The organism is Kribbella sp. NPDC051620 (assembly GCF_044453825.1).
Classification (GTDB): Bacteria; Actinomycetota; Actinomycetes; order Propionibacteriales; family Kribbellaceae; genus Kribbella.
This window is the reverse complement of record NZ_JBITDB010000001.1, coordinates 57,672-113,956: the sequence shown is the minus strand read 5'-3', so window position 1 is coordinate 113,956 and position 56,285 is coordinate 57,672. Positions and strand designations below refer to the sequence as shown.

Genomic DNA, 56,285 nt, shown 5'->3' with positions numbered 1-56,285 from the left:
GGGCTGGTCGCGCTGGTCAAGGCCGCGAAGTACGGGCTGGGCACGAACAACGCGCTGATCTGGGAGTCGGTCGGCAAGGCCAGTCCGGCGGAGAAGGCGGCGCTGCTGAAGGAGGTCGACGCCGCGGGCGATCCGCTGGACCTGAAGGGACTCACCGGCGACCTGAGCGACGCCGACCACGCCCGCCTCCGCGCCCTGCTGCTCGCCCCGGACCCCACCACCCGACAGCCCGGTACTACGGCCGTACCGGCGCCTGATGAGCCCGGCTTCTCGTCGTCCGGTCTGACCGACCCCGCGCTCATGAGCGATCCACTGGTCCTGCGCCTGCGCGGACTCGGCGGCGTCGACACGACGACCGTCTTCGACACCGTGAAGATGGCCAAACCCGCCGTCTGGAAGACCTTCCGCGACGCCTGGAACGACCCGAAGTCGCCCTTCCACCTCTACGTCTCCGCCAACACCGTCGTCGGCGAGAAGCGCGACCTGGCGATTGTCCTCGGCAACGATCTGCGGGCTCGGCTCGATTACTGCATCGGCATGGTCAGCGACGACGAGGACTATCTGTTCCTGCTGCTGGAGGAGTTCGCCACCGACTCCGACCGGCACGTGCTCGGAAAGGACCAGGGATTCCGCGACAAGGTCCTCGGCGCGCTCAGTTCGTCGGAGCAGAACCGTGCCGAGGCAGCGCTCCGGCCCCGCGACCAGAGCGCCCTGGAGCAGGCCGACTGGCTCAAGAAGGCCGTCGACCGGGAGAGCAGCGGTTTCTTCGACCTCTTCACCGACACCGGCGACGCGTTGCGGGACGAGAAGCGCGAGCTCGCCCAGAAGGCCGCCGGCCCGTCCGGTACCGAGCTGGACAAGCAGATCGCGAAGACCTCGAACGCGCTCACCAGCTACACCGCGGCACGCGACGAGTTCGCCAACACGGCCTCGATGGTGGTCAACATCGCGGTCGGCGTGATCGCCGCCGTACTGACCGGAGGTGCCGCCGGTCCGATCGTCGCCGCGCAGCTGGCCCGCGCCGCGGCCGCCATGGCCCTGACCCGGGTACTGACCGAGAAGGTGATTCGTGGGGACCGGTTCGACGTGCTCGGCTCGGACGGCGCGGTCGCGTTCGCGGCCGGTGCGACCGACGGGGTGATGAACGTCCTGGGCGGCGTCGCGGCGCGTGGCATCAGCACGGCCGCGCTCGACGCGATGGGGCCCACGGTCGGCGCCCTCGCCAAGACAGCTCACGGGACGACCGCGGTCGGCGTACTGCGAACGTCGCTCGAAGGCGGTCTGTCCGGTGGCGCGTCCGGGATGGTCGAGACGGTCGCGAAGGACGAGACGTGGCGGCAGGGCATCCAGAACGGTGTCGAGACGTCGATCAAGGCCGCCGGGGCGGGCGCGGGGCAGGGCGCACTCGTTGCCGTCGTCATCCATACCGTCGCGTCCGCGATCAGCGCGATGAGGTTGCCCGCCTCAGCTCCGGCTCGTCAGGCCCTGCATCAGGCGGTACTCGACGGCAATCCTGAGGCCGCCAAGGGATTCGTGGCTGGGATGGAACGCTGGGAGACCGGTATCCGCGATCTGGACGCTGGTACGGGGATCGGGGCCGGCCTCGAACCTGGGGTCCGCCAGCAGTTGATGCGACGGGTGCAGGAGCATCGGCGGCAGTTGGTCCAGCACTTGGGTGAGCACTTCGACGCGAAGCCGTTGGGTGGTGCGAGCACGGAGGCGATCAGCGATGTCGATCTGAGTGTGTCGGGCGAGAACGCCGGTATGAATCTGCTGGCGGCCGAGGCGTTTCTGGACGGGATGTACCCGGGTTGGCGTTCGAAGTACCGGATGGGGTTGATGGTCGACGCCACCCGGATCGGGACGTACACGCAAGCGCTGGAAGGGCTGCCGCCGCAGGCGCGGGCGGCGCTGGAGTCCCGGGTGACGATGGAGGTCGAGACGCTCAACGCCGCGCGGCGGCTGCGGAACGCGAGTGGGCCCGAGCGCGGGCTGTTGCTGAAGGATCTGCCGGCCGGGATCGCGCCGGAACGCGTGGAGATCCTGGCTGGGCTCGGCGACGAGGCTCGGCAGGCGGTTCGCGATCATGCGCTGGTCGAGGGCGACAAGCTGCTGGCCCAGCTCAAGGCAGCGACCGATCCGGCCGAGAAGGCGCGGTTGGCCGAGCAGGTCACGTACCAGCAGATGCTGGCCAATGCGATGAGCGACGACGCGTACCTGTCGCCGGGTGGCGTGAAGGGCTTTGCGCTGAACCAGCCGTTGAGTGGGCCGCATCAGCATTACCAGGCGGCGCTGGACCAGCTCGACATGGCTGGTCATGCGATCCGCGAAGCGGGCGGCGTACTGGAGGCGATGCGCAGTTACGAGCTGTTCAAGTACATCAATCGGTTCAGCGCGATCGTCGAGTCGGCCGGGTTGACGGATCCGGCGCTGAACTTCTTCAAGAACTGGTCTGATCTGGTCTATCGGGTGGATCGGGCGGCGACGGGGGCCGAGGCACGGCCGGGTGGTCTGGCCAATGAAGCGAAGGGCGCACACAAGTCGGGGGCTCGGTATGACAACCCGGGTGAGGCGCTGGATGCGCCGACGGCCGAGTTCCTGCTGGGGCGGTACGAGGAGTTCCAGGCCTTCGTCGCGCGGCATACCTCGGAGCTGAGAGCTCGTACGCAGCCTGAAGGGGCCGACACCGGGCAATCCGGGTTGAGCAGGCTGCCGGATCCCACCGCGCAGGACACGACGCCGAGCGGGGACACCGGCGACGGCCGGCTGACGCCTCCCCCGGTGCCTCTAGGCGGGTTGGAGGCGTTGCACCAGCCGATCGGGGGGTCGGTGGCCGACGAGGAGGCAGGGCAGGCGCTGATCCGGCGGCTGGCGAGCAACGACGCGAGCGCGCTGACCGACATCGGCGTCTCGCTGCCGCCGAAGTTCAATCCGGAGGGACGCGAGTGGGGTCTGGCTCGCCTGGCGGACGGGAGCTACGCGATCATCCAGGGCTCGCCGGGCGTCATCCACTGGCCGCGCGGCAGCACGCCACTCGGCCACACCCACCCGTGGCACGCCGGCCGGATGATCAGCGAGGGCGGTACGCCGATCACTGCGATGGCCGACTCGACTGTCAGCGGCGACATCCCGCTGTACTTCCAGAAGATCAAGGTCTTCCCGTCGACCGGCGACTTCGGCTCCGCGTCGACCAAGGGCTGGAAGACTCACGAAGTACACACTCCGTACGTCTACCTCGGCAACGGCCGGATCGCCAACCCCACCGCCGCCCCCGCCGCGCCCCGGGTCAGCTTCCGCATCCTCGACGCCACGATCGTCGGCCACGTCGACATCTACGACGTCACCCGCTGCCAACTCCAAGCAGTAGCCGGCGGCGAAGTCATCCTGGACCGCACCATCTGGGCGTCCCAAGGAGGCATCGGAATGATCGAGACCAAGCCCCCCGACAACCTGCAACCCGGCAGATATCGCGACCGCAACCGCCAATGAGCCGCTTCGACGACCGCGACTCCAGTCCCGGCGCGTGACAGGGTGGCGGGATGGGGCGGGAACCGGATGCGGCCGTGCGGGCAGAAGCAGGTATGCACCGACTCCGACTAGCGGCCCCCACCGGCCCTTTCCTGGCTGAGCCCGTCCCGCCTGACCCTGTCCTGCCTGCTCCTTCCGTGTCGTCCGACGGTGAGCTGGTTCAGGCGGGCGAGACAGCGGAGGACTTCGCCCGGCTGTTCGACCGGTACTCGGTCACCATCCACCGGTACGTCGCCCGCCGGCTGGGGACGACCGAGGCGGACGACCTGCTCGGCCAGACCTTCCTGATCGCCTTCGAGCGAAGACAGCAGTACGTCGACTCAGCGGCGGGCGCGCTGCCCTGGCTCTACGGCATCGCCACCAACCTGATCCACCGCAGACGTCGCGACGAGGTCCGCCAGTACCGCGCCTACGCCCGCTCGGAACCAGCCGGCTCCGACCAGCACGGCGACCCGCTCGGTACGGACGTCGCCGCTCGAGTCGACGCGGCAGCGGCGTCACGTGCGCTCACCGGCGTACTGGCCGGTCTGCGGAAGGTCGAGCGCGACGTCCTGCTGCTCTACGCGTGGGAAGACCTCAGCTACGCCGAGATCGCGCTCGCGCTCGACCTGCCGATCGGCACCGTCCGTTCCCGCCTTCACCGAGCCCGTCGAGCCCTCCGCTCCGCGCTCGGACCCGACTTCGAGGAGAACCCGTCATGACCGAGATCGACCTGCTCAAGCGCCTGCGCGACGACGTACCGGCCCCCGACCCACTCGCCCTGGCCCGAGCCCGGCAGCGCCTGTTCACCCCGCCACCTCCACACCGCCGCGTCACCCGGGCTCGCCTACTCGTCGCCGGCGGCCTCGCCCTCACCCTGGCCGGCGGCTTCCTGGCCGCCGATGTGGTGGGCAACCAGAGCAGTCCACTCCCCGGTACGGTCGCAGACGCCAGTACCGTCCTCGCCGACGCGGCCGCTCTTTCCGCGACGAATCCCGACGCCCCGATCCCGGCTGGTCAGTACCGCGAGGTCACGACTCTGGCCGACTACCTGTACGAGTTCGGTCCGGGGCACAAGTACCGGGCGACGACACGGGTCAAGTACGTCGACTGGACGACGGCCGATCCCACCCGCAGGTACGTTTCGACCTTCTATCCCTTGGTGAGCGTGAAGTTCGCGACTCCCGAGGCGAGGGCGGCCGCGCCCAGGTACGCGCCCTATCTGCTCACCCACCCGAGGCCGACCACGTACCGGGTCAACTGCAACGGTGTCGGTCTAGTGGGTGATACCTCCGGCCAGGTCTTCAAAGCCACCTGCAAGCCGGGCTGGGCCTACCCGACCGCCGCGTTCCTGGCCCGCCAGCCTCGCGACCCCGACGCGCTGCTCGCGGTACTGCGCAACGTCCCGCTCTTCGATCACACACCGAGGAACCAACTCGAGCGCGCCCGCGAGAAGCTGACGTCCAAGGACCAGCTCGCCTTCGGCCGCATCGCCACGGTCCTGAACTCCGGACTCGCCCCCGCCGACCTGCGCGCCGCCCTCTACCAGGCCACCCGCAAGATCCCCGGAATCCAGCTCCTCGGCGACGTGACCACCCTGGACGGCCGCCCCGGCCGAGCCATCGGCTACACCGGCGTCGGCCAGCGCCAGGACATCATCATCTCCCCGACGACCGGCCAGAGCATCGGCTCCCGCCTGGTCACCAACGAAGAAGGCGCCGCCCTGGCCAAAGCCAACCAAACCGGCAGAAACCAGCCCGGCGACATCGAACAGCAAACCGCCGTAACCACCCGCCTGACCCGCACCGCCCCCCACCCGAACTAACCCCGCTCCCCTACCCCATCCGCACCTCAGACACCCATTCCCGCCACTCCCCAAGATCCGGCTCATCCATGCTGACCCCTACCTCGAACCAGTGCGTCCCCACCTCGGGCAGATGCGCCGCGACGAGGTAGGTCACGTCATGAACCAGCAACAAGGGCATCCCCAACCCAGTCAGCCGCTCAAAAACCTCCCGAGCCTCGTCGCCACCACCAGACAACACATCAACCTGAACCGCATACGGATCAATCGCCTGAGCCTCCCCCGCCTCAGCATCAACCAACACATGCCAATTCCGATGCACCGAAACCCCCAACTCTCCCACCCCACCCAACGCCGCCCCGCGAAGCCCAACCTCCCCATCAGCCCCCGCCCCCTCCAAACTCAACCCCAGCCCAAGCACCTCCATCAGCCGCTCAGCCACTTCCCCCACACCCAACCCTGTATCAAGAAAGACGCTGTACTCGTCCGACATCAGACCTCTTCCAAGTGAGTGCTACTACTTGATTCGCGCCAGCAGGTCTTCGGGCTTCAGCCCAGCCGTCAACTCAGCCGTGCGCATCCTCGCCGGTCCGATCAGATGGATGCCTGTCCGCCCGGCCAGAAAGCGCTCGAAGTACCAAACGGCGAACTCCGCTGCCCCTTCCGCGTCAGCCGGCTCAAGCGTGACCGCCTGCCCAGTACCGCTCAAAGCCACCCCCAACTCTCGAGGACTCGGCACCAGAGGAATCAAGGCCTCTAAGCCATCGACGACCCCTCGACCGCTCCGAGCCTCACCCTCGCCCCCGGCCACCGATCCCGAAGCCCAGCAGCCAACTCCTCCGCGTCAACCACCCAATAAGGCTCTTCGAGTGGAGCTATGAGGTAACCCACGAGCCCCACACATCCACGTCCTCTGCGTCGGGTGTCAGCCTTGGTTCGAAGTACTTGGTGGGGCGGCCGGGGAGGTAGGCGGCGACGAGCCACTCGACGTTGTGAAGAAGTAGCGCCGGCACGTCAGGCATCGCAGCGGCGATCGCCTCGAAAGCAAGCCGCGCCTCCTCCGCCTGCAACGGCTTATGCGTCCGAAGCTGCACGTCAACCATCACCGGATAACCATCCATAGCCTGCAACACCCCGGCTTCGGGCGGGAAGATCGTAGGTCCGATGAACAGCCCGTACGGCGCATCGACCGTCCGCCCCTGCCCCACGAACCTCCAGTCGCCCTCCTCCTCGTCGAGCCGCCCTTCCCCCCGAACCCCCAGAACCCCGGCCACCCGCGCCGCGATCACGTCGATCCCACCCTCGACCGCCAGAAAGATCTCGTCGCTGTCCGACATCAAGCCCGAACCCAGCCCCGCCAGAGCTCCTGGTCCGGTGCGTCGACGGTGACGGAGCCGTCAAAGTACTTTGTGCCGACTCCCGGTAGGTGAGCGCCCACCAGGAGACCCAGATCATGCACAAGGAGCATCGCTACATCTGGCTGCGCTTCGATCAGCTTCTCGAACACAAGCCTCGCCTGCTGCTCCTGAATCTCTTCGGACCGGCTGCCATATCGAATGGAGATCTCCAACGGGTAGGCGTCGAAGGCCTGTACGTCCTCAGGCAGCGGATCGACCTCCGCATAGCTGTTCGGCCGAACCACCCAGCCCAGCCACCCATCGGCACCCATGGCCCGGCCCCGGACGTAGAAGTCCTCCCCCACCGGCGGCTCTTCCGGAACATTCTCCAGCCCGAACAGCGGCATCAGCCACTCTTCGAGCACCTCGCGAACCGGCAAATCCGTCCCGAGAAAGATGTTCTCGACAGTCGACATCAGTTCTCCTTCACATAGGTGACCAACCGCCCGTCACCGAGGATGACGTGTACTACGTCCGCCACAGTCTTGCCGGGTTGACCGCAGGCCCGCCGGAAGGCACGCAGAGCATCTTCCTGGGTGACTCTGACGTTCCGTCCGTCGATCACCACCTCACCACCGGCCGCTACCTGTTCACTTGCATCGTTGATGTTTCGCTTGAGCGCGTTCGCCGACCTGCTCACGGGGGTTTTGAACTCCACCACGATGCCTGGGTCGCCACGATGTTTGCGCACCATCGCATCCGGGTTCTTCCGGTATTTCTGGGTGTGGTCTTCCAAACGCCCATCGATTCGCCAGCCCTCGATGGCCAACCTCTCGGCTGTGTCCTGCTCGGTTGCCCGGAATTTGCGTTGTGGATCGTAGATGCCAGGTACGAAGTCGTCGCCCAGGGGGCGGTGGTGGAAGGCGGGGTCGAAAGCGGGAGCGTCGTCGAGGGTGGGGGCGAGCTCTGGTACTTCGATTTTGCGGGGTGGCTGGTTGTCGGATGCGGCGGTACCGGGCTCCGGCAGCTCTACGTCGATCATTACCGGGGCCGGTGTCGGCGGGCGTTCTTCGGGGTAGGTGAAGGTGGCTGTCACCTTGTCGGGTTCGATGAGGATGGTGGCGGTGGTCCAGGGTTGTTTGCCGTGTTCTTCCATGGACTTCAGGAGTTCGCGGGCCGCCGCGTCGAGTTCGACCTTGATTTCGTAGTCGCGGTCTTCGGGGGGTTCGAACTCCTCGAAGACCTCCAGCTCGCCGGTTTCGGCGACGAGGATCTCGAATTCGAGTTCCTCCGGTTGCTCGTACTCCTCGGCGTCCTTCTCCTGTTGTTTGCGGAGCTTCTCGAAGGCCTTGCGGGCGACTGTGATCAACGGGGGTTCGAAGTCCTCGGAATCTTCCAGCGGCTTGAAGGGCAGGGAGAAGCGGGTGACCCGGCCGAACAGGTCACGCGACGCGAGGTCGGACGAGCCGCCGGTCGCCCGGTTGCGGTCGGCGGAGCCTGCGTCGGGGCGGTCGCTGGAGCGGGGCGCGCCGACGAGGCGCTCGGCCCAGGCCTTCGTCTTGGGCGGCGCCATCGACAGGTAATGCGCTGCCTGTTCGCATGCGCGTGCCGCCGCGTCCAGCTGCTGCGCGGCGACAGTCGCCTGCCCCTGCGACGCAGCGATCGCCAGGGCCGCGTTCTCGCGACACCGCTCGGCCGTGCGCTGCAGGTGCGCCACCACAGCGGGTACTTCGTTCAGACACTCGACCAGTCCGCGCGCCACCCGCTGCAGGTCGGAGGGCATGTTAGATCTGGTCGGCGTAGCTCTTGCAGCCGGCCGAGGCGATCTCCAATGCCTCCGCGGCCTGTTCGACCGCCTTGCCCGCGGCGTCGAGGATCTCGGAGATGTCGCGGTCCACGCCGGTCGCAGTACCGGCGATCAGACTCTCCACCTGGGCGCTGTGCTGGATGAAGCGGAGCTTGAACCCGGCCAAGCCGCCAGCTGCTTGCTTGGCCTCGGCGGAGACCTGGTGCAACTGTTCCTTGAGCCGCTGTACGTCGGACACTTACTGCCTCTTCCTAGGGGTTGCGCTTCTTCGGCAGCACGATCGCCGTGCCGGCCACTGCGGCCGGTACCAGCACCGCCAGCCACCACGGCAGTCCTGCTGCCATCAGGACTACTACCAGGGCTGCCCCGCCCCAGCCCCACCAGCGGGCGCCGGGCAGTCGCGGGAGACCCAGTACCCGCGATGCGGCCAGCAGAGTCACCGCCGCGATCGCAGCGGCTTCCAGGCCGACCAGGAGGGATCCCCTCGCTACCCAGACCGCTACGAAGCCGACCAGTACCTCGACGGCGCTGATCGTACGGCGCTTGCGCCGCTCCTGATCCGCCCGGGCCGCCTTGCGTACCTCTTCCAGCTTGTCGACGGTCTCTGCGAGCTGTTTGGTGAGCTTCGCGGCGGCCGCTTCCATGTCAGTCATACCGCGCATCTCCGGCAACGGGATGGAGGCGCGCTTGCCGTCCGGCGGCAGCCCCGCCCGCTGCAGGCTCTCGGCCGCCTTCTCCGCGAGCGCGTTGAGCCGGATCTCCAGCTTGCGCCCCCGCTCGGCCATGGCGTCCGCCTCGGCCATAGCAGTCGCCTCTGCCTTCGACCGGTTCGCAGTGAGCCGGTCCTGCGCCTGCTGCGCGTCTGCCCGGGCCCCCGCGACCTGCCGGAGCGCCCGTGCGTACTCCGTCCACTGCTGCTGCTCAGTCTTCATCGCCGCACCAGCTCCACGTACCGCTCGACCTCATCCGCCCGCAGCGGCGCAAACGGTACGACAACCTGCGCCTCCGGGTGCAGCCCGTCCCACAGCAAGGCACGATGCGGCTCCGACGCCCACCGCACCAGCGGCCCGGCCACCGCCCGTACTCCGTCCTGCGGATGCCTCAGGAACACATGCGTCGCCACATTGGCCCGCCCGTACCCGAGTTGCTCGGTGCAGACGTGCAACCGGTTCCACCACCCGAAGGTGACCAACCCCTGCGCCGGCCCGTCCCGCACGATGTCCTGCAGCGCATTGGCAGGACTCTCGAAGAACCCTTCCGCATGCGTCTGCATCTTCGGCACGCCGTGAAACCCGAACCCCAGCAGATACGTAGTACCGCCCACGCGCCCGTCCCGCACGGTATCCCGCAACGAGAACAGCCGCGGCACCACATCCGCATGCTTGTCGACCGTCTCGACCTCGCAACCAAGCTGCCGCAACGTCTCGACCAGCGCATCCTTGCCCTCAGCAACAACCGGCGCCGAGTCCGTGCCATCCAGGAAGATGAACCGAGGCGGTACGACGGCCGCCGCGGCCGCCGACACCGCCAACCCGGTCAGCACCCCCAAAGCATCCGCAGGCCCGTCGCCGAGCACCAGCACCCCAGCGCCAGGCTCCGGCCGCACCTCAACCGACACCGGCTCCTCGGTCACCGCGATCGGCAGCCCGGTCCACGGCCGCCCGAGTTCCGGCTGGACCGCGGCGGCAGTGTCGGCCAGTCGCGCCGGCTCGGCCAGGTGGAAGATTCGCGGCGGGTGGGTAGTACCGGATCGCATCCACAACTCACGGCGGAGATCGTCCAGCACCGCCTTGTCCGCAAAGCTGACGAGCACGTGCTGGTTGTCGTCGGGCGATCCGAAGTTCGCGTTCAGCACGGCCTCCCCGCGGAACTGCAACTCCGCCGCGGCCGTGTTGCCCGTCCGCAGAATCGCCTGCGCATCGGCCGGCGTCGTCTTCAGCGCGATCCGGTAGGGCACCTGCCCGAAGATCGAGTCGCGCCGCGTCGACAACCGCTTCACGCCCTCGATCGTCTGCGTCGCGAGCACCACATGCACGCCGTACGCCCGCCCGAGCCGTACCAGCCGCTCGAGCAGTCGCGCAGCCTCGTCAGCAAGCTCGTCATCATCCTCCAACAGCACCTGGAACTCGTCCAGTACCGCGAGGATGCGCGGCGGCCGCTCCGGACCGGGCGGAAGCTCAGCGATGTCGGCCACATTGCCGTGCGACTTGAAGATCTCGCTCCGCCGAGCCAGCTCATCGGACAGATGCCGCAGCACCGCAAGCCCGAACGCCCGGTCGCTGTGCACCCCGAGCACCCGCACATGCGGCAACCAGTGCTCGCGCTCACCGGCCGGCCCGAGCGCCGAGAACTCCACGCCATGCTTGAAGTCGAGCAGGTACATCTCCAGATCCGCCGGGTCGTAGCGCGCGGCAAGACCATGGATCAGCACGAGCAGCAGGTTCGACTTGCCCTGCCCGACAGCGCCGCCCACCAGCACATGCGGCAGGGCGGGGTTGCCGCTGCGCAATCGCACCAGCGCCGGCGTGCGATCGTCGTACCCGATGACCGTGCTCAGCTCGTCGCTGACCGGTTGCCACCAGGTCGATCTGTCCGGAAGCGTGCGATTGAAGTCGATCGTCGGCAGTACCGCGATCTCCGCGAGCTCGGCGACGACGTCACAGATGCTGGCGGCAACGTTGGCGTCGAAGGCCGGATCCAGCTTCGCCGGTACGTTCGGCAGCTGCGAGATCTCGACCTTCTCGTTGGCGATGGCAACGGGAGTCAGCAGGTCGAGCAACTGGCGCGCGTCGACCTCGTGCTCGCCGGTGCTCGACGGGTCGTGATGGACCAGGAAGCAGATGCCGCGATCGGCGCCGGTTGCCGCCAGCCGTACCAGATCTCGCTGGGCCAGCTGGTCGATCCCGGCCGGGTAGTCGAACAGCACGATCAGCCGGTACGGATCGGTGACCCGCCCGGTCTCGCGGACCAGGTCCTCGAAGTGCTTGTGCCCCAGCTGCGCTTGCCTGCTGGCACGCAAGGACGAGACGTCGACCAGCCCGGACAGTACGGTGTGCAACTGATCGGCGGTATGCGTTGCCCTCGGCACCAATTGCGGGTACTTCGTGGTCAGGTGCCCGAGCAGCCCCATCATCCCGGTCAGCCGCGGGTCGAACGCGTCGATCCGCAACCGGAACGGCTCGGCCGACGCGATCAGCCGCAACGCGACACTCTGCAGCAGCCGCCTGGCCGACTCATTGCGATCGGCGGTCACCCGCCAGCCATTGGTGCGCAACAGGGGCGCGACCACCGGAGTACCGGCTTCGAGCTCTCCGACCCGCACGTACGACGGGGTGCCGGCGCCGATGTACTGGCGGTTTCGCCAGCGGGCGTCGTTGGGGGGAATGGATGCCAGTCCAGGTGCCAGCCGGTCGGCCAAGAGGCGCGCAGCGGGCTCAGCGGCGGCCAGTGCCTCCGTGGTGGCCGCCTCGACCAGACCTCGCGATTCGCGCCGCGCGGCGGCGGTCTCGGCCTGTAGCTGACGATGCAGCTGTACTGCGCGTTGGTGCTCGCCCCGAGTGAGCTGACGCGCGTTGTCGAGCAACTGCCCGAGTGCGAACTGGAGGCCGCGGATCCGTGCTTCCAGGATCTCCGGTGAGACTGGCGCGGGCGTACCTGCATCGTCAGGCTGCTCCGTCACGAGCACCGTCCTTCCACCTTCGCCCCGCGACCAACCGAATGCCTTCGCCAACCATGTCACACCAGCAGTCCCGTGCGTCACTCCAGGCACCAGAAGTCCCACCATCCGATCGGTTATCCGGGGGCGACGATCTCGAGCTCGTAGCCGTCCTGGTTATGCAGGAATGCGGCGTAATGCTGCGGACCACCGGCGTAGGGGTGCCGGTCGGCGAACATCAGCGTCCAGCCATGGGCTGCGGCATCGATGACGATCGCGTCGACCTCGGCCCGGGTGGCCGCGTTCAGGGCCAGGTGGTTCATCCCGGGACGGAGCCGGTCGTGGGTGTCGGCGGACAGCGCTGGGCTCTGCTCGACGACGATGTACGAGCTGTCGACGCCCGACTTCCAGCTGAACCCGCCGGGCCAGCCGTCCCCGTCCTTCCAGCCCAGCTGGTGGAGCACCCAGCCCCAGTCGTTCAGTGCCCGGGACAGGTCCGGGACCCAGATCTCGATGTGGTGCACAGCGGCGGCCATCGGAGCATTATCTGTGCTGGTCGCGGTATTCATCGTCGAACCGGCTCGAAACAGCCACCGAGACCAGTCCGGACAGCACCAGCCAGACCAGCGCGGCGACCAGCCACGGCCACCACTCCCGGCCCGCGGCGGCATCGGCGACAGCCTTGCCGAACAACCCACCGGACGGCGCGAAGACCAGCACCAGCAGGATGCGGGCGACGCTGCTCTCCTTGGTCATTCCTTCATTGTCCGAGCCGCAGCCGATCACCGCTCACCTGCGGGCGTTTCGTACTTTTCCACAGACTTGGCCAGGGGTTCAGCAAAGTGTCTGCGGGTTGGTCTAGCGTCTGTTGCGACAGTCAGGAAGGGGCTTTGATGAGCGCGACCCGGATCGAGACCACGCCGTACGGCGCTGCCGCGCTGGAAAAGCTTGGCGAGGTCGTCAGCGCGCTCAAGTCCGACGACCCGATGAAGCCCGTCACCCTCTTACTGCCGAACAACCTTGCGGGCGTCACAGCCCGCCGTTTCCTGGCCCGGACGACGATCGGCGCCCTGTACCTGGCCACGTTGCCACGTCTGGCCGAGCAACTCTCCGCCGGCGCCCTCGCGCCCCGCAGACCCGCCACCCGCCCGATCGTCGCCGCAACCTGGCGAACCGCCCTGTCCAAAGCCCCCGGCGTCTTCGAAGCCGTCGCCGAACACCCCTCGACGATCCAAGCGCTTGCTGCAGCCCACCGCGAGCTCCGCGACCTCACCCCCGCAGCTCTCGACAAGGTCGCGTCAGCCTCGACACTGGGACCAGACCTGGTCAGGCTCCACCGCCACGTGACCGACGAGCTGCTACCCGACTGGTACGACGAGACCGAGCTACTGCACGCCGCATCAGCCCGCTGCGAGCCCGGTGTGGTCGCCGAGCTCGGCGCATTGGTCCTGTACCTCCCCCAAGAGCTCACCCAAGCCGAGGCCGGTTTCGTCTCCGCGCTGGGTGACGCGGCCGCCGACCTGACCGTGATCGTCGGGCTGACCGACGTCCGCCGGGCCGACCGGGCAGTCCGCCGGTCGCTCGAGCGGATCGGCATCGACCTACCGACGTCGATCGCCAAGAACTACCCGGTCGCCACCGAGGTGCTCAACGCGTCCGACGCCGATGACGAGGTCCGCTGCGTCGTCCGGGACGTGGTCGCCTCCCTGAAACAAACGCCCGCTCATCGCATCGCAATTCTGTACTCCGCCTCGACGCCGTACGCGCGACTGCTGCACGAGCACCTGGCGGCCGCGAAGATCGAGGTCAACGGGCCCGGCACCCGGCCGGTTCACGAACGCGCGATTGCCCGGACGCTGCTCGAAGTACTGGCTCTGGTGGATCACGATCTGCCGCGCGCCGACCTGTTCCGCGCGCTGGCGAACGCGCCGACGCGTGACTTCACCGGCGAGCGGATTCCGGTGCCGCAGTGGGAGCGGCTGTCGCGGATCGCCGGGGTGGTGCGCGGCGACGACTGGGATGAGCGGCTGAGGCGTTACGTGGAGTCGGAGCGCCGGACGGCTGAGCAGGAGCAGGCGTCCGACGATCCGATCGCGGGGGTGATCCGGCGCGCGCAGTACAACGCGGGCAATGGGCAGAAGCTGCACGAGTTCACGGTCGAACTGCGGCGGCGGCTCTTCGCGGCCTCGCAGTTGGGGACCTGGTCAGAGCTCGCCAACTCGGTCCTCGGGCTGTTCCAAGCACTGCTCGGCGACGCCTCGGCACTGCCCGTCGAGGAGCAGTATGCGGCGGTCGCCGTCGAGGGTTCGCTGCGCGGCCTCTCAACGCTCGACGAGCTCGGCACCCCGGCCAGCTTGTCGGTACTACGAGATGTCCTCGACCTCGAACTGCAGCAGTCCCTGCCACGCGTCGGGACGTTCGGCACCGGCGTACTGGTTGCGCCGCTGTCGGCAAGCATCGGCCTGTCGGTGGATCTCGTCTTCGTGGTCGGCCTGTCGGAGGACCTGTATCCGGGCAAGGTGCACGAGGATGCGCTGCTCCCCCACCGCGTGCGCGAGGCGGCGGCACCCGAGCTTGCGTCCTTCCGCGATCGACTCGACGCAAAGCAACGGCATCTGCTCGTGGCGTTCTCATCCGGTGCCTCACGGGTCGTCGCGTCCTTCCCTCGTGGCGATCTGCGCCGGTCGAGCCGACGGCTGCCGACGCGGTGGCTGCTCGGCACGTTGCGATCGCTGACCGGCGACCACGCGCTGGCCGCGACGGAGTGGGACCAGGCGACGTACGGCGATCGGCTGCTGACCTCGGCGTCGTACGCGGGATCGTTGACCACGACAACCTTGCCGGCCACCGAGCAGGACTGGCGGGTGCGCGCGTTGACGGCGGGGCTGACGCTGGCCGACGACGTGGTCGATCGGGCTCGCGTGTTGCTGCGTGCGCGCGGCGGCGACGAGTTCACCCGCTTCGACGGGAACCTGTCCGGCGTACCGGGCCTGCCCGACTACGCAGTCGAGGATCGCATCGCCTCGCCGACGTCGCTGGAGTCGTATGCGACCTGTCCACACGCGTACTTCGTCGAGCGGCTGCTGCAGGTCGAGCCGTTGGAGGCACCTGAGGATCTGCTGGTGATTTCCCCTTTGCAGGTGGGAAATCTGATCCACCACAGCCTGGATGCCTTCGTCAACCGGCTGAGCGGTTCGCTGCCGGGCTTCGGTGAGCCGTGGACAGCTGAGCAGCGGTCGCTGCTGGTAGCGATCGGCGCCGACCTGGCCGACCGGTTCGAGGCCGAGGGCCTGACCGGGCATCCGCGACTGTGGCAACGCGAGCGCTTGCGGATCCTGGGCGATCTGCTGGTGCTGCTCACCGATGACGAGCGCTGGCGTGCTGAGCACAACGCTTCGGTGGTGGCGAGCGAGCTGCGATTCGGCTACGACGGCGAGCCGCCGGTGGAGATTCCGGTGCCGTCCGGTCGGGTGTTGCTGCGCGGGTCCGCTGACAAGGTCGACCTGGGCAAGGACGGGACGATCTACGTCACGGACGTCAAGACAGGCGGCTTCTCCCGGTACGAGTCGATCGAGTCGGACCCGGTCGCCGCGGGGACGAAGCTGCAGCTTCCTGTCTACGCGTATGCGGCCCGCGCCCGGCTAGGTGAGCCGACAACACCAGTCGAGGCCTCCTACTGGTTCGTCCGCCGGGGCGGCCGTCGCATCCCGGTCCCGTTGACACCGGAAGTTGCCGCCCGGTATGTCGATACGCTCGAGGTGATCGTGTCGTCGATCGCGGCCGGCTACTTCCCTGCCAAGGCCCCAGAGATCCCCGACTTCCTCTGGGTGCAATGCCCGTATTGCAATCCCGACGGCATCGGCCACAGCGAAGTACGAGCCCGCTGGGAACGCAAACGCCAAGACCCAACCCTCGACCGCCTGGTCCGCCTGATCGATCCCACCGCTCTGGCACCGATCGAGGAGGTGCTCGCCGATGTCTGAGCTGCTGGATGCGGACGCTCGCGAGCGGATCCGTACCGATACGTCTTCCACCCTCTTCGTCGAGGCCGGTGCGGGCTCGGGCAAGACTCATGCTCTGGTCGAGCGCGTCATCACACTGGTGTTGCGCGACGGCGTACTGCTGAGCACGATCGCGGCCGTCACGTTCACCGAGAAGGCCGGCGCCGAGCTGCGCGACCGGTTGCGCGTGGAGTTCGAGAAGGCGCGGAAGGGCCCGGCTCGGGCCGCGGCTGACGCCGCGCTCGACGATCTGGACTCGGCGTCGATCGGGACGCTGCACTCGTTCGCACAGCAGATCCTGCTCGCGCACCCGATCGAGGCCGGCCTGCCACCGCTGATCGACGTACTCGACGAGGTCGGCTCCTCGGTAGCGTTCGAAGAGCGCTGGTCCGAGCTGCAGCAGCAGTTGCTCGACGACGACTCGATCGCCGAACCGTTGCTGCTCGCCATGGCCGTCGGCGTCGAGCTGAAGCACCTTCGCTCGCTGGCGCGACTGTTCGGCAACGACTGGGACCTGATCAGCGACCGTGTGCTGGTCGATCCGTCCGAACTGGTCGCGATGCCGGACCTGAGCGGCCTGATCGCCGCGGCCGGCAAGATCGGCTCGACGATGGCGGACTGCCTCGACACCGACGACCGGATGCTGGCGAAGGTCCGCCAGATCCACAACCTCGGCCTGACCCTCGAGGCGGCCACGGATCAAGAAACCCAACTCGCGCACCTGCAGGCCCTGCGCAGCCTCAAGGTCGGCCGGATCGGCCGCAAGGAGAACTGGCCTGACATCGTCAAACTCCGCGCCGACTGCAGCGAGGTCGTCGACGTGGCCGGCTCGCTGGTCGAGCTGCTCCTGGATGCTTGCCTACGGCACCTTTCGCATTGGCTCGCGGTCCGCGTCCTGGAGTCCGCCGAACTCCGCCGGGCCGAAGGCCGCCTGGAGTTCCACGACCTCCTGGTACTCGCCCGCGACCTCCTCCGCCGCGAGCCGGCGGTGCGTTCGGCACTCCAAGAGCGCTACCGCCACCTACTGCTCGACGAGTTCCAGGACACCGACCCCATCCAGATCGAGCTAGCGGTCCGCATCGCCGGCGGCGCGGACGCCGACGCCCCCGACTGGCGCGACATCGAGATCCCCGATGGCAGCCTGTTCGTAGTAGGCGACCCGAAACAGTCGATCTACCGCTTCCGCCGAGCCAACATCGCCACCTACCTGACCGCCCAGGACCTCCTGGGCGACACCGTCACCCTGACCACCAACTTCCGCACCGTCCCCGACGTCCTCGCCTGGATCAACACCGTCTTCAGCACCCTCATCACCCCCGAACCAGCAGCCCAACCCACCTACCACCCACTAACCCCCCACCGCCCACCCGCCGATGTCGCCCCTTCCCTCACCGCCGTCGCCGACGAGCCGACACACACAGCGCCTTCACCAGACCTCAGCACCTCCCCCGACCACACAACTCCGGTAAGCGGCGACCAACTCTCCTTCCTCGACTTCACCGACGAGCCCGCCGACTCCACCGATGAGCCAGACGACTCCGCCGATCCGCCTGCCGAGACAACTCACCTCGCCAGCGTCACCCCGCTGCGCCGCCACCTCTCATCGGTCCCCACGCTGTCTGACGCGACAACCGACCCCGCCGACCCCGCCGCCGCACCTCGCAGTACCGCCGCCGCACCCCGCGGTACCGGCGACGCACCCCGCAGTACCGGCGACGCACCCGGCGGACCCGCGGTGACAATCCTCGGCGCAGAACCACACGACGACCTCCCCCGCGCGCAGGCCTCCGTCCTCCGCGAACGCGAAGCAGCCGACGTCGCCGCCGTCATCGACCAGGCGCTCAGCGACAACTGGCAGGTCTACGACGAGAAGACCGAGTCCTGGCGCCCAGCCGGCGCCGGCGACATCGCCGTACTCGTTCCAGCCCGCACCTCGCTCCCGTTCCTCGAGGAAGCCCTGGACCGCGCCGACATCCCGTACCGCGCCGAGGCCAGCTCGCTCGTCTACCAAACCGCAGAAGTCCGCGACCTTCTCGCCTGTGCCCGCGCCCTCGGCGACCCCAGCGACCAACTAGCCCTGGTGACCGCCCTCCGCTCACCCCTGTTCGGCTGCGGCGACGACGACCTCTTCACCTGGAAGCGATCCGGCGGCTCCTTCAATCTCACCGCCCCCGTCCCCGACGCCCTGCTCACCCACCCGGTCGGCGAGGCGATGGAGTGGCTCCGCCGCACGTACTACGCCTCCCGCTGGCTGACCCCGAGCGAAGTACTCGCCAAGATCGTCGCCGACCGCCGCATGCTCGAAGTCGCCGCCACCGGCCCGCGCGCCCGCGACGCCTGGCGCCGGGTCCGCTTCGTCGTCGACCAGGCCCGCGCCTGGTCCGAGGTCGAGCACGGCGGTCTGCGTTCGTACCTCGCCTGGGCCGCACACCAAGGCGAAGAAGCATCACGAGTCGCCGAAGCCATCCTCCCCGAGACCGACGCCGACGCGGTACGCGTGATGACGATCCACGCCGCGAAGGGTCTGGAGTTCCCGATCGTCATCCTCTCCGGCATGACCGCGGCCCCGAACCGCCAACGCGGCGTACAGGTCATCTGGCCAACCGACGGCGGGTACGCCGTGAAGCTCAAGTCCTCCGTGCAGACCGAAGACTTCGATCTCGTCCAACCCGTCGACGAGCAGATGGACGACTTCGAACGCCGCCGCCTCCTGTACGTCGCCACGACCCGCGCCCGCGACCACCTCGTCATCTCGCTCCACCGCTCGGGCACCCGCCGCCACTCCAGCAATGCCGAACTCTTCGCCTCGGCCGAGGCTGCCACTGCAGCAGACCCGACCCTCTTCACCGGCCCCCAGATCACGGCGCCAACCAGCACGGCCGCCCACGCCGAGCAGGTACGCCCGCCGATCAACCGCCAGGAGTGGGAAGCCCGGATCACCGACGCCCGCCAAGCGAGCCGCAAACGCTCCGCCCAAAGCGCCTCCGGCCTCGAAGGCACCGGCCCCGACGTCGCCCTCCACGCAGCGGATCCCGGCGCCGCCAAGGCCGCCCGCGACGTCGAACTCCCGCCCTGGTCCAAGGGCCGCTACGGCACGGCCATCGGCCGCGCAGTACACGGCGTACTCCAGGTCGTCGACCTAGCCACCGGCGCCGGCCTCGAAGCCGCCGTCGCCGCACAATGCCTAGCGGAGGGCGTAGTCGAGTACGCCGACGTCGTCACCGCCCTGGTCCGCTCTGCCCTCTCATCCGAGGTAGTCCAACGAGCAGCAGCCCGCGAACACTGGCGAGAGTCGTACGTCGGCACCCTCCAACCAGACGGCACCGTCCTGGAAGGTTTCGTCGACCTCATCTACCGCGAAGACGACGGCACCTTGATCATCGTCGACTACAAGACCGACGCCATCCCCGCCGAAGCCCTGGACGCCCGCATAGCCCACTACGCCCCTCAACTCCACACCTACACAGACCTACTCCCCAACACCGGCCGCCCAGTCCTTCTCTTCCTGGCCCCCACCACCGCCCACGCCCACCAGCTCTAAATCCAGTTGCCCGGCGCATCGCCGGTCGCCATCATCGGGCTATGTCCACGACGAAAGCCCTCCTGCTCTTGACCTACACCGACCTCCCGGTGCGGGCCTAGCAGCAGTCCGGCCGACCCCGGAGGCCAATCACCTCGCGGTCATGACGGCCGCCCTGGTCGCAGGCCTCCTGGCCGGCTATGGCATCGCCATGCCCGTCGGCGCCATCGCGACATACCTAGTGGCCCTCACCGCCCGTACGTCCCTGAAGCTAGGCGCATCCGCCGCCCTCGGCGTAGCAACAGCCGACGGCCTCTACGCCCTCATCGCCACCCTAGGCGGCTCAGCCCTGGCCCCACTCATAGAACCGATCACGGTCCCCCTCAAATGGGCCTCGGTCCTAGTCCTGCTAGTCCTGGCAACCCGCGGCGCAACCACAGCCATCACCCAACACCGCCGCCTGCGCTCAACCAAGGCTCCAACCACCACTCCCCCCAGCCCACCCCGCGCGTACTTCGCCCTACTCGGCATGACCATGCTCAACCCCACCACGATCATCTACTTCACCGCCCTGGTCCTAGCTAGCCAAGACGCCACAACCCCCACCCACCTAGAAGAATCAGCCTTCGCCCTAGCCGCCTTCGCAGCCTCCACCTCCTGGCAACTAGCCCTAGCCACCAGCGGCGCCCTCCTAGGCCGACTCCTTACAACCCCAATCGCCCGCCTACTAACCGCCCTACTCTCCAGCGCCCTGATCACCGCCCTAGCCCTACACCTACTACTAACCACCCTCTAACCCAGAATGACCACCGTGCCCCCAGCAACCCCGCACCGACAGATCCGCGCCGCGTACGACGACGAAACCATCACCGTCTACCAGGCCTACCCCGACGAGATTGCCGACCCAGCCCTACGCGCCGGCACCTTCGTCGCCCCCTTCAACATGTCCCGAATGACCTGGATCAAGCCATCCTTCCTCTGGATGGCCTACCGCTCCGGCTGGGCCACCAAGCCCAACCAAACCCGGGTACTCCGCATCACCATCACCCGCGAAGGCTTCGAATGGGCTCTGACCCACAGCTGCCTGAGCCACTACGACCGCAAACACCACCCCTCCGAAGCCGCCTGGCGCCAAGCTCTCCGCCATTCCCCCGTCCGAATCCAATGGGACCCCGAACAAACCCTCCACCTGAAAGCCCAACCCACCACCCGCTCAATCCAAATCGGCCTCTCCGCCGAGGCAGTCCTCCTCTACGTCAACAACTGGATCACCACCATCGAAGACGCCACCCCCCAAATGCACACGATCCACGCCCTGACCAAAACCTCCCCACCCGAAGCCGAGCACCTGCTCCCCACCGAACGTCCCTACCCCCTCCCCACCCCAATTGCCGAGCAAATAGCCGCCACCCCCTTCGACTGACAACCGCGTCATCACCACCCACACCACCCAGTACTGCGATCACCCACCTCAAGCCTCTGCGTCCGCAAGCCCCCTGGCGTGTCTCCGGAGCGCGACAAGACGTTCATCGTCGACTCGGGCAAGCGGTAGATCCGGGTCCAGCGGGCACTCGAAGGCGCCGACGTCTGTCATCCACGCCAGCCCCCTCCGGACATGCAGTCCGGGTCCAAGAGTGAGGGCGGATCACAGAACGGCAACCCGTCAGCCCCAACCCACGCCACCCGACAGCCACCTGCGATCACCTCTGCAAGCGTCCTACGCCCGGGCACCTCCTCGCCGTCGCCGACGACGAACAAGCAGTCCCGCGCAAGCAGCGCGCCACATCGGTCACAACTCTTCGACCACTTCGACAGCGCCTGCCACCTTCAGAAGCCATTCGAGCGCCCCCACCGGCGCCGGCGAGCCAGGCGTATCGAGCCAAACCTTCAGCTGAGTTGTGCTCGACTGCTCGGCCCCGAGCCAGTACCAGGTCCGCTCAGACGGACGCAACCACTCAAGCCACTCCGACAGGGCCCAAGGTTGCCGATCCTCGACTTCGTTCTGCTGATCAGGCGGGAGTGATTTCCACCAGACGAGCCACTCCTGGTCTTCTTGCTCCGAGTGCTCAGGACCAGAAGCAAGCACAAACCACTGCGGCAGTTCTCGTTGCCATTCGGATACGGATGGCCAATCCCTCTCACCGTAACGGAGAACCACCTCCAGCACCTGCCGGCATCGGCGGAGGAGATCAGCGCTGTCTGCCGAGTAGACGGAAAGTTCTACGGCAGCTTGACCTGCTACGCCGGTCGAATCGTCGGACAGAAGACGCCGACGCTCATCTGACGGTGTCAGCAAATTACTTCACCACTTCCGGGCGAGATCTGGTTGAGAAGTTCCGGAATGTGGCAACTTCGCAAGCCGAACTGGTCTACTGCCTTGTTCCGGTCGACTACGAGCGGACTGGTTGGGAAGCCCTTCGCCTTTCGTTCAGTCACTGCAGCTTGCCTCAGCGAGTCGACATGCGAGCTCGGCACCTCGAAGGTCTTGATCTGTGTACCGGAGTGGCCCTGTGCGTGACGAAGCTTGTAGAACTCCAACGCGCGCTCCTTGTCGCCAAAGTTCAAGAACAGCATGCCACCTGCCACTTACGGACGTCGGTCAGCTTGATGATGCAGATGCTCAGAGACGGTGAGAAGGTCCGGGCCTGGAAGGTGAAGGTCTGGCCGGTGCCGGCATGACCGAATCCGCCGTCGTTCGCGATCTGCGGGCCCTTCGTCAGCAGTTCGCCGCTGGCGGTCACGCTGACGTCGACGTGGACGCACGTCCCGTTGCCCGGGTCGGCGGCGGAGGCCGGTGTGGTGCTGAGTGGATTCAGGAGCAGCAGGGTCAGGAAGAGCAGGAGGAGGCGACGGGCACGGGACATGTTCGCCTCCGGTCGGTGATGGCTGGTGACTGAGAGTTTATGGGCCTCCTGGGGTGCTGTGGGGTGAGGTGGTTACGGGGTGTGGATAAGTGGGGATGTCACCCTGTGTGCAGGCGGGGGTGGGCGTCCCCTACGATTCACCGCATCCGTGTAGTTCGGATTCGCTGACCGGAATGCCCAATCCGGCTGGCGGGTCTGCCACGAAGAGTGTGAGGGTGTGGCCATGAACATCGGTAGTCGGAAGATCGTCGTGGACGAGGCAATCGCACAGCTGCGGCTGTACGCCGAGACGAACGGCGCGGTGCTCAAGTACTACGACGGTCTTCCCGGGATGACGAACGTCGGTGGGTCCGACCCTGACCGGGTCACGCTCGAGGACCTGGCCCGGACGATGCTGATCGGGTCCGACCTTCGCCCGCTGGACATCATCTGGCTGCTCGAGGTCGACGCGGACAAGGAGTTCGCCGCCGTACCGGTCGACGCGCGGCTCGAGGACGCAGCGCCCGGTACTCCGCTCTTCGAGGCCGCGACCGAGCTGGACGAGAAGTTCAGCGGCCACCGCGGTTTCGGGCACGCCAAGAAGGCCAAGCTGCTGCACCTCAAGCGGCCGTACCTGTTTCCCGTCAGCGACAGCTTCATCCGGATGACCTACAGCGAGGCATCGGCCGGCCCGGACTTCCTAGCCGCCGTGCACCGCGACCTGGTCAACCCGGCCAACGTCCGCGACTTCAAACTGCTCCAGGTCCGCCTCATCGCCGAGCCGCCGACCTCTGCCGCCCGGGTGCTCGCCGAGGCGCCCACGCTCCGTCTGCTCGACATCCTCGCCTCACTGCTGGGCGAGGCGAAGTAGTAGCTCCTACATAACGCCTAGTCGGGCCAAGGGCTCGACTAGCTCTCGCTCCTCGTAGGAGAGGTGGGAGAGGAGGGTGTCGTCGAGAAGATCTACGGCGGCGCGGAGAGTGTCGATGGTGCCGGAGCCGTCTACCAGGGCTACTAGTGCCTTGTCGACGCCCTCAAGGACGTCGTGGATGATCAAGTGCTCCGCCTGGAGGCGGTCGACCACTGGGGTCAGGGTCGGGTCTGCCCGACGGAGGCGGGGGAAGAGCGCCGCATCCTCGATCGAGTGGTGCGTGGTGACCAGGCGGCAGTAGGTCTCGCAGTAGACGCCCAGTGTCCAGTTGTTCTGGCGCATGGTCATGGTGTTGATGTGGTTGCGCGCTGCGCCGACGCCCAGAGAGCCGGCGGCTACCTGTTCGACCAGGTCGCGGATCTGCTCCAGCTCGGCTCGCAGGTGATCGTGTACCTGGACCAGGTGCTCTCCCGCCGCCAATTGCTGCGGCGTGTAGGTCCGCGTGGGGTCCAGCGCCGGCCCAGTCGGCCGCTCCGATTCATCCAGCACCTGTACTCCGCTCCGCTTCGCGGAGGGCGGCGGCGTCGGCACCACGCTGAAGTTCCCGCGGGAGGGCGCGGGTGATGGGAAAGGAGGCGAAGTGGATGCAGCCGACTCAGCGGGGGCGGTACCGGGGGCAGGGTTCACCGCTGGCGCAGCGGCTGCGGTCGAGCGGGCTGCGGCGACGGCCTCTCGGACTGCGGGGGCCAGGTCGGCGAAGCGGCGGATGTCTTCTGGGTTGTCTGAGGCGAGGATGTAGGTGCTCATGCCCTCAGTGAGGGTCAGCTCGGTGAGCTGGTCGATCCAGAGGTCCTCGCCGCCCTGCAGGAAGCCACCGTGGCCGTTGAAGTTGCCTGAGACGTTGTAGAGGCGGCGTACTGCCGATGGCTCACGACCAGCGGCCACAGCGGCCTCATCGATGAGCTTGTTGAGGGCAGGAAGCTCCTCCGGCGGTACGTAGGCGCTCGACGGCAGCCACCCGTCCGCAAGCCGCCCAGTGATGGCCAGCATCCGCGGCTTATAGGCGCCTAGCCAGATTTGGACGTCATGCGACGGCTCAGGACCTCGCTTAGCCCCAGCAACCGTGTAGTGCTTGCCAGCAAGCCGAATCCCACCCGTACCGCCGGCCCAGACCTCGCGAATGATCGCGATAGCCTCCTCCAGCGCCTCAACGCTCTCCCCCGCCGTCAGCCGAGGCCCAGCGTTGGCAGCGACCGCCTCCAGGAACCCACCGGCCCCCAGCCCGAGCTCCACCCGCCCACCGGTGATCCGGTCGAGAGTGGCGACGCTACGAGCCAGCACGACCGGGTGGCGCAGCGGCAGGTTGGCGACGTTGGTGGAGACCGACACCGACTGCGTATGAGCCGCGATGACGGACAGCAGCGTCCACGCATCGAGCAACCGCGGCTGGTACGGATGGTCCTGGACTGTCACCAGGTCGAGCCCGACCTGCTCGGTCAGCTGCGCCAGCGCGATCACGCGCTCGGCGTTCTCGACATCCGGCGTCAGGAACGTGCCGAAGACCAGCTCGTGCCCGTAGTCCATCGTCCACCTCTACCCTAAGTAGTTCGTGCCACGTAATATTGACTCGACGAACAAATTACTTCGTGCCACGAACAATCACAAGTGGGAGCCGCCGTGAAGCAGACGCAGGGCGCCGCCAGCGGGCTGGTCCGGCTGACGTTCCTGGTGCAGAACCTGTACGCCGAGATCGGCCGCGACTGTGATCTCACCGCGGCGCAGGCGCAGATGCTGTGTTCGCTGGCGGACCGTTCGATCGGGATGGCCGAGCTGTCCGGCATGCTCGGCCTCGAGCGCTCCAGCCTCACCGGGCTGGTCGACCGCGCCCAGCAACGCGGCCTGGTCGCCCGGGAGAGCGACCCCCACGACCGCCGGGCCGTCAAGGTCACCCTGACCCCGGAAGGCTCCAAAGCCCTCCACCGCTTCAACGACGAGCTCACCGAGCGGCTCGACAAGCTACTGGCCGACCTACCCGCCACCGAACGCGACCGATTCGCCAAGACACTCAACCGCCTCATCACCGACGCACCCGCCTAGCCGGCGACCTCTACCTCTGAGAACGCCTCTTCCAGCTCCAAGCCACTACCTGCCCGGTACTGCGTATCGAACCCGTCCGCACCCAGCACAGCCCGAGCAGCATCAGCAGCACGGTCGACATCAGCCTGCTCGGCCGCAGTACCCACATACCCCTCCGCAGCCCGTACTGCGGCCGCAACCCCCAACAGCCGCGCAGCCAACGCTTTGTCGTCGACACACGCCGCAAGCCCCTCCAAGCTCCAGCACATCCCCCGGCGAGACTCGTGCTCCAGCGAGATCCGGAACGCCTCCGCGTGCAACTCCCGAGCACGCCCTAGCGCGCCACGCAGCTCCAGCGCATACCCGAGCTCCACCAGCAGTATCGACAGGTACAGCACCGGCTCATCTTGCTTGCGCACCGCATCGAGCATCGCCTGCAACCGCTGCTCGGCTACCTCCAAGTCACCCGACCGCCGAGCCGCAAATGCCAGCACGAGCTCCGCCAGTACCTGCGTAGACCGGTGCCCCTGCTCGGTCGCCAACCGCAACGCCCGCTCGCCATAGGCACTAGCCTCGACATACGACCCCTGCCGCACCGCAGTCCACCCGAGCCACCCCAACTCCCCGGCCACCTCCAGCCAGAGGTCTAGCGACTCAGCCATCTCGAGCCCCTCCGAGTGCAACCGCGCAGCGAGATCGAGGTCGCCGTTGAGCTCCGCCAGAGCCCCCAGCCAACCAGTGGCCTGCAGCAGACCCCACTGATCACCGACTAGCCGGAACAGCCGGGCACTCTCAACAGCGTCGCTCTCCAGCGCGCTCAGATCAGCACGCACATGCGCATGCTTCGCCCGAGCCACCAACACGGCCGCAATGCCCCACTGATCCCCAGCAGCCTCAAAGGCGCCCAGCGCATGCTCCAGCATCCTCAGACAGGCAGCCAGGTCACCTGAATCGCTTGCAGTGAAGGCGATCCACCACTCCGCCCGCGGATCGGCATCATGAACTCGCTCCCGCACAGCAGCCGCACCGACATCGCCCTGGGCGTACATGAACCCGGCAAGCCATGCAGTGGCCTTGGCCGACGACGGCAAAGCCTCCAGCGACCGCCGAGCCTCGGCAAACCGCCCCCGCAGGAACCAGTACCAGGCAAGCCCATCCGCCAGCCGCTCAGCCAGCTGCAACTCCCCGGCACCCACCGCACCGTCGAAGGCACTCCGCAAGTTGCCAGCCTCGTTATCAAGTCGCTGCAGCCACCTACTCTGCTCCGGCCCAGTCAAGAACCCGCGAGCCGTCTCAGCAAACTCCGTGTAGTACAAGCGATGCCGCTGCCGGACCACCTCCAGCTCGTCAGCCGCACGCAGCTTGTCGACGCAGTACGCCGCCACCGACTCCAGCAGCCGGTACCGCGGCCCGTCCGTCCCATGCACCGACACGACCAACGACCGGTCGACCAACCGCATCAGTACGTCAAGGACGTCGATCCCGTCCTCACTGCACACCTGCTCGGCCGCATCCGCAGTACAGCCGTCCGTCTGTACTGCGAGCCGTCGGAGCACCGTTTGCTCCGGCACAGACAGCAGGTCCCAACTCCAGTCGATCATCGCCATCAGCGTCTGCTGACGCGGCGCAGCACCCCGATGCCCCGTGGCAAGCAGCCGAAACCGGTCATCCAGCCGAGCCACCAGCCCCTGTACTCCCAGCGCCCGCACCCGCGTAGCGGCCAGCTCCAGCGCCAACGGGATCCCGTCGAGCCGACGGCACAGCACAGAGACCGCAGCAGCCGACTCCTCATCCAAAGAGAACCCACGGTCCGCCGCAACAGCCCTGGCCACGAACAACTGCACAGCAGACGACTCCTGCAGGTCAGGCAGCCCAGCAGCCGCCGCAGGCACCTCCAGCGGCGGCACACTCCACACAGCCTCGCCCCTGAGCCCCAGAGGTTCCCGACTGGTCGCCAACACCTTCAGCCCCGGCGCAGCGGCCAGCAACTCGTCAACCAACCCCGCAGCCGCTTCCACGACATGCTCACAGTTGTCCAGCACCAACAGCAGCTCCAACGACTCCAGCGCCGCAACCAGTCCCCCGGCCCCAGCCGAGTCCCGCAGATCCAGAGCAGCCTGTACTGCGTCCGCCAGCGACCCGGCAACGTCCAGTGCATCAGCAGCGACGGCAGCCAACTCCACAAGCACCACACCATCGGGGAAGGCGAGCCCATCGGCCGCAGCCAGCGCCAACCGGGTCTTGCCCACTCCCCCAGGACCGGTCAGCGTGACGAGCCGGTCGGTGTACAGGCGGCTCCGGATGTCGGTGATCGCCTCAGCGCGACCTACCAACGAGGTCAGGGCGGCCGGCAGGTTGCTGCGACGCCGGGCTTGGGGCAGGTCTTGGGTCAGGATCGACTGGTGCAGCTCAGCCAGCTCAGGAGACGGGTCCAGGCCAAGCTCGTCGGCTAGGAGCGCCCGCAGTTGCTCATAGCTCTCCAGCGCCTCGCTCTGCCGGCCGGCGCGGTACAGGGCCTTCAGATGCACTGCCCGGAGCCGCTCCCGCAGCGGGTGCTCCGACAGGACGTCAGCCACCTCACCGATGAGCGCGTTGTGATCGCCCCGCGCCAGCCGCGCTTCGAAGTAGTCCTCGGTAGCAGTCAGCCGCTGCTCGCTCAGCCGCGCCACAGCGGTCTCCACGAACGCCTCGTCCGCAAAGTCCGCATACGCCGGTCCACGCCACAGCGCGAGCGCCTCCTCGAGCCGCCCGTGTTCCAGATGCGCAGCGAAGCCCAGTACGTCGTACGAGCCGCTGTCGACCTTCAGTGAGTATCCGGCCGGTCCGGAGACGACCAGTGCTCGGCTACCCGGCTCGGCGTCGTCGAAAGCGCGGCGGAGCTGGGACACCTTCGCTGAGAGCGTCCCGGCCGGGTTGCCCGGCAGGTCCTCGCCCCAGAGGTCGTCGATCAGCCTGTCCGCAGGTACCGGCCGTCCCTCGTGCACCAGCAGGTCCGCCAGCAGCGCACGCACCTTCAGCCCCGGGACGGTCACCGGCTCACCACTGTCCGTCCAGGCCGTCACCGGTCCGAGCACCCCGAAACGCATGACCCGCACTCTATTCCGGCTGGGCGGCCACAGACCGGAAAGAAACCGTAAACCCCCTCGGGCAGAGTCTTCTTCAACAGCAACGGACAGCAGGAGGAGGTGAGCAGGGGATGAACCTACGACTCGCGGTGATCATCGGCAGTACCCGCCGCGGGCGGTTCGGCCCGACAGTGGCCGGCTGGTTCGCCCAGCAAGCGGCCAAGCGTGCCGACCTCGACGTAGACGTCGTAGACCTGGCCACTGCGAACCTCCCCCAGACACTGCCCGACACCGACGAGCCCACGCCCGCCGCGGTCGCAGTACTGGCTCCCCGGCTCGCTGCCGCGGATGCGTTCGCAGTGGTGACGCCGGAGTACAACAGCAGCTTCCCGGCGCCGCTGAAGACCGCACTGGACTGGTACTACGAGGAGTGGCACGCCAAGCCGGTAGCCATCGTGGCGTACGGCCGCGAGACCGGAGGCCTGTACGCCGCTGCGCAGCTACGGCAGGTCTTCACCGAGCTGCAGGCGGTAGCGATCCGCAACACCGTCACCCTGCCCTGCTACTGGGAACAGTTTGCCGCAGACGGCAGCTGGCCCCGCCCCGGCTCCGGCTACGACGCCACTGCCAAGAACACACTCGACCAGCTCGTCTGGTGGGCGCACGCACTCCGGGCCGCCCGCATCCGGCAGCCCTACCAACCCTGAAACCACGCAAGAAACAACGAAAGGCACGACCATGCGGAAGATCATCGAGTCCACCTTCGTCACCCTCAACGGCAGCATTTCCGACCCGCAGAACTGGAGCCCGCCGTACTGGGACGAGGACCACTTCGGCTACTCCGGCAAGTTGATGGAGAACGCCGATGCCCTGTTGCTCGGCCGGGTCACCTACGAAGGCTTCGCCGAGGCCTGGTCGCAGCGCGATGGCGAGATGGCCGACCTGTTCAACAACCTGCCGAAGTACGTCGCGTCCCGGACGCTGAAGGACACCACCTGGAACGCCCAACTGCTCGAGGGCGACGCCGCCGAGGCCGTGCGCAAGCTGAAGGAGACCGAGGGTGGCGACCTGATCAAGTTCGGCACCGGCTCGTTCTCCCAGACGCTGCTCGAGCACAAGCTCGTGGACGAGTACCACTTCTGGGTCTTCCCGGTACTGGCCGACGGCGAGCGCCTCTTCGAGGACTCCAAGCTCGGCATCAACCATCTCGAACTGCTCGGCACGACCACCTTCAAGTCCGGCATCGTCGTCCACAAGCTGGCGCCGAAAGCCTGACGTACCGACCGGCGCCCGGACCCCCGATCGGGGGTCCGGGCGTTTCGTCGTTCCCGGAATCGGGCACCGAAGTGACTTACTCGGAAGGGACTGAGAACCGATGGGAACCGTCATCACCATCATCGTGATCGTCCTGGTCGTACTGGTCGCCGCGGCGGCGCTGTACACGTACCAGCGACGGCGGACCGAGCAACTCCAGCAGCGCTTCGGACCGGAGTACGAACGCACGCTCGAGCAGGCGGGTGACCGCAAGGAGGCGCTGCGTGACCTGCGCGGCCGGGAGCAGCGGCGGGCCAAGCTCGACGTGCACCCGCTGAGTGAGAAGTCTGCCGAGCAGTACCGCGCAGAGTGGAGTGGACTGCAGCAGGGCTTCGTTGACGCGCCTGGGGACGCGGTAGCGCAAGCCGACCGGCTGGTACTGCGCATGATGCGCGAGGCCGGCTACCCGGTCGACGACTTCGACCAGCGTGCTGACGACATCTCCGTGGACCACCCGAAGGTCGCGCAGAACTACCGCCAGGCACACAGCGTCGCTGTCGCCCAGAGCCAGGGTCCGGTGGACACCGAAGACCTGCGCCAGGCAGTGACCGCCTACCGCCGGCTAGTAGTCGCCCTGCTCGAGAACCCCGCCGACTTGAACGGCCACACTCATTCCAAGGAGCAGCACTCATGACCAACGATCCCCTGGACCCGGCAGCCACCCCGTACCCGAGCGCCGGTTCCCGTACTACGGACACCGCCCCGCCTGTCGACGTCGACCCCCGCAGCACCGCGGACCCCGGCACAGACGACCGCCGCGGCACAGACTCCGGTACTACGGACGCCGATCGCAGCCCGGAGTACTCCGTGGACCAGGTCGGCGACGACCAGGCACCCCGAGCCACGGCGGACGATTCCGCTTACCCAACTGACGCCGACGCCACGCCGACCACCAGGAACGACGCCACCCCGGATGCCAACGAGCCGCTTGTTCCCACCCAGGAAAGCGTGGACTTCAAGGCGCGCTGGGATGTCATCCAGCAAGGCTTCGTCGACGACCCGCGGACCGCTGTGACCGACGCCGACAAGCTGGTCGGCGATGTCCTCGACCGGCTCTCCAAGACGTTCGACGAGCAGCACCGCAGCCTGGAGGGCCAGTGGTCAGACGGTGAACCCGACACCGAGGCCCTCCGCTCCGCCCTGCAGCGCTACCGAGCCTTCTTCGAGCGCCTGCTCACCATCTGACGGCTCTTGCAACTTGGTGCAATTGTCTAACCTTCTGCCCCGCCCGCATCGTCCAATGGACATGCGGGCGGCTAGGCGGAGGCGGCGGATGATCTCGTGGGAAGCGGCGCAGTCGTTCGATCGGCTTGCGGCCGAGTACGACCGGCTGGGCGAGCTGAGCGACGACCCGGTCGGCGAATGGCTTCCGTCTGTGCTCCCGGCCGACTCGCCAGACCAGCGGGTCGGGCGAGCGCTGGACGTAGGGTGCGGCGCCGGCAGGCACGCCGTACTGCTGGCTGATCACTTCGAGCTGGTGGATGCCGTCGACCTGTCCGCCGCGATGATCCGGCTGGCCAGGCAGAAGCGCAGTCGGCCCAACATCTGCTATCTGCAGTCCGGTGTCCTCGACATCGAGGGCAGCTACGACTTCATCGTCAGCTCGGCCACCCTGCACCACCTACCCGACCTACCCGCAGCGCTGGCCCACATCAAGGGCCTGCTGGCCCCAGGAGGGCAGGCAGTGCTGGTGGACGTCGTATCCCCGCGAGCCGCCACCCCACGCTGGTGGCTGTTCGGCGGCGAGGTCCGCCGCCTGGCCCGCAACATGGTACGCCGCGGTCGCGCCGAAGCCTGGGAGATCTTCAAGCTCTCCACCGGCGACTGGCTCGACCACCGGGTCAGTGACCGGTACTTGAGCCGCCAGCGGTTCGAGGAGGTCTACTCAGCCGTCTTCCCCCGCGCGACCTTCACCCAGGTCGGCAATGCCCACGCCATGCGCTGGCGCAGCGCGGCACCCACCTCAACCGACCAGGGCGCCGCGCAACGCAGTACAGGTTAGGGAGCGATGTTCTGGTTGAGGTGGAAGAGGTTGTTCGGGTCGTACTTGCGCTTCACCTCCACCAGCCGGTCGTAGTTGCCCTTGTAGTTGTCAGCGATCCGGGCCTGGTCGTCACCGGCCATGAAGTTGATGTAGCCGCCGGACTCGGAGTGTGGCGAGACGGCGTCGTAGTAGTCGCGCACCCACTCGACACTGGCATCGTTCTGCGCCGGGTCCGGCCACATGCCTGCGATCACTGTCGCGAAGTTGGCTTCCCTGTAGGCAAAGGCCGTCGCATCCGCCGGTACCCGGTGGCAGGCGCCATTGATCGGATAGATGTGCACAGTGGAGTTCACTGCCGGCAGTCCAGGCGCATGCTGCAGGTGAGCCTGGATAGCGTCGTCTGTGAGCTCAGTGACGAAGTTGGCCTTCCAGTAGTGCTGCAGACCCGGCGGTACCAGCGCATCGAAGGCACTGTTCAGCGCTGGGTACGGCATCGGCCCCACGTGCTCCGCGACGACCGGAGCGAACTGCCGGAACTTGTTGACCTCCTGCTCGCCCTGAGCAGGATCGCCCGCCCAGCAGGCCACTATGAGCGTGAACGCGTCGCCGTGCCGGTCCTCCGGGATGAAGGGCAGCGGTGGCGCCAACTGGAACGCGGGGAAGCCGCCCAGTTGCTCCGGAGCATCCTTGATGAGATCCCTGAACCCTGCGAGCACAGCGGCTCCGTCGGACATCTCGAAGAGCATCGGACCGCCGTAGATGGTCTCCACCTGCGCCAGCCGGAACTCCAGCGCGGTGACGACGCCGAAGTTGCCGCCACCACCTCGCAGCGCCCAGAAGAGGTCCTCGTGCTCCTTCTCACTGGCCGTCAGGAACCGGCCGTCCGCAGTGACCACGTCCGCGGAGATCAGGTTGTCGCAGGACAGCCCCAGCCCCCGCGCCAGGTATCCGATCCCGCCGCCGAGGGTCAGCCCGCCGACACCAGTGGTCGAGATGATGCCGCCAGTGGTCGCCAGCCCGAAGGCGTGGGTCGCCGCGTTGAAGTCGCCCCAGGTCGCGCCGCCGCCGGCACGCGCAGTACGGGTGACCGGGTCGACGCGGACATTGCGCATCGGACTCAGGTCAGCCACAACGCCGTCATCGACCGTACCGAAGCCGGGCACGCTGTGTGAGCCGCCGCGGACCGCCAGGTCCAGTTCGTTGCTCGCGGCAAAGCTGACGGCCGCCATCACGTCGCCCGCGTTCTCGCACCGCACGATCACCCGCGGGCGCTTGTCGATCATCCAGTTGTGAACCTTGCGCGCCTCGTCGTACCCCTCGTCCGCGTCGGTGATGACGGAACCTCTGGTGCGCTCCTTCAAGTCCTCGATCGTGTACTCGCCCATGACTCCTCCACGGTCCTGCGGGCTTTCCCCACGTTTCGACCGGCGCGCGCGTCGCGGCGGCGCCGACCAGACCGGCGCGCCACCTGCGAACGCAGTGCGAGAAGCTCCACCCCAGAGAGCAGCTGGTCCACGGACGGCTGCCAGACCTCCCCTGACAAAACCGTTCCCAACGACATTCCTCCCAGCGTCACTCTGAGTCAACCCCCGCTGAACCTTCGCGCTGATTTCCTTCACCCGGCGATGTCAAAGGCCGCCGGCCGGCTCCGACCAAGGGCCGTACGCAGGCCAAGTCCAAAGGAGCAGATCATGCGCAAGATCATGTACTACGTCCACCAGTCGCTCGACGGTTTCATCGAGGGCCCGAACGGCGAGTTCGACTGGCCGGTGCTCGGACCGGAACTGGGCGCCTACTCGATGAGCCTCGCGCACCGCGCCGACACCTTCCTGTACGGACGTACCGTCTGGGACATGAAGGCGTCGTACTGGCCGCACGCGCTGTCGATCACGCCGGACGAGCCGCACGCGATCGAGTTCGCTCCCGTCTGGGCGAAGACGCGGAAGCTCGTCTTGTCGAGGACCCTGGAGAGCGCTCCCTACGACGCCGAGGTGATCCATGACGTCGAGGAGGTGCGGGCGATCAAGGAGCTGCCGGGCAAGGACATCCTGCTGACCGGCAGCGCGAGCGTGGCGGCCGCCTTGACCGAACGAGGACTGCTGGACGAGTACCACGTGATCGTCCACCCGGTCGTCCTGGGCGGCGGCAAACCCGTCTACCACCCGGTCGCCGAGCGGCTGAACCTCCAACTCACCGACACCCGCACCTTCGACAACCGCACAGTCCTCCTCCGCCACGACCTCACCTGACAGCGCCCTTGGGGCGGTTCTGCACTATTGGGACATGAAGCTGCCGTGGCTGGGATTCGTCGGACTGGTCCTCGCCACGACGGTTGCCTGCTCGTCGACACCGACAGCCGGCCCGACTCCCACCCCACCGCCGGTCACCACCCCAACACCAGCCACTCCAGCCCCAGGCACCCCGACGGCGAGCACCACGCCCACCAGCACTCCTCCGGACCCCGTCTCCCTCCAAGCCCTGATGGCGAAGAAGTACGACGGCCGCGACCTCCGCCTCGGCCGGGTCATCGCCCGTACCGACGCCTACACCCGGTACTTTGTCACGTACGCCAGCGGCAAGCTCAGGATCTCCGGCATCCTCAACGTGCCGACCACCCCCGGCCGCCACCCCGCACTGGTCCTCAACCACGGCTACATCGACCCCGCCGTCTACACCAACGGCCGCGGGCTGATGCGCGAGCAGGACTACCTGGCCCGCCGCGGGTACGTCGTACTGCACACCGACTACCGCAATCACGCGCAGTCGTCCAAGGACCCGCAGTCTGAGGTCAACCTGCGCATCGGCTACACCGAGGACGTCATCAACGCGGTACTCGCCCTGAAAGCTTCCCCATACGTCGACCCGCAGAGGGTCGGGTTGTTCGGCCGGTCGATGGGCGGCGGCATCACGTACAACGTGCTGGTCGCGCAACCCGGCCTGGTAAAGGCAGCCGTCGTCTACGCCGCGGTCAGCTCGAACGCCGTCGAGAACTTCGACCGCTGGACCCGCCCGGAGGCCGCGACCGCCGCCGAGATCATCCGCGCCCACGGCGATCCCGCGAAGAACCCGGCCTTCTGGCGCAACCTGTCGGCCGTCAACTTCTTCGACCGCGTCACCGAGCCGATCCTGCTCCAGCAAGGCCTCGCCGACTCCACCTGCCCACCCGTATGGGCCCAGCAAACCCTTACTGCCTTGAAGAAGGCCGGCAAGCAAGCCATCCTCTACACCTACCCTGGCGAGGAACACGCCTTCGCCGCCGCCTGGCCGACCTCAATGGCCCGCACCGTCGCCTTCCTCAAGCAACAAGGGGTATAGCCCCGTGACCCGAGTACTAGGCATCGACGCCTGCAAAGCAGGCTGGGTCGGCGTCCTACGTACCAACGACAAGATCACCGCCCTGGTAGCCGCCACCCTCGCCCAACTAATCCACCAAGCCGAGCACTCCCACCCCGCAGCAACCGACGCCGGTGCTCGGCCGCTGGAGCCGATTGCTGTGATCGCGATCGACATGCCGATCGGGCTGCCGGATACCGCGCCGCGCCAGGCGGATGTACTCGCCCGCGCCGCGATCGGCCGCCTCTCCTCCTCCGTCTTCACCACTCCGGTGCGAGCCGCGCTCCAAGCCCCCACCCACAGCGAAGCCGTCCTCATCAACCGCGAGCTGACCGGCCAAGGGCTGTCGATCCAGGCGTACGGCCTGCGCGCCAAGCTGTTCGAGGTCGACGAATGGCTCACCCACGCCACCACCCGAGTCGTCGAGGTCCACCCCGAGGTTAGCTTCGCTTACCTCGCCGGCGCCCCGCTGACCGTCCGCAAGTCCACCTGGTCCGGCGCCGAACGCCGCCGCGCCCTCCTCGCCGACGCCGGCATCCCGCTGTCCGGCGATCTCGGCCTCGCCGGCCACGCAGTCGGCGTAGACGACGTACTCGACGCAGGCGCCGCCGCCTGGTCCGCCCTCCGAGTAGCCGAGGGCCAGGCCATCTCCCTCCCCAACCCCCCAGAAACCTTCACCGACGGCCGACCCGCAGCCATCTGGGTCTAGAAATCACGAACGATCGCCGGCCTCGCGATCGGCGTCCCGCGGCTTGAACCGCCGCGGGACTCATCTGTCCTTCAGGGCAAGGCGGGGAGGTCCCATTCGTCGTTGCGCAGTTGAAGGATCGCCCACCCCACCGCGGCGAACCCGACTGCCTGCAACCCCCACCCGACCAGGTCGAGCGGGTGACTCGGAATGATGACCGCGGCAACAATGTGGATCGGCTGCGACACGATCACCGCGACCGCCGCCCACCGCGCCACCACCTGCGACCGCCACAGCGCGACACCGAGCAGGATGGTGCCGAGCACGTGCCCCATGACGAAGAACACCCCTGCGATCGAGCCCGTCGGATGTACCGCCTCGGCGATCCGCGTGACGGTGCCCGCATCCAGCCCCGCGTGGGCTCCCGACCAGAAGAGCTGGTCCTCGCTCGCGAGCCAGCCGAGCGCCAGGTAGCCCGGGATGAGCAGCGCGAGCGCCACCAGAGTCAGCTTGGGCGCACGCCGCCGCGTCAACTTGCCCGCGGCGTACGCGGCCGGCACCAACGTCAGTACGGCGAGGAACCCGACCCACAGCACCGCCGACCCACGTCCGGGCTCCGCGATGACCTTCGCTGCCATCCCGTTGGTGTCGTCGGTCGTGTAGTAGGGCAGGACGAACCGCAGTACTGCGACCGCGGCCGGCCCGAGCGGCAGTACGATCGCCGCCGCCCACCGGCTGATACCGCGGGTGTCCGCCACCGTCGTAGTACGGGCTGCCGTGGTAGTCATCGCACGCCCGCCAGCTCCTTGGAGGGCACCAGCAGGAGCGCGATGCCGGCCACTGTCAGTACAACGATGATCCCTGCAGCAGCCACCGCGGCCGCGGGAACATCACCGGCGAAGAACGCCGGTACTGCGCTCAGCGCCGACAGCACCCGCAAAACGATCAGCGGCACCACTGCCCGCCGCGCCCCACGCCAGGCGAACACCACCAGTACCAGGCTCACCAGCCCCAACGCCGCCCCGATCAACGCGACCGACATCGGCGGGTGCTCCCCATCCGTCAGCAACGGCCCCGCCAGGTCCCCTACCGACAACAGCCCGAGCAGTACCAGCCCAGTCCGAAACATCCGTGACATCTCCAACCTCCCCTGTACGCCGACCCCGGTGGGCCGCTCCCCTCCACAGTCGAGCCAGGCATGCTCCCGGCGCCTGGGCCTGCCGTCACCACCCCTCAGGAGATCGCCTGCCACTCCCGGGACCCCATTCCCGAGACACCGGGACACCACAACCCGCACACTGATCCCCATGACGGGAGTTGTTGCCTCTACAGCGCGGGAGACCGGCGTACCCGAGCACCGACGGGCGCTGGCGGCCGTACTGGGTGGCTTCGGCGTCACCGAAGTACTGGCTGGGGTGGTGCTGGCGGTAGTGGTCCGCTGGTCGTTCGATACCGCGCTGGACAGCTTCCTGGTCACCAACGGGCTGATGGGGCTGACCTTCGCGACCTGTGGCGCCGTGATCGCCTGGCATCGGCCGGGCAACCCGATCGGCTGGCTCTTCATCGCCGACGGCATCGGTCACGCGACCACCGCCCTCGGCGCACCCCTGTCGCAACTGCTGCACGACAACGCCGCGCCCATCGAAGTACAACGTGTACTCGCGACCATCATCTCCTGGTCCTGGCCGTGGTCGATCGCCCTCTTCCTGCCCCTGGCGCTGCTCCTGTTCCCCACCGGCCGCCTACTCTCGCCCCGCTGGCGACCAGTTGCCATCGGCATCATCATCACCGCCCCCTTCTTCGCCATCGAGATGGGCACCGGCACCGGTGCCCTCTTCGACGGCGGCCCGAGCAGCTACTTCCAGCTCCCCTCGTACGACGCCCTGCAACCGCTCTGGACAGCAACCGAGATCCGGGGCCTCATCGCCTACGCCCTGGCGATCGCCAGCCTCGTCATCCGCTACCGCCGCGCCGACGAGACCGGCCGCCGCCAACTCCTCTGGTTGCTCCTGGCAACAGTGGTGATGATCCTCGTGATGGCCCCCTGGGCGCTCATCACCGGTACGCCGGTCTTCGTCCTGCTCGCCATCCCCCTCATCCCGATCGCCGTCGCCGTCGGCGTCGTGCGCCACCAACTGCTAGACATCCGCCTGGTCGTCTCCCGCGCCCTCACCTGGGCCCTGCTCTCGATGCTCGCCGTCGGCGCCTACGCGGCCCTGGTCGCGATCACGGACTCCTTCATCTCCACTCGCTTCGGCCGCTCCGCGATCGTCACCGTCCTCATCGCCCTGCTGATCGCCCCCGTACTCCCCCGCCTGCAACGCCTGGTCGACCGCGCCATGTACGGCGACCGCCGCGACCCGGCCCGCGTCGCATCACTCGTCGGCGAGGAACTCTCCTCAGGCGTGGCCGGCGGCATGCCCGGCGTCGTAGAGGCCGTCCGCTCCGCCTTGCGACTCCCCTACGTCGCGGTCGCCGTCGACGGCTCGCTCCTCGCCTCCGCCGGAGTCGCGGGAACCGTAGTACCGGTGGAGCTTTCCTACGGCGGTACGACGGTCGGCTCACTCCTGGTCGGCCTCCGATCAGGCGAGTCCGGGCTGTCGCAAACTGACCGCAACGTACTCAACCTGGTTGCAGTACCGCTCGCAGTAGCTGTGCACGCGACCCGCCTGTCCGCAGAGCTGCAGACCTCCCGGGAACGACTCGTCGCCGCCCGCGAGGAGGAACGCCGGCGACTCAGACGAGACCTGCACGACGGACTCGGCCCCACCCTGACCGGCGTCGCGTTCACCGCGGACGCGGCTGCCAACCTCGTCTCCGTCGACGCGGAGCGAGCATCGGAGCTGTTGAGTACGTTGCGAACCGACACGCGAGCCGCGATCGCCGACGTACGCCGCCTGGTCGACGACCTTCGCCCACCCGCATTGGACGAACTCGGATTGGTAGGAGCCTTGCAACAACGAGCAGACGCCCTGTCCTGGCGCGCAGACGGCGCCTCGGTCTCAGTACAGGTATCGGCCGACGGCCTCCCCCCACTGCCCGCGGCGCTCGAGGTGGCGGCGTACCGCATCGCCACCGAGGCCCTGACCAACGTGGTGCGCCACTCGCGCGCCACTACAGCAGTACTGACCCTGCGCTGCGGCTCATCCCTGGAAGTCCTGGTCACGGACGACGGCCCACCCAATGGGGCCTGGCGCCCGGGCGTAGGCCTCCAAGCCATGCAGGAACGAGCAGCCGAACTAGGCGGCGCCTTCGAAGCCGGCCCGTCCCCCACCGGCGGCCGAGTCCACGCCACCTTCCCCATGGAAACGCCATGACCGACGTCCGCGTAGTACTCGCAGATGACCACCCAGTAGTGCGCGCCGGCCTGGCAGCACTCCTGTCCTCCCTGCCCGGCATCGAGGTGGTGGGCGTCGCCGCCACCGGCCGCGAAGCCATCCGCGAGGTAGTGACGACCCACCCGGACGTAGCCGTCCTAGACCTGCAGATGCCCGACCTGGACGGCTTCGCCGCAACCCGCGAGCTAGCCCGCACCGCCCCCGACGTCGCCGTCCTGGTCCTCACCATGTTCGAAGACGACGACTCCGTCTTCGCCGCCATGCGCGCCGGCGCTCGCGGCTACCTGGTCAAAGGCGCCGAACAAGACGAGATCGCCCGAGCCATCCGCGCAGTAGCAGCAGGCGAAGCCATCTTCGGCCCCGGCGTAGCCCGCCGGGTCCTCTCCTTCTTCTCCGCCCCACCAGCCCCCGCCGCGGACCCCTTCCCCGACCTGACCACCCGCGAACGCGAAATCCTCGACCTCCTAGCGGCCGGCCTCTCCAACAGCGCCATCGGCACCCGCCTCGGCCTGGCCTCCAAAACAGTCGCCAACAACGTCTCCACCATCTTCACCAAACTCTCAGTAGCCGACCGAGCCACCGCCATAATCCAAGCCCGCAACGCCGGCCTCGGCGACCTCTAGCTATTCGATGGCGCGGAGATAGCGCTCTCCAATGAGCTTGAGATGATCGACCAGTCCTTGTGGAGCAGTGACCTGGAAGTCGATCCCCAGCATTCCGATGTACACGGCAACGACTTCCAGGCTCTCCGCGCCGGTGATGAGGACGCAGGTGTTGTCGTCCACCGGCTCCACGATTCCTACTGCGGCGTGGACGCGGGACAGCACCTCGTCGGCGGAGGCGAAGACCGTGATCCGGGCGTGCACCTTCCAGCCGGTGGACGCGACGTCACGTAGTACGAAATCCATATAGTCGTCCTCCGGCATCGGCCGGGGCTTGTACTTGCGCCCCGTCGCCATCCGCAGGTCCATCCAGTCGACGCGATAGGTGTGCCACTCGCCGGGCTCGTCGCGCGCGACCAGGTACCAGTACCGCTGCCAGCTCACCAACCGATACGGCTCCACCAGGATCGGCAACGAGGGAGCGCTCTCCGGTACCACGTAGTCGAACCGCAGGTAGTGCTCATCGCGAATCGCCGCCGCGATCGTCGTCACCACCACCGGGTCGACCTCCGGATCCGGCACGTTGGACCCGGTGTTGTCCGGCCCCTTCGACAGCGTCGTATGGATCGCGTTCACCTGCCGCCGCAGCCGATGCGGCAACACCTGCTCGAGCTTGGCCAGCGCCCTTGAGCTGCTCTCCTCCATCCCCGCCACCCCTGCGCCGGTACGCAACCCGACGGCGACAGCGACCGCTTCCTCGTCGTCCAGCAACAACGGCGGCAACTTCGCGCCGACGCCGAGCTGGTAGTACCCAGCCGCACCCCGCGTCGCATCCACCGGGTACCCGAGCTCGCGCAACCGATCGATGTCGTTCCGGATGGTTCGCGTGCTCACGCCCAACCGCTCCGCGAGCTCCGACCCAGGCCAGGCCGGCCGCGACTGCATCAGAGCCAGCAACGACAGCAATCTCGAAGAGGTTTCCCGCATGCCTCAAAATCATAGTTCAATTGGGAATCTACCGTTCCTATATGGCTTCTACGGTAAAGCCATGAACAACAACGGCAGCACCTCCGCAGACATCCGCTCCTTCCGCGTCGAGATCGCCCAGGCTGACCTGGACGACCTGAACACCCGCCTCGCCAACACCCGCCTCCCCGAGCCCGCCCCCGGCGACGACTGGGAACTCGGTACTCCGAACAGCTACCTGCGCGAAATGGTCGACCACTGGCAGGCCGGCTTCGACTGGCGCGAGCAGGAGGCCCGGATGAACGAGTACCCGCACTACCTGACCGACATCGACGGCCAGACGGTCCACTTCATCCACGTCCCCTCCGCCGAGGCCGACGCCGCCCCGCTGCTGCTGATCCACTCGTACCCGGGTTCCTTCATCGACTTCCTCGACATGATCGGCCCGCTCACTGACCCCGTCGCCCACGGCGGCAACGCGTCAGACGCTTTCTCGGTCGTCATCCCGTCCATCCCGGGCTTCGGATTCAGTACTCCGCTGGTCGATCGCGGCTGGACGATGGCCCGCGTGGCCCGCACCTTCGACACGCTGATGCGTCGGCTGGGCTACTCGTCGTACGGATCCCACGGCAGCGACGCCGGCGCCATGGTCTCCCGCGAACTCGGCCTCCTGAACCCCTCCGGATTCCTAGGTCTGCACGTCCTCCAACTCTTCTCCTTCCCGTCCGGCGATCCCGCCGAGTTCGAGAAGTTCACCCCCGAGGACTACGCCGCCCTCGAACACCTCCAGTGGTTCCAGTCCGTCGGCGGCTACAACGCCATCAACGCCACCCGCCCGCAAACCGTTGCCGTCGGCATCTCCGACTCCCCCGTCGGCCAACTCGCCTGGAACGAACTCTTCAACAGCTTCGGCAACGGCACCAGCCTCGTCACCAAGAACCAGATCCTGGCGGAGGTCTCCCTCTACTGGTTCACCAACACCAGCGCCACCGCCGGCCGCTACCACTACGAAGAAGCCCACGCCGGTACCGAACCAACCATCAACAATGCCCCCACCGGCGTAGCCGTCTTCGCCGACGACTTCAAAACAATCCGCCCGCTGGCCGACCGCGACAACTCCAACATCACCCACTGGTCCACCTTCAAAGAAGGCGGCCACTACGCCTCCCTGGAACGCCCCACCGACGTAGTAACCGACCTCCGAACCTTCTTCACCACCCTCCGCAACGCCTGATCAAACCGGCCGGCCCCCGCACACCGCAGTGGGCCGGCCAGTTGCATGTATTGACACCGCAAAGCAGCCCCAGACCCTGCCCGTCTTGGCTAACGTCTGTTGCCCAACGCATCTACGCCCCACCGGAGGCCCCATGAGCAACGGTTCGGTGATCGCCGCAGTCCTCGGCTACAACAACGTCGAGGAAATCAAGGCAGACCAGGACAACGCAGCGTTCCGCCTCGCCTACCTCCTGGACTACCCAGCCCGTACCTCCGCGTCCCTCCTGGTCTTCGCCAAGATCCTGTACCTCGTCAGCGAGGAAGCCGACGTCCCATCCGTCCGCGACATCCCCGCCCTGGTCGAAGAAACCAGCCGAATAGCCGGCCGCGCCGCCCCCCTCGACGAACCCCTCCGCCTAGCAGCAGCCCGCGGCTTCGGCGTCGACGACAACCCCGACTCGGTAGCAGCCATCTACGGAGTCTGCGACCGAGCAGTCCGCTTCCTCTTCAAAGCCATCACCATCGCCCGAGGCGAAACCGACCAACCCCCGAGCGACGTCTGACCACTGCATCTCACCTTGACCCACGCCCCACCCGCCCTGTGGATAACCTCCAGTCACCAACCTTCACCCGGCATATTCTGGTGAAGAGTCCAACCGAGAGGACCTCCATGGACAAGGAAACCCCATACCTCCTCCCCGACGGCCAAACCGCCTGGGTAATCGCCACCGAGGAAGCCTCGAAGCACCTCCCCGACATACTCAACCTCTACCGCCAAGGCCAAACCGAACCACTGATCTTCGGCGACGCAGGCCAACCGGAGGCCGTAGTCATCCCGTGGGAGGTCTGGCGCGCCTTGGTCGCCCAGTCCACCGACGAGGAGGGCTTCGACGCCAGCTACTCGGTCCTGCGCCATCGCCTCGCGAATCAGACCGGGCCATCGATCCCTTACGAGGACGTAGCCGCCGAACTCGGCATCGATCTCGATGAAGACATCGACGATTCCGACCTGAAGCCACGATGACGAAGTACCGACTCCTCGTCCGACCGGAGCTAAGACACCAACTCGCCGAACTGCAACGAGCAGCCGCATCCCAGCCGACTGGCGGTCTACGCGACCGCGAGTTCCGCGCGCTCAGACTCGGCCTTCGCGCCCTGGCCAACGGAGACGAGGAAAGCTTCAACGGGAAGCGCCTGCGCAACGCCGACCACGACCTCAGCGACTGCGCAGAAATCAAGCTCTCCGTGATCCCCGAATCCCGCGGCAACCAGGAGCTCGGCCCCTCCCATCGCCTCCTGTACCGCGAATTCGAACCCGAAGACGGCGGCCCGCCCTACCGCGAAGTGATCTCCTTCGAACCCCGCAAGGACGACCGCCCCTTCAAAGTCGCCGCAGCCCGCCTAGCCCGCCCCCTCGGCTTCAAACTGGAATCCATCCAAGGCGTCCCCGCCACACACCCACGCCACACCCCCACCGCCCCCGGCAACGCGGCCCCAATTCGCCAGCCCCTCCCCCCAGACCTACGCAAAGCCCTAGCCGCAGCCTCCAACCCAGCCCCCGCCCGAGGCGCCATCAGCACTGAAGTCCCAACACAGCCTCAATCAACCATCCACCGCCGCAGCGATGATCCGCCCGCCAGAGAGCGCTAGCCAACGAACTTACCGAAAGGTTGCCCACCTATGACATCGCAGCGACGTCAAGGAATGTAGCGTTAACCTCACAAACGCAGCGAATACCATGCATTTTCAACAATGAAACCAGATCCCTTGAAGGCTCGCTTGGCAACAGAACAGCTAAGCCCTTCACATCCGGAACATGCCGAGAGTAGTCCAACAACTGACCGACGGCCATTCGGATCGATTCGCGAGTCGAGCTAGCTTTCGCTTCGTACAGAATATTTTCGGTGAGATCTACAAGATCCGCTCGCAGGGAGCGCAACTCCTCCGGCGGCTTGATTAAATAGCTACCGACTTCATGTCCCTGCCCGATCAAATAACGCTTGAATCGATGAACAAGCTCCGCTTCGAGCCTCTTCGCGACCCCCGCCGCCTTCGCAGCGACGGCGAACTCGGTCGAGTTGATGGCCTCGATAGCGACACTCTCTACGACGAGATCGGGAACCCCGACAGGGAGATGTTCAGTCTCGACATACGGCGTCTGTCTAACGTCCGGGTACTTGCTGGAGTCGCTCGGGCGACGAAAGACTTCGCCAACCTGGCGCAACCTGAAGACGATGACGGAGCGCATCACGCCATCGATATCCGGCGCCTCAGCACGTACGTATGGCAGCTTCTCATCAAGAGAAAACTCGCCGACATACCTCTGGACCTTCTCGGATTTGCCGGCAACCGTACCGTCGGCGACGAATACGCGCAGCTGGCGACCACGCTTCACATGATCGCGAATAGCCAAATTTCCTTCACGGAATTGTTGATCGCGGCGTGCACCTTCGCCGGTGTAGAGGAATAGATCCGCCTCATCAACCCAGCCATCATAGTTGTATCCGAAGCGTTCACCTTTGGATGGATCCGAGTAGATGAAGACGTTCGGAGTCTTCGCCGAAGGTTCGATACCCCCGTATCGCCCGCCACCGTACAGGCGAACCCGATCGTCTCGTGAGAGCGTCTCCCCGATTGCCAGCGACCAATCCGCCAACGCGGCCTCCTCCGGGCTCGGTTAGCGCAAGGCCTGCGCCCGGCGCCGATCCAGGTGTGTGTTCGAGTCATCGGCGAGCATAGGGGAAGGCCGGGGAAGGCCCGAGCTGCCCCGGCTCACTTCCTGCTGGGGCTCGTCAGGGGACGCCCGCACGGATCCTTCTCGAAGCTTGGATGCAGGAGGTGCTCGGTCAGTGGAGGGAGGCTGGGAGGTACACAGGTCGGGTGGCGTCCCACCCAAGGAACTGGCTGACCGCATTGTTGTCCTTATGATCTGTGGCGGGTTGACGTCGATATCGCCAACACTGCATGGCTGCCGACGCAGATCAGTGCGCGTGCCGCTCGCGAAAAACTGGTACTTCCGTAGACGGCTGAGTGCGGCTACCCGCCGGCGCGTCGATAGAACGCGGGGCGAATCGGGTCACGCTGGGGCAGTTCAGCGGGCGCAGTGTGTTGCGGCTCGACGGAGGAGCACGCAACGACGGTACGGACGATCGCGTCCTGACGTCGTGGATCGTCCGCGCCGCTTCGGTCGAGGGGTTTGGTCACGATCGCCAGTCATCCTAGGGCGGGGACAAAGCAGCGCGCCGTGACCGCGACGCGGTGAGCGGCAAACCATACGGAGCGGTGTGTTCGCTGCGCGGCGAGGTTGGGCCCGCGGATTTGCTCCTGAGGCCGTATTAAGCCTCGAGAACGGCGAGGTCGCGTACTGCGTAGCGGTGGTGTTCGGCTTCTTCCTTCAGTACTACCGTCAGGCAGCGGCGGACGACGTACTCCTGGTCGGGGTACGGGTCGGCTGGCTTGCGGGTGCAGACGCGGTTGAGTTCGGCGTCGGTGAGGGCGTTGATGGTTTGGCGCATTTTGGTCATGCGGGCGTGGCGTGGCGTGAGTATCTCATCGAGGGTTGGGGTGGCTTCTAGGGTTAGGCCGAGTTTGGTTGATTCTTCGGGTGGCATTCCGCCGGCGGGGAAGCCCAGGGGGTGGTAGGGCGAGTCCTCCTCCAGGACGCAATTGCCTAGCCAGGCGTCGGAGGCGAACAGTAGGTGCCGGTGGGTCTCGACGAAGGACCACTCGCCGTCTACTTGCTCGTACAGTTTTTCTTCGGGTAGGAGTCTGGCGCGGTTCAGGGTCTCCTCCCACAGGGTCTCGATGGCGTCCCATGCAGTCCGGTAGTCGTCCGGGGTTTCGGCCTCGCGCGCTAGGGCGCGGGTCGGGTGGCGGCGGTCCAGTTCGGACTCTACGTAGGCGGTGACGTCGACGTCGTTGACGGTCAGGCGTTTGAAGTCGCCGCCGAGGGAGATGTCGTCGCCGTAGCAGTCGACGATCTTCAGGCCGGTGACCTCGCAGTCGCGGATCTCCAGGCCAGCGAGCTCGCTCAGATGGATGCGGGCGCCACGGAACTGGTCAGTTTGGACAAACTCAGCAGCCATCGCAGCAGTCTGTCGCACCCGTCCGGTACGCGCCAGGTTGACCGGCGGCGGTACGGCGTACTGGGACTCAGAAGACTGAGTGATCGAACTGAGTTGATTCTTCTGTTGGAAATCTGGGCGCGGGCGAGGGAGGTTGGGAGGTATGGAATTCACTCAGCTTGGGCGTACGGGGTTGTCGGTCAGTCGGATCGTGTTGGGGACGATGAATTTTGGGCCGCATACGAGCGTGGAGGACTCCCACGCGATCATGAGTGCGGCTCATGAGGCCGGGATCAACTTCTTCGACACTGCGAACGGGTATGGGCGGTCGATCTACCCGGGGCGTACGGAGGAGATCGTTGGTGAGTGGTTCGCGAAGGACCCCGCCAACAGGCACAAGACTGTGCTGGCCACGAAGGTCTATGGGGACATGGGCGATGGGTGGCCGAACGAGGGGAAGCTGTCGGCGCTGAACATCCGTCGGGCGTTGGATGCTTCGCTGAAGCGGTTGCAGACGGATTACATCGATCTGTACCAGTTCCACCACGTCGACCGGGCCACTCCGTGGGAGGAGATTTGGCAGGCGATGGAGGTTGCGTTGCAGCAGGGGAAGATCCTGTACGCCGGTAGCAGCAACTTCGCTGGGTGGCATATCGCCCAGGCACAAGCTGAGGCGGCCAAGCGGAACTACACCGGGCTGGTCAGCGAGCAGTCGATCTACAACCTGATCGTGCGGGATGTGGAGCGGGAGGTGCTGCCTGCGGCGCAGGAGTTCGGGCTCGGCGTGATCCCGTGGTCGCCGTTGCAGGGTGGGTTGCTGGGCGGCGTACTGAAGAAGGACGTCGACGGAGTGCGCCGACTCGAAGGCCGCGCCAAGGAGGCCGTCGAGAAGATGCGGCCGCAGATCGAGCAGTACGAGGCCTTCGCCGATGAGCTAGGGCACGCGCCGGGCGACATCGCACTCGCATGGTTGCTACACCAGCCGGCCGTGACCGGTCCGATCGTCGGACCTCGGACGATGGACCAACTCGAGTCTGCGATCCGCGCCGTCGACCTCAAACTCGACGACAAGGCCCTCACCAAGCTCGACGAGATCTTCCCTGGCTACAGGACCGCTCCGGAGGACTACGCCTGGTAGTAGTCCACGGGTCGAGTCCTGCGGCGTCACGCCGTTCGAACAGCGTGGCGCCGCACCCTTGGCCATCAGCGCTTCCGGGCATCGCCAACAGCCAGTCCCTCAGTCAACGAGCTTGAGGATAGCGTCGAAGATGGTCTTGATCGCGGCGGGATTCGAGGCGACGTCGGACAGGTACAAGCTGGGGTACTTCTTCCACCCACTCGCTCGGGAGTCCACGATCTTCTGTCTCAATACCGGGATCTGTTCCAGCATCGATGCCGCCTCCTCCATCCGCTCGAGACCGGCTCGGCCAACCAGGTCGGCGAAGTAGAAGACGATATGCGCCCGCGTCGTCGGACTGTCACTACTGGTGTTGAGAACCCACACGACAGTCGAGCGGCCGTCGATGTTGTACCAGCCGCCGACGCCGGGATTTGCTCCACTGCCCCAAGCAAGCTTGGTACCGCGCGTGTCGACGTGAGCAAACAGCTGTTCGATCAGCTGGACCTCCACGTCGCTGCAACGCTCATTTGCAATTTCGAGGAATGAATCGCGTGTCCACCGTCGACCGATGCTCTTCTTGTCGACCGCGACAACTGTTCGGCCGACCACTCGGGGAACGTAGGCAACGTGACTGCCGGCAACGAACTGCCGCAGCTCCACACCGAGTACCTCAGCCGGATTCATCTGCTCGTTGAGGAACTCGATGACCCGTACGAGTTCCGCCGGCAGCTTGTCAGCGACGATGATCATCCTGATCCGCCCAGCGATCAGGTTGGCTTCGACAGCCTTCCAGAAGTCATCCGGGTCGAGGTCGGACTGCAGTTCGGCGAGCAGATCCTCCACTGATTTCTCTTCACCCGCGGCACGCGCCTCGAGGGACTGGCGAAGGAGCGAGAGCGGCCAGTACTTCACTCCGTTGGCCGCGTAGTCGAGCATCTGCCCGATGACTTCACGGCGGATACGCGTGTCGGAGGATCTCTTGACCTCGACCAGAACTGGTACGCCTTGCTGATCTATGAACAGATGGTCAAGGCTGAACGTCCTTACTCCACCTTCAGCGCTCGGCACCCCCGCCTCGCGGCCAAGCAGCAGTAGGCGACCCTCGCCATCTCCCTCGGTTGTTGGTCCGGCAAGCACCTCGGGATACCTGGCCAGCGCTTCTTGCAGCAGGCTCTCCGAGTCATATTGCTGCTCCTCAAGGAGCACAAGGTCGTCTCCGACCCGAAAGAAGATCCCGTCACCTGACATCTCTCGTCTGCTCAGCTACTTGAGGGACTGAGTAGTCGGAAGCATGCCGATGAGGGCGTCGGCGGCGAGGCTGGCGGCGGAACCGGTGGGGATGGCTACTGAGACTTGCCAGGGGTCGGCTGAGTTGGGGGTTAGGGGGACGGTGATGTGGTCGCCTCGTTTGGCGGCTATGCGTTCTGGGACCAGGGCTACGCCTAGGTTGTGGCTGACCAGGGCCAGGAGGGTGTGGACGTCGTTTACCTCGATGGTTACCGGGTGGCTGACGTTTGCGTTGGAGAAGGCGTGGTCGGCGATTGCGCGGGCGCCCCAGCTGGGGTCGAAGTCTACGAAGGACTCGCCTGCTAGGTCTTGGAGGGAGACCTTGGGGGCGTTGGCCAGGCGGTGCTCGGCTGAGCAGACCATGACCATGTCTTCGGTGGAGAGGGGGCGTAGGTCCAGGCCGTCGATGGGGTGGCCGGCGGTGGCTACGAAGGCTATGTCCAGTCGGCCGGAGGCCAGTTCTTCGAGCATGGGGGTGGAGCCGCCTTGGCGGACTTCGATTTCGACTGCTGGGTAGGCGGAGCGGAATTTCGCCAGGAGGGCTGGGACGTCTACTACGCCTAGGCATTGTTCTAGGCCGACTGTTAGGTGGCCGCGGAGTAGGCCTTGTACTGCGGCTACCGCGTCCTTCGCCGCCTCGGCGGCTGCCAGCGTGCGGCGGCCTTCGCAGAGGAGGGCTCGGCCGGCCTCGGTGAGTTCGACGCTGCGGGTGTTGCGGACGAAGAGGGAGGCGTGGAGTTCGCGTTCGAGGGCGCGGATCGAGGCGGACAGACCGGACTGCGAGATCGACATCGCCTCCGCGGCACGCGTGAAGTGCTTCTGCTCAGCGACGGCGACAAAGTGCTCGAGATGCCTCAGCTCCATGACTCAGAAGTATAGGTGATCGGTCGCGACTGATTCTTCGGTCCCAGATGTCAGCGCTTAGCTGGGAGGCGGTCTTCCACAGGTTCGAAGAAGCCTCCGGAATCGAGGCGGAAAGTCCGTACCTTCCCTGGCATGACGAACCTGACAACAGACAAGAGACGAAGCGGCTGGCCCGACGGACACCTGGCAGAAATGTTGGATGCCGCGCAGACACATCTACTAGAAGACGAGTCGGCCGAGGCGGTTGCGATCTGGCGGCAACTGATCAGCGAAGGTGGGGAAGCAAGCGATTGGGGGCACCTCGAATACGCGGACTACCTCTTGAGGACCGAGCAAGAAGACGAGGCTCACGCCGAACTGGCCGCACTGATGACCGACCGGCAAACACCGGGACTTCCGTGGCTGTTGGCAGCAGAACTGCTGGAGGACCGCGGGCAGTTGGAAGAGGCACTGCGCTGGTACTCCGCAGCAGTTGCTGCTCTCCCGGCAGTTGACCGAACGCCCATTGGTGACTTGACCGTCAAAGAGCGTCTGGCGAAGGTTCTCGCTGATGACTGGGTGACAGACGTCCGGGCCGGCCGGCGCAGAACCAGATGGGAGATGGGCATACCGCTGAACGAGAGCGACCTGCTCGCGCGGATGGGCTATGCCGAGGCAGAAGAGAAAGTCCTCGGTCTGAGCCAGCTTTTGAGCTCGCCACACGTGATCGACGGCAAGTTCCAATTCAGGAGTCGAGCCGACTTCGACAGCCTCCGCGAGGTACAACCTTCCATATCCGGAGACGAGGTAGACCTGTACTACGGGCTTGCCGAGCGTGTGCTGCGAGAGCACGAAGGTGGCCGAGTCATCCTGCTACCGCGTCAAACCGACGTGTTGTCGCCCCTCGCCCAAGCAGCCTTCCGTGCCAGAAGCATGTTCGAGCTGGTGTCCGTCACTAGTCGGTGCGAGCTTGGCGACGCCATCGAGTGGCCACCAGGGCGGAATGAGCCCTGCTGGTGTGAGTCGGGAAGGAAGTACAAGAGATGTTGCGGCGGCCCGCTTCCGAGCTTCGAACTGTAAGAGCGCCTGCGCATCTACTGCCGACGATGTGAGCGAGCGTGGCCCAGGCGACGGACTCGCTGCCTGAAACGGCTGATGCCGGGTGGTGGGGATTGGTGTCGGTAGGGTGGGGGTATGGCTGATGAGTACCGCGTTGAGGTTGAGTTGGATGACGCTGAGCATGGGTTGTCGTTCTTGGAGCGGTTGCGGGCGGTGGACCTTGATCGGGCGGCGGAGAAGCGGCTGGGTGGGCAGGTGACGGTTACTCGGGATGGATCTCGGTTGCTGATCTATGCAGACACCGAGGCGGATGCTCTTGAGGCTGAGAAGACTGTGCGGGAGCTTGTGGCGGATGATCGGTTGAGTGCGGATTTCACGCTGACCCGGTGGAGTCACGCCAAGCAGGAGTGGGTGGATCCGAGTACGCCGGTTGATGAGGCGGACGCGCCTGAGCCGAGCTATGAGGGTGTGGAGACTCCTGATCCGCGGTACGTGGTGATGCAGGCGTACAAGCCGGAGTTCCTTCGGGATCTTGGGTTGTAGCCGGGCCGGCAAGCGATGAAGCCTGTGCTGCGGCTGGTTGATGCGGTGGTGGTCCGGGTGCCCGATCTGGACAGCGGGCTGGCGTTCTATCGAGATGAGCTCGGGCACGCGTTGCTGTGGCGCAACGACGACATCGGGCAGGCTGGGTTGGCCTTGCCCGAGAGCGAGACCGAGCTCGTCCTGGCGACGGGGTTGGACTATGCGCCGACCTGGCTGGTCGATGATGTCGGCGAGGCCGTGGCCGCGATTGTTGCGGGCGGTGGTGAGGTGCGGAGTGAGCCGTTCGACGTACCGGTCGGGCGGTGTGGGGTGGTTGCCGATGTGTTCGGCAACGAGCTTGTGCTGATCGACCTGTCGAAGGGTCGGTACGCGACCGACGGCAACGGTTCGGTGACAGGTGTTGGGGACTGAGGGTGCGGGACCTCTGCCGGTACTAGCCTCGGCGGACGGATGGGGCGTACGGCGGGTCTTCGGCTGATGGCGTTGCCCCTCTGCGACTCTGGGAAAGCCGACGGAAGGGGAATCGTGTCTCGACGGCGTGGTCTCGTTGCTGGTGTCGTCCTGCTCGCCGTCACGGTGACGGGATGCGCGGACGTGGCGGCTGATTCAGGATCGTCCGGTACGCCGAGCCCCACCGCGACGTCGCCGAGTCCGTCGAGCAGTACGAGCGCCTCGATCACGCCCAGCACGTCAACCACACCTGGTACCTCAGTCACACCCGGTACCTCAGCAACACCCGGTACTTCGAGTACGCCCGGCGCATCGAGCACTCCCGGTACTCCGAACACGCCAAGCACCCCACCATCCGTCCACCCCACGGCCAAGCCGACGGTGAAGCCCAAGCCGCGGCCCATTTCGGCGTACGCGAAGCAGGTGGAGGCCAAGCTCGACGCGCTCGGATACCCCGTCGGGGACGTCGACGGTGACATCACCAAGCGGGCCAAGCAGGCGTTGTGCGCCTGGCGCGAGACCAACGGGATGCCGGTCAGCCGGGGCGGACTGACCGGCGCGGATGTCCGATCGGTGCTGACAGCAACGAAACGGCCGGCCGCCACCAAGGAGCCCGGGATCTACGTCAACAAGACCTGCCTGGTGCTCTACCAGATCGTCGGCAAGGAGATCCGCCGGATCGTCTGGGTCTCCACCGGCGGGCCGGGGTACGAGACGCCGAACCGGACCGGCAAGGTCTGGCGCAAGTGGGCCGGGGCGCACGAGAGCAGCCTGTACGACGACGCGTTCATGTACGACTCCCTGTACTTCCTCAAGGACCGCCCGGGGATCGCGCTGCACGGGAGCCGGGTCAACTCGTTGATCAAGACGTATCCGGCGAGCCATCGCTGCGTACGGGTGATGCGGCCGCAGATCCATCACATCTTCGAGGAGACCCCGATCGGGACGAAGGTCCAGGTCTACGGCGAGTACTGACCGGAAACGACGATGCCAGCGCGATGCAGATGACCGCGAGCAGCAGCGATCGCGTCCGGAGTATGAGCGAAGACCCGGCCCGCGCTGCGCAGATGAGCGATGGCGTCCAGCGCATCCAGCGGCTGGTGGTGATCCGGCTGGATGCCGGAGATCAGCACCACCATCCCCCGGGTGCTCGAGTTTCTCGATCGCGTCCTTGAGCACCAGGGCGCCGGTGGCGTCGACCGCGCTGACCGCGGACATCCGCAGGATGACGACCGACACGTGCGCCACCTCGGACAGTTCGAGCAGGAACCGGTGCGCGGCGAACAACAACGGCCCGTCGATGCGGTAGGCCACGATGTGTTCGTCGAGCAGCGCTCGCTCCTGCACGGTGTGGTCCCCCGGCAGATCCGGGTGCAGCGGCATCTGCCGAAGAGTCGCGCTACGGGCGACCGCACGCAGCGCTAGAGCACCGGCCACGATCAGGCCCAGGATGACCGCCTTCACCAGGTCCAGGGCCAGCGTCGCCACAGCCGTCAGCGCCAGTACCAGAGCATCTGATCGGGTCGCTCGAGCCATTGCCCGGACCGACCCCACCTCGACCATCCGGACAGCTGTCGCCAGCAGCACTCCGGCCAGCGCGGCGACAGGAATCCGTCCGACCAGTGGAGCCGCGGTGTACACGATCGCGGCCAGCAGGGCTGCATGCACGAGCGCCGCCAACCGCGAACCGGCGCCGGACCGGACGTTGACCGCCGTCCGCGCGATCGCGCCGGTAGCGGGCACTCCCCCGAACATCGGCACCACCAAGTTGGCCAAGCCCTGACCGAACAGCTCACGGTCAGGATCGTGCTTGTGGTTGACGCCCATGCCATCGGCGACCGCGGCGGACAACAACGACTCCAGTGCGGCGAGCGCGGCCACGGCCAGCGCTGGACCGGCCAGCGTCCAGAGCACCGAGAAGTCCAGAAACCCCAGCGAGGGCGCGGACAGGCCTGACGGCAAAGCACCGATCCGTACTACGTTCAGCCCGGCCGCCTCAGCCAACACGGTCGCCAGGACCACCGCAACCAAGGAGAACGGCACCGCGGGACGCAACCGGCCGCCGACGAGGATGGCCGACGCGACGGCAACAGTCATCGCCGCAGCAGTCCAGTGCGGGTGCGTCGCGAAGGCGGCGAGCGACCGACCCGCGACGATCACGACCTGATCCCCGTCGGGCGTCGGTACTCCGAGCGCGGACGGCAGCTGCTGCAGTCCGATCACGCAGGCGATCCCGAGTGTGAAGCCCTCCACCACGGATGCGGGCACGAAAGCCATGTAGCGACCGGCTCTGGCGATCGCCAGGCCGATCAGGATCACCCCGGCGAGCATGCCGACCGCCAGTACGCCGGATGCGCCGTGCGTGTGCATGATCGGCACGAGGACGACCGTCATCGCACCGGTCGGCCCCGAAACCTGAAGTCCCGAGCCGCCGAAGGCCGCGGCGATCGCCCCCGCGATCACGGCCGTGGTCAGTCCCGCGGCGGCCCCGAGTCCGGAGGAGATCCCGAAGCCGAGCGCGAGTGGTAGCGCCACGATGGCGACGGTGACGCCGGCCATCAGGTCGCGGCGCGGCTGACGCAGGGTGGATCGCAGATCCGAGCGGGTCGGAAGCAGCGCGAGAATGCGCTCCCCACCAGCGCTCATCCGAGGCTGGATTCGGCTTCGCGCAACTCGGCGAGCAGCTCGTTCTGCCCGGCGATGAGGTCGGTGAGGATGCGGCGCGCGACGCGGAGCAGCTCGGCGACGTCGCTGCTGGCGATCTGGTACATGACGGTCGATCCCTCCCGGTGCGAGGTGACGATCCCGTACCTCCGCAGTACCGCGAGCTGCTGCGAGAGGCTGGACGGCTCGATCGCGATGTCGGCCAGCAGGTCGCGGACCGGGCGCGGCGAATCCTGCAGCAACTCGAGCACCCGGATCCGGACCGGATGCCCGAGCATCCGGAAGAACTCCGCCTTCGCCTGGTAGAGCGGAACGGCCCCGGTCACGCCTCGGCGCCCGACTCGGCGGCGGGCACAGTCACGCCGTGCTCGGCGGCCAGTCGGCGCAGACTCTTCAACTCCCCGCTGCGCACGTCCATCGCGTAGTGGTCCTGCTCGCGCTCCGCCTCGGCAAACGCCCGCTGAGCGGCCAGGACCCGCTCGCTCAGACCTGCGGCTAACTGGCTGACTTCCTCCATCGGGGTCTCCACGACTTCACTATGTAGTGAATTGAAGATGTTTGCAAGTCCTCAACACGCACAAGTCGGTCAGGCGAAGCGCAGGTCTAGATCGAGGGCCAGGGGCGGTGTGGCGTCTGAGCATCGACGTACGCGGCCAGGCGCAGCGCGGCGAGGTCGTTGAAGCGGGGCGCGGCGATTTGCAGGCCGATCGGGAGGCCGGTACTTGAGAAGCCGCAGTTGACGGTTGCGGCCGGGTGCGTGGACATGTTGTACGGGACGGTGAAGGCGATGTGTTCGAAGGGCTTCAGTGGATCGTCGGTCGGGTAGGCGAGTTCGGCTGGGAAGGCCGTGATCGGGGCGACCGGGGACAGGATGAAGTCGTAGTCAGCAAAGGCATTGTCGACCGCGACGGCCATGGCGTGCATCTGGGTGTAGCCGTGGAAGACGTCGAAGGCGGTCAGCTCGGAGGCGGTCGAGACCCAGCGACGGATCTCTGGGAGCACCTTGAGGCGGCGATCTTCGGGGAGGGCGTTGATGTCGTACGCCGAACGCACGCGCCAGAAGTGGTCGAGGCCGTCGAGCATCTCGCGCGTGATGATCGGCGGGATCGGTTCGACGATGGCGCCGGCCTTCTCCAATAGGGCTGCCGCAGCGGAGACGGCGGCGCTCACCTCGGGGTCTACTGGCAAGCCGAGGCCTGCGTCGAGTAGTAGTCCGATTCGGAGGCCCTGCGGGTCCACTGATGGGCTGTAGCTGTCGGGCACGCGTGGGAGGGATGTGTAGTCGCGGCGGTCGGGGCCGGAGATGACGGTGAGCGCTAGGGCGGCGTCGGCGGCAGTACGGGCTAGTGGGCCGATTGCTCTGCCTGGGTAGGGGTTGCCGACTGCTACTCGACCGTGGGTGGGCTTGAGGCCCACTACTCCACACCAGCCGGCAGGGAGGCGGATGGAGCCGCCGATGTCGGTACCTAGGTGGATCGGACCGTACCCGGCGGCCGCTGCTGCGCCTGCTCCAGCACTGGAGCCTCCCGGCGTACGGGCGGGGTCCCAGGGGTTGCGGGACAGGTGGTGGAAGGTGGAGACGCCGGAGGAGAGCATGCCGTACTCCGGCATGGTGGTCTTGCTGAAGATCACGGCGCCGGATGCTCGCAGGCGGGCTGCGGCTGGGGCGTCTTCCGTTGCTGGGGTGAGGTCTGCGGCGGCTGTTCCTTGCGGGACTGGGGTGCCGCGGGTGGCGATGTTTTCCTTGACGGTCACTGGTACGCCGTCGAGTGGGCCGGCTGGTTCGCCGGTACGCCACCTGTACTCCGAATCGCGGGCTGCCGCGCGGGCGGCGGTCGGGTCTGGGGCGTAGAGGGCACAGAGCTTCGGCTCGAGTGAGTCGACTCGGGCGAGCACATCCTCCAGCACCTCGACGGGTGAGAGCGAGCCGTCGCGGTAGCGGGCAATGAGCTCGACGGCGGTCAGATCGGCGAGGCGCTCAGTCATCGTGGTCAGAGCTCCAGACGAGTCGATGGCCAGACGGAAGGCCGGCGGATGGTCGGCAGGCGGGGTGGTCGGTGGGTGGGTGGTCAGGGGGCGGGGTTAGTTGGGTGGGTTGAAGCGGCCGTCTATTGCGGTCCAGCCGCCGTCTACGTGGAGGACGCTGCCGGTGACGAAGGAGGAGGCGTCGGAGGCTAGGTAGATGACGGCGCCGGCCAGTTCGTCGGGGGTGGCCCACCGGCCAAGGGCTGACTTTTGGGCGTAGGCGTCGTACCAGGCTTGGTTGGCTTTGATCTGGGCTGTGAGTGGGGTTTCGACTACGCCGGGGGCGATGGCGTTGACGCGTACG

At 66.8% G+C, this 56,285-nt stretch carries 56 protein-coding genes and 1 pseudogene (2 of these 57 cut by a window edge); 28 read left to right on the top strand and 29 right to left on the bottom strand.

The genetic code is table 11. The annotated features are described in order from the left end of the window. From ACIA12_RS00480 to ACIA12_RS00470, 3 genes are all read left to right on the top strand, one after another. Positions 1-3,489, top strand: the 3' portion of a protein-coding gene (locus ACIA12_RS00480; RefSeq protein WP_396364611.1) for a hypothetical protein. It extends 906 nt beyond the left edge of the window; the window shows 3,489 of its 4,395 coding nt (coding positions 907-4,395); the start codon falls outside the window, past its left edge; its stop codon occupies positions 3,487-3,489. A gap of 176 nt (positions 3,490-3,665) precedes the next feature. Next, entirely contained in the window at positions 3,666-4,229 is a 564-nt protein-coding gene (locus tag ACIA12_RS00475; protein ID WP_396364610.1) for an RNA polymerase sigma factor, read from the top strand. Next, a complete protein-coding gene (locus ACIA12_RS00470) occupies positions 4,226-5,332 on the top strand; it encodes a CU044_5270 family protein (protein ID WP_396364609.1) in 1,107 nt (368 codons plus the stop codon). The genes ACIA12_RS00475 and ACIA12_RS00470 overlap by 4 nt, the downstream gene beginning before the upstream one ends. Positions 5,333-5,342: 10 nt before the next feature. On the opposite strand, the gene ACIA12_RS00465 is transcribed toward ACIA12_RS00470, so the two are convergent. The 10 genes from ACIA12_RS00465 to ACIA12_RS00420 all read right to left on the bottom strand — a co-directional run bounded on the left by ACIA12_RS00465 (position 5,343) and on the right by ACIA12_RS00420 (position 12,866). Further along, complete coding sequence (locus tag ACIA12_RS00465; RefSeq protein WP_396364608.1) at positions 5,343-5,804, bottom strand: hypothetical protein; 462 nt, start codon at positions 5,802-5,804, stop codon at positions 5,343-5,345. A 24-nt stretch (positions 5,805-5,828) separates the two neighbouring features. Beyond that, on the bottom strand, positions 5,829-6,050 hold the full coding sequence (locus ACIA12_RS00460) for a hypothetical protein (protein WP_396364607.1): 222 nt from the start codon (positions 6,048-6,050) through the stop codon (positions 5,829-5,831). Positions 6,051-6,186: 136 nt separating this feature from the next. Then, a complete protein-coding gene (locus ACIA12_RS00455) occupies positions 6,187-6,648 on the bottom strand; it encodes a hypothetical protein (protein ID WP_396364606.1) in 462 nt (153 codons plus the stop codon). Then, entirely contained in the window at positions 6,648-7,124 is a 477-nt protein-coding gene (locus ACIA12_RS00450; RefSeq protein WP_396364605.1) for a hypothetical protein, read from the bottom strand. The genes ACIA12_RS00455 and ACIA12_RS00450 overlap by 1 nt, the downstream gene beginning before the upstream one ends. Beyond that, entirely contained in the window at positions 7,124-8,431 is a 1,308-nt protein-coding gene (locus ACIA12_RS00445; protein WP_396364604.1) for a hypothetical protein, read from the bottom strand. The genes ACIA12_RS00450 and ACIA12_RS00445 overlap by 1 nt, the downstream gene beginning before the upstream one ends. A 1-nt stretch (position 8,432) precedes the next feature. Beyond that, positions 8,433-8,693 (bottom strand): hypothetical protein, encoded by a 261-nt coding sequence (locus ACIA12_RS00440; RefSeq protein WP_164592782.1) that lies wholly within the window; start codon positions 8,691-8,693, stop codon positions 8,433-8,435. A gap of 13 nt (positions 8,694-8,706) precedes the next feature. Then, positions 8,707-9,387 (bottom strand): hypothetical protein, encoded by a 681-nt coding sequence (locus ACIA12_RS00435; RefSeq protein ID WP_396364603.1) that lies wholly within the window; start codon positions 9,385-9,387, stop codon positions 8,707-8,709. Then, positions 9,384-12,134 (bottom strand): FtsK/SpoIIIE domain-containing protein, encoded by a 2,751-nt coding sequence (locus tag ACIA12_RS00430; RefSeq protein ID WP_396364602.1) that lies wholly within the window; start codon positions 12,132-12,134, stop codon positions 9,384-9,386. The genes ACIA12_RS00435 and ACIA12_RS00430 overlap by 4 nt, the downstream gene beginning before the upstream one ends. A gap of 113 nt (positions 12,135-12,247) precedes the next feature. Continuing rightward, entirely contained in the window at positions 12,248-12,646 is a 399-nt protein-coding gene (locus ACIA12_RS00425; RefSeq protein ID WP_396364601.1) for a VOC family protein, read from the bottom strand. Between the two features lie 7 nt (positions 12,647-12,653). Next, positions 12,654-12,866: a hypothetical protein gene (locus ACIA12_RS00420; protein WP_396364600.1), complete on the bottom strand. Its 213-nt coding sequence runs from the start codon at positions 12,864-12,866 to the stop codon at positions 12,654-12,656. 137 nt (positions 12,867-13,003) lie between these two features. On the opposite strand from ACIA12_RS00420, the gene ACIA12_RS00415 reads away from it, so the two are divergent. From ACIA12_RS00415 to ACIA12_RS00400, 4 genes are all read left to right on the top strand, one after another. Then, positions 13,004-16,093, top strand: a complete 3,090-nt coding sequence (locus ACIA12_RS00415) for a PD-(D/E)XK nuclease family protein (RefSeq protein ID WP_396364599.1) — start codon at positions 13,004-13,006, stop codon at positions 16,091-16,093. Then, the gene (locus ACIA12_RS00410; protein ID WP_396364598.1) at positions 16,086-19,652 is read left to right on the top strand and encodes a UvrD-helicase domain-containing protein; all 3,567 of its coding nucleotides are present in this window, start codon (positions 16,086-16,088) and stop codon (positions 19,650-19,652) included. The genes ACIA12_RS00415 and ACIA12_RS00410 overlap by 8 nt, the downstream gene beginning before the upstream one ends. Before the next feature lie 142 nt (positions 19,653-19,794). After that, on the top strand, positions 19,795-20,427 hold the full coding sequence (locus ACIA12_RS00405) for a LysE family transporter (RefSeq protein WP_396364597.1): 633 nt from the start codon (positions 19,795-19,797) through the stop codon (positions 20,425-20,427). Between the two features lie 15 nt (positions 20,428-20,442). Further along, positions 20,443-21,054, top strand: coding sequence for a DUF4291 domain-containing protein (locus ACIA12_RS00400; RefSeq protein WP_396364596.1), 612 nt, complete (start codon positions 20,443-20,445; stop codon positions 21,052-21,054). Between the two features lie 366 nt (positions 21,055-21,420). On the opposite strand, the gene ACIA12_RS00395 is transcribed toward ACIA12_RS00400, so the two are convergent. The 3 genes from ACIA12_RS00395 to ACIA12_RS00385 form a co-directional block, all read right to left on the bottom strand. Continuing rightward, on the bottom strand, positions 21,421-21,789 hold the full coding sequence (locus tag ACIA12_RS00395) for a hypothetical protein (RefSeq protein WP_396364595.1): 369 nt from the start codon (positions 21,787-21,789) through the stop codon (positions 21,421-21,423). A 131-nt stretch (positions 21,790-21,920) separates the two neighbouring features. Beyond that, positions 21,921-22,205 carry a hypothetical protein gene (locus ACIA12_RS00390; RefSeq protein WP_396364594.1) on the bottom strand — a complete coding sequence of 95 codons (285 nt, stop codon included), beginning with the start codon at positions 22,203-22,205 and terminating at the stop codon, positions 21,921-21,923. Beyond that, entirely contained in the window at positions 22,193-22,495 is a 303-nt protein-coding gene (locus tag ACIA12_RS00385; protein WP_396364593.1) for a hypothetical protein, read from the bottom strand. The genes ACIA12_RS00390 and ACIA12_RS00385 overlap by 13 nt, the downstream gene beginning before the upstream one ends. A gap of 223 nt (positions 22,496-22,718) precedes the next feature. On the opposite strand from ACIA12_RS00385, the gene ACIA12_RS00380 reads away from it, so the two are divergent. Then, positions 22,719-23,345, top strand: coding sequence for a DUF6308 family protein (locus tag ACIA12_RS00380; protein ID WP_396364592.1), 627 nt, complete (start codon positions 22,719-22,721; stop codon positions 23,343-23,345). 6 nt (positions 23,346-23,351) lie between these two features. On the opposite strand, the gene ACIA12_RS00375 is transcribed toward ACIA12_RS00380, so the two are convergent. Beyond that, a complete protein-coding gene (locus ACIA12_RS00375) occupies positions 23,352-24,929 on the bottom strand; it encodes an LLM class flavin-dependent oxidoreductase (RefSeq protein ID WP_396364591.1) in 1,578 nt (525 codons plus the stop codon). A 93-nt stretch (positions 24,930-25,022) separates the two neighbouring features. On the opposite strand from ACIA12_RS00375, the gene ACIA12_RS00370 reads away from it, so the two are divergent. Continuing rightward, positions 25,023-25,442: a MarR family winged helix-turn-helix transcriptional regulator gene (locus tag ACIA12_RS00370; protein ID WP_396364590.1), complete on the top strand. Its 420-nt coding sequence runs from the start codon at positions 25,023-25,025 to the stop codon at positions 25,440-25,442. Here the strand turns inward: ACIA12_RS00370 and ACIA12_RS00365 are convergent. Then, on the bottom strand, positions 25,439-28,507 hold the full coding sequence (locus ACIA12_RS00365; RefSeq protein WP_396364589.1) for a BTAD domain-containing putative transcriptional regulator: 3,069 nt from the start codon (positions 28,505-28,507) through the stop codon (positions 25,439-25,441). The genes ACIA12_RS00370 and ACIA12_RS00365 overlap by 4 nt on opposite strands. Before the next feature lie 110 nt (positions 28,508-28,617). On the opposite strand from ACIA12_RS00365, the gene ACIA12_RS00360 reads away from it, so the two are divergent. The 5 genes from ACIA12_RS00360 (at position 28,618) to ACIA12_RS00340 (ending at position 31,802) form a co-directional block, all read left to right on the top strand. Beyond that, the gene (locus tag ACIA12_RS00360) at positions 28,618-29,193 is read left to right on the top strand and encodes an NADPH-dependent FMN reductase (protein WP_396364587.1); all 576 of its coding nucleotides are present in this window, start codon (positions 28,618-28,620) and stop codon (positions 29,191-29,193) included. A gap of 31 nt (positions 29,194-29,224) precedes the next feature. Continuing rightward, the gene (locus ACIA12_RS00355; RefSeq protein ID WP_396364586.1) at positions 29,225-29,761 is read left to right on the top strand and encodes a dihydrofolate reductase family protein; all 537 of its coding nucleotides are present in this window, start codon (positions 29,225-29,227) and stop codon (positions 29,759-29,761) included. 100 nt (positions 29,762-29,861) lie between these two features. Continuing rightward, positions 29,862-30,434, top strand: a complete 573-nt coding sequence (locus ACIA12_RS00350) for a hypothetical protein (RefSeq protein ID WP_396364585.1) — start codon at positions 29,862-29,864, stop codon at positions 30,432-30,434. Then, positions 30,431-30,985, top strand: a complete 555-nt coding sequence (locus ACIA12_RS00345; RefSeq protein ID WP_396364584.1) for a hypothetical protein — start codon at positions 30,431-30,433, stop codon at positions 30,983-30,985. Before ACIA12_RS00350 ends, ACIA12_RS00345 begins: the two co-directional genes overlap by 4 nt. A gap of 88 nt (positions 30,986-31,073) precedes the next feature. Continuing rightward, positions 31,074-31,802, top strand: a complete 729-nt coding sequence (locus ACIA12_RS00340; RefSeq protein ID WP_396364583.1) for a class I SAM-dependent methyltransferase — start codon at positions 31,074-31,076, stop codon at positions 31,800-31,802. On the opposite strand, the gene ACIA12_RS00335 is transcribed toward ACIA12_RS00340, so the two are convergent. Further along, a complete protein-coding gene (locus tag ACIA12_RS00335; RefSeq protein WP_396364582.1) occupies positions 31,799-33,169 on the bottom strand; it encodes an FAD-binding oxidoreductase in 1,371 nt (456 codons plus the stop codon). The genes ACIA12_RS00340 and ACIA12_RS00335 overlap by 4 nt on opposite strands. 306 nt (positions 33,170-33,475) lie before the next feature. Between ACIA12_RS00335 and ACIA12_RS00330 the strand changes: the two genes are divergently transcribed. From ACIA12_RS00330 to ACIA12_RS00320, 3 genes are read left to right on the top strand one after another with little or no spacing between them, the layout of a single operon-like run. Continuing rightward, on the top strand, positions 33,476-34,033 hold the full coding sequence (locus ACIA12_RS00330) for a dihydrofolate reductase family protein (RefSeq protein ID WP_396364581.1): 558 nt from the start codon (positions 33,476-33,478) through the stop codon (positions 34,031-34,033). A gap of 34 nt (positions 34,034-34,067) precedes the next feature. Beyond that, complete coding sequence (locus tag ACIA12_RS00325; RefSeq protein WP_396364580.1) at positions 34,068-35,099, top strand: alpha/beta hydrolase family protein; 1,032 nt, start codon at positions 34,068-34,070, stop codon at positions 35,097-35,099. A 4-nt stretch (positions 35,100-35,103) separates the two neighbouring features. Further along, on the top strand, positions 35,104-35,826 hold the full coding sequence (locus ACIA12_RS00320) for a DUF429 domain-containing protein (protein ID WP_396364579.1): 723 nt from the start codon (positions 35,104-35,106) through the stop codon (positions 35,824-35,826). A gap of 71 nt (positions 35,827-35,897) precedes the next feature. Here the strand turns inward: ACIA12_RS00320 and ACIA12_RS00315 are convergent, their stop codons facing one another. Further along, on the bottom strand, positions 35,898-36,593 hold the full coding sequence (locus ACIA12_RS00315) for a hypothetical protein (RefSeq protein ID WP_396364578.1): 696 nt from the start codon (positions 36,591-36,593) through the stop codon (positions 35,898-35,900). Beyond that, positions 36,590-36,943, bottom strand: coding sequence for a hypothetical protein (locus ACIA12_RS00310; RefSeq protein WP_396364577.1), 354 nt, complete (start codon positions 36,941-36,943; stop codon positions 36,590-36,592). The genes ACIA12_RS00315 and ACIA12_RS00310 overlap by 4 nt, the downstream gene beginning before the upstream one ends. A gap of 169 nt (positions 36,944-37,112) precedes the next feature. Here ACIA12_RS00310 and ACIA12_RS00305 point away from each other — a divergent pair, with 169 nt between their 5' ends. Together ACIA12_RS00305 and ACIA12_RS00300 are read left to right on the top strand one after the other, a co-directional pair. Further along, a complete protein-coding gene (locus ACIA12_RS00305) occupies positions 37,113-39,122 on the top strand; it encodes a sensor histidine kinase (protein ID WP_396364576.1) in 2,010 nt (669 codons plus the stop codon). Then, a complete protein-coding gene (locus ACIA12_RS00300) occupies positions 39,119-39,766 on the top strand; it encodes a response regulator (protein ID WP_396364575.1) in 648 nt (215 codons plus the stop codon). Before ACIA12_RS00305 ends, ACIA12_RS00300 begins: the two co-directional genes overlap by 4 nt. Here the strand turns inward: ACIA12_RS00300 and ACIA12_RS00295 are convergent, their stop codons facing one another. Beyond that, positions 39,767-40,732, bottom strand: a complete 966-nt coding sequence (locus ACIA12_RS00295) for a helix-turn-helix transcriptional regulator (RefSeq protein WP_396364574.1) — start codon at positions 40,730-40,732, stop codon at positions 39,767-39,769. It lies immediately after the preceding gene. A gap of 61 nt (positions 40,733-40,793) precedes the next feature. On the opposite strand from ACIA12_RS00295, the gene ACIA12_RS00290 reads away from it, so the two are divergent. The 4 genes from ACIA12_RS00290 (at position 40,794) to ACIA12_RS00275 (ending at position 43,576) form a co-directional block, all read left to right on the top strand. Continuing rightward, complete coding sequence (locus ACIA12_RS00290) at positions 40,794-41,945, top strand: epoxide hydrolase family protein (protein ID WP_396364573.1); 1,152 nt, start codon at positions 40,794-40,796, stop codon at positions 41,943-41,945. A gap of 133 nt (positions 41,946-42,078) precedes the next feature. After that, positions 42,079-42,489, top strand: a complete 411-nt coding sequence (locus ACIA12_RS00285) for a hypothetical protein (RefSeq protein WP_396364572.1) — start codon at positions 42,079-42,081, stop codon at positions 42,487-42,489. Between the two features lie 107 nt (positions 42,490-42,596). Further along, entirely contained in the window at positions 42,597-42,950 is a 354-nt protein-coding gene (locus tag ACIA12_RS00280; RefSeq protein ID WP_396364571.1) for a hypothetical protein, read from the top strand. Continuing rightward, positions 42,947-43,576, top strand: a complete 630-nt coding sequence (locus tag ACIA12_RS00275; RefSeq protein WP_396364570.1) for a hypothetical protein — start codon at positions 42,947-42,949, stop codon at positions 43,574-43,576. Before ACIA12_RS00280 ends, ACIA12_RS00275 begins: the two co-directional genes overlap by 4 nt. 28 nt (positions 43,577-43,604) lie before the next feature. On the opposite strand, the gene ACIA12_RS00270 is transcribed toward ACIA12_RS00275, so the two are convergent. Together ACIA12_RS00270 and ACIA12_RS00265 are read right to left on the bottom strand one after the other, a co-directional pair. Next, positions 43,605-44,582, bottom strand: coding sequence for a hypothetical protein (locus ACIA12_RS00270; protein ID WP_396364568.1), 978 nt, complete (start codon positions 44,580-44,582; stop codon positions 43,605-43,607). A gap of 679 nt (positions 44,583-45,261) precedes the next feature. Continuing rightward, positions 45,262-46,011: a DinB family protein gene (locus ACIA12_RS00265; protein ID WP_396364567.1), complete on the bottom strand. Its 750-nt coding sequence runs from the start codon at positions 46,009-46,011 to the stop codon at positions 45,262-45,264. A 142-nt stretch (positions 46,012-46,153) separates the two neighbouring features. On the opposite strand from ACIA12_RS00265, the gene ACIA12_RS00260 reads away from it, so the two are divergent. Continuing rightward, the gene (locus tag ACIA12_RS00260) at positions 46,154-47,128 is read left to right on the top strand and encodes an aldo/keto reductase (RefSeq protein WP_396364566.1); all 975 of its coding nucleotides are present in this window, start codon (positions 46,154-46,156) and stop codon (positions 47,126-47,128) included. Between the two features lie 99 nt (positions 47,129-47,227). Here the strand turns inward: ACIA12_RS00260 and ACIA12_RS00255 are convergent, their stop codons facing one another. Together ACIA12_RS00255 and ACIA12_RS00250 are read right to left on the bottom strand one after the other, a co-directional pair. Continuing rightward, entirely contained in the window at positions 47,228-48,358 is a 1,131-nt protein-coding gene (locus ACIA12_RS00255; protein ID WP_396364565.1) for a hypothetical protein, read from the bottom strand. Between the two features lie 15 nt (positions 48,359-48,373). Next, positions 48,374-49,261 carry a LysR family transcriptional regulator gene (locus ACIA12_RS00250; protein ID WP_396364564.1) on the bottom strand — a complete coding sequence of 296 codons (888 nt, stop codon included), beginning with the start codon at positions 49,259-49,261 and terminating at the stop codon, positions 48,374-48,376. A gap of 132 nt (positions 49,262-49,393) precedes the next feature. On the opposite strand from ACIA12_RS00250, the gene ACIA12_RS00245 reads away from it, so the two are divergent. The 4 genes from ACIA12_RS00245 (at position 49,394) to ACIA12_RS00230 (ending at position 52,267) form a co-directional block, all read left to right on the top strand. Then, complete coding sequence (locus tag ACIA12_RS00245; protein WP_396364563.1) at positions 49,394-50,320, top strand: SEC-C metal-binding domain-containing protein; 927 nt, start codon at positions 49,394-49,396, stop codon at positions 50,318-50,320. Positions 50,321-50,434: 114 nt separating this feature from the next. Continuing rightward, positions 50,435-50,842 (top strand): hypothetical protein, encoded by a 408-nt coding sequence (locus ACIA12_RS00240; protein WP_396364562.1) that lies wholly within the window; start codon positions 50,435-50,437, stop codon positions 50,840-50,842. Positions 50,843-50,857: 15 nt separating this feature from the next. After that, positions 50,858-51,253: a VOC family protein gene (locus ACIA12_RS00235; protein ID WP_396364561.1), complete on the top strand. Its 396-nt coding sequence runs from the start codon at positions 50,858-50,860 to the stop codon at positions 51,251-51,253. A 114-nt stretch (positions 51,254-51,367) separates the two neighbouring features. Continuing rightward, entirely contained in the window at positions 51,368-52,267 is a 900-nt protein-coding gene (locus tag ACIA12_RS00230) for a L,D-transpeptidase family protein (protein WP_396364560.1), read from the top strand. On the opposite strand, the gene ACIA12_RS00225 is transcribed toward ACIA12_RS00230, so the two are convergent. The 6 genes and pseudogenes from ACIA12_RS00225 to ACIA12_RS00200 form a co-directional block, all read right to left on the bottom strand. Next, positions 52,252-52,431 (bottom strand): hypothetical protein, encoded by a 180-nt coding sequence (locus tag ACIA12_RS00225; protein WP_396364559.1) that lies wholly within the window; start codon positions 52,429-52,431, stop codon positions 52,252-52,254. The genes ACIA12_RS00230 and ACIA12_RS00225 overlap by 16 nt on opposite strands. Positions 52,432-52,501: 70 nt before the next feature. Beyond that, positions 52,502-53,851 (bottom strand): annotated as a pseudogene (locus ACIA12_RS00220) (SulP family inorganic anion transporter); the annotation flags it as partial. 83 nt (positions 53,852-53,934) lie between these two features. Beyond that, a complete protein-coding gene (locus ACIA12_RS00215; RefSeq protein ID WP_396364557.1) occupies positions 53,935-54,282 on the bottom strand; it encodes an ArsR/SmtB family transcription factor in 348 nt (115 codons plus the stop codon). Beyond that, positions 54,279-54,485 (bottom strand): hypothetical protein, encoded by a 207-nt coding sequence (locus ACIA12_RS00210; protein WP_396364556.1) that lies wholly within the window; start codon positions 54,483-54,485, stop codon positions 54,279-54,281. The genes ACIA12_RS00215 and ACIA12_RS00210 overlap by 4 nt, the downstream gene beginning before the upstream one ends. Positions 54,486-54,559: 74 nt before the next feature. Beyond that, positions 54,560-55,942 (bottom strand): amidase, encoded by a 1,383-nt coding sequence (locus ACIA12_RS00205; RefSeq protein WP_396364555.1) that lies wholly within the window; start codon positions 55,940-55,942, stop codon positions 54,560-54,562. Positions 55,943-56,038: 96 nt separating this feature from the next. Continuing rightward, on the bottom strand, positions 56,039-56,285 hold the final stretch of the coding sequence (locus ACIA12_RS00200) for an SDR family NAD(P)-dependent oxidoreductase (RefSeq protein ID WP_396364554.1). 524 nt of this gene lie beyond the right edge of the window; only the last 247 of its 771 coding nucleotides appear in the window; its start codon lies beyond the right edge, outside the window; it ends in the stop codon at positions 56,039-56,041.

Coding starts and splice junctions, on each gene's coding strand:
- ACIA12_RS00305 (WP_396364576.1), top strand. CDS start 37,113: ATGACGGGAGTTGTTGCCTCTACAGCGCGGGAGACCGGCGTACCCGAG.
- ACIA12_RS00465 (WP_396364608.1), bottom strand. CDS start 5,804: ATGTCGGACGAGTACAGCGTCTTTCTTGATACAGGGTTGGGTGTGGGG.
- ACIA12_RS00360 (WP_396364587.1), top strand. CDS start 28,618: ATGAACCTACGACTCGCGGTGATCATCGGCAGTACCCGCCGCGGGCGG.
- ACIA12_RS00455 (WP_396364606.1), bottom strand. CDS start 6,648: ATGTCGGACAGCGACGAGATCTTTCTGGCGGTCGAGGGTGGGATCGAC.
- ACIA12_RS00470 (WP_396364609.1), top strand. CDS start 4,226: ATGACCGAGATCGACCTGCTCAAGCGCCTGCGCGACGACGTACCGGCC.
- ACIA12_RS00345 (WP_396364584.1), top strand. CDS start 30,431: ATGACCAACGATCCCCTGGACCCGGCAGCCACCCCGTACCCGAGCGCC.
- ACIA12_RS00415 (WP_396364599.1), top strand. CDS start 13,004: ATGAGCGCGACCCGGATCGAGACCACGCCGTACGGCGCTGCCGCGCTG.
- ACIA12_RS00235 (WP_396364561.1), top strand. CDS start 50,858: ATGAAGCCTGTGCTGCGGCTGGTTGATGCGGTGGTGGTCCGGGTGCCC.
- ACIA12_RS00435 (WP_396364603.1), bottom strand. CDS start 9,387: ATGAAGACTGAGCAGCAGCAGTGGACGGAGTACGCACGGGCGCTCCGG.
- ACIA12_RS00225 (WP_396364559.1), bottom strand. CDS start 52,431: ATGGTGGTGCTGATCTCCGGCATCCAGCCGGATCACCACCAGCCGCTG.
- ACIA12_RS00290 (WP_396364573.1), top strand. CDS start 40,794: ATGAACAACAACGGCAGCACCTCCGCAGACATCCGCTCCTTCCGCGTC.
- ACIA12_RS00410 (WP_396364598.1), top strand. CDS start 16,086: ATGTCTGAGCTGCTGGATGCGGACGCTCGCGAGCGGATCCGTACCGAT.
- ACIA12_RS00285 (WP_396364572.1), top strand. CDS start 42,079: ATGAGCAACGGTTCGGTGATCGCCGCAGTCCTCGGCTACAACAACGTC.
- ACIA12_RS00445 (WP_396364604.1), bottom strand. CDS start 8,431: ATGCCCTCCGACCTGCAGCGGGTGGCGCGCGGACTGGTCGAGTGTCTG.
- ACIA12_RS00365 (WP_396364589.1), bottom strand. CDS start 28,507: ATGCGTTTCGGGGTGCTCGGACCGGTGACGGCCTGGACGGACAGTGGT.
- ACIA12_RS00240 (WP_396364562.1), top strand. CDS start 50,435: ATGGCTGATGAGTACCGCGTTGAGGTTGAGTTGGATGACGCTGAGCAT.
- ACIA12_RS00205 (WP_396364555.1), bottom strand. CDS start 55,942: ATGACTGAGCGCCTCGCCGATCTGACCGCCGTCGAGCTCATTGCCCGC.
- ACIA12_RS00340 (WP_396364583.1), top strand. CDS start 31,074: ATGATCTCGTGGGAAGCGGCGCAGTCGTTCGATCGGCTTGCGGCCGAG.
- ACIA12_RS00375 (WP_396364591.1), bottom strand. CDS start 24,929: ATGGACTACGGGCACGAGCTGGTCTTCGGCACGTTCCTGACGCCGGAT.
- ACIA12_RS00350 (WP_396364585.1), top strand. CDS start 29,862: ATGGGAACCGTCATCACCATCATCGTGATCGTCCTGGTCGTACTGGTC.
- ACIA12_RS00420 (WP_396364600.1), bottom strand. CDS start 12,866: ATGACCAAGGAGAGCAGCGTCGCCCGCATCCTGCTGGTGCTGGTCTTC.
- ACIA12_RS00450 (WP_396364605.1), bottom strand. CDS start 7,124: ATGTCGACTGTCGAGAACATCTTTCTCGGGACGGATTTGCCGGTTCGC.
- ACIA12_RS00325 (WP_396364580.1), top strand. CDS start 34,068: ATGAAGCTGCCGTGGCTGGGATTCGTCGGACTGGTCCTCGCCACGACG.
- ACIA12_RS00385 (WP_396364593.1), bottom strand. CDS start 22,495: ATGTCCCGTGCCCGTCGCCTCCTCCTGCTCTTCCTGACCCTGCTGCTC.
- ACIA12_RS00315 (WP_396364578.1), bottom strand. CDS start 36,593: ATGACTACCACGGCAGCCCGTACTACGACGGTGGCGGACACCCGCGGT.
- ACIA12_RS00330 (WP_396364581.1), top strand. CDS start 33,476: ATGCGCAAGATCATGTACTACGTCCACCAGTCGCTCGACGGTTTCATC.
- ACIA12_RS00390 (WP_396364594.1), bottom strand. CDS start 22,205: ATGCTGTTCTTGAACTTTGGCGACAAGGAGCGCGCGTTGGAGTTCTAC.
- ACIA12_RS00405 (WP_396364597.1), top strand. CDS start 19,795: ATGACGGCCGCCCTGGTCGCAGGCCTCCTGGCCGGCTATGGCATCGCC.
- ACIA12_RS00260 (WP_396364566.1), top strand. CDS start 46,154: ATGGAATTCACTCAGCTTGGGCGTACGGGGTTGTCGGTCAGTCGGATC.
- ACIA12_RS00335 (WP_396364582.1), bottom strand. CDS start 33,169: ATGGGCGAGTACACGATCGAGGACTTGAAGGAGCGCACCAGAGGTTCC.
- ACIA12_RS00380 (WP_396364592.1), top strand. CDS start 22,719: ATGAACATCGGTAGTCGGAAGATCGTCGTGGACGAGGCAATCGCACAG.
- ACIA12_RS00265 (WP_396364567.1), bottom strand. CDS start 46,011: ATGGCTGCTGAGTTTGTCCAAACTGACCAGTTCCGTGGCGCCCGCATC.
- ACIA12_RS00425 (WP_396364601.1), bottom strand. CDS start 12,646: ATGGCCGCCGCTGTGCACCACATCGAGATCTGGGTCCCGGACCTGTCC.
- ACIA12_RS00295 (WP_396364574.1), bottom strand. CDS start 40,732: ATGCGGGAAACCTCTTCGAGATTGCTGTCGTTGCTGGCTCTGATGCAG.
- ACIA12_RS00355 (WP_396364586.1), top strand. CDS start 29,225: ATGCGGAAGATCATCGAGTCCACCTTCGTCACCCTCAACGGCAGCATT.
- ACIA12_RS00245 (WP_396364563.1), top strand. CDS start 49,394: ATGACGAACCTGACAACAGACAAGAGACGAAGCGGCTGGCCCGACGGA.
- ACIA12_RS00280 (WP_396364571.1), top strand. CDS start 42,597: ATGGACAAGGAAACCCCATACCTCCTCCCCGACGGCCAAACCGCCTGG.
- ACIA12_RS00250 (WP_396364564.1), bottom strand. CDS start 49,261: ATGGAGCTGAGGCATCTCGAGCACTTTGTCGCCGTCGCTGAGCAGAAG.
- ACIA12_RS00300 (WP_396364575.1), top strand. CDS start 39,119: ATGACCGACGTCCGCGTAGTACTCGCAGATGACCACCCAGTAGTGCGC.
- ACIA12_RS00255 (WP_396364565.1), bottom strand. CDS start 48,358: ATGTCAGGTGACGGGATCTTCTTTCGGGTCGGAGACGACCTTGTGCTC.
- ACIA12_RS00275 (WP_396364570.1), top strand. CDS start 42,947: ATGACGAAGTACCGACTCCTCGTCCGACCGGAGCTAAGACACCAACTC.
- ACIA12_RS00310 (WP_396364577.1), bottom strand. CDS start 36,943: ATGTCACGGATGTTTCGGACTGGGCTGGTACTGCTCGGGCTGTTGTCG.